Here is a 57,075-nt window from a genome sequence, read left to right on the forward strand (position 1 = left end):
ACCGGGGCAGGCCACGACACGGGGAGACCGGACGCGGACTCGGCCCGCGCGGGCATCCCCGCAGACACGACCACACCCGGTGCGGGGGTCGTGTCCACAGTCGTGGTCATCAGCGGTGTCATGACTCTATTCTCCCAACGATCGAACACAAATTCGAGCACATATCTGTCGCACGATCAGGTGATCAACAACCCACCCAAACACGAAAACCATTACGGCAGAATGAATTTCGAGCGTGATTCAGGAACCGGACGACGGCCGAGCCGCTCCCGCCGCCCCAGCTAAGGGGTACACCCGCAGCACCCCGCCACGACGAAACACCAACCGCCCACCAAGCTCGGACAACAGAAACCAACCCCACGCCGCCAGGCGACCTCCACCCACAGCACACCTCGAAGTGACACGTCGAGCCCCGCCGCAAGCCCGCCACCCAACACGGCCCCACGCCCCAACCTGCCGGTGGCACCGATCCCCGAACGGCCAAACACCCACACGGTCCCGGCCACCTCGCCACCCCGGGCAGGGTCGTCGTGAACCGGGGGGTTCGTTCCATACCGGGTCATCCCCGTGACATCAAGCCAAAACCGGGGCTGTGGGCTGGATGTCAAGCCTGAAACCCCGCAGGGGCGGCCGCCAGGCCGGGCTTGACATCCGGACCACAGCCCCCACAATCCCACCAACCACGGGGATGACCCCACCCAACGACACAACCGACAACAGCGTCAAGCACCTTGAAAACCCAACGACCTCCTAAAGCAGCTTGATGTCCTCGATCACCCAACGCTCCTCAACCCGCAAAAGCGTCATCTGCATCCGGTTCCGATCAATCCGAGGCACAGGATTGTTCACATTGGTGATCTCCTGATCGACGAACAACGCCACCACAGCACGATCCTGATCACCCTCGACGAGCCCAGCGGAGAGCACGGACCCCTTCGACACGGCCCGGTTCTGCCGGATCAACTCGGTCAAGCTCGAACTGATCTCCTTGTACTGCACAGCGAACTCCCCGTGCGAGTTGGCGGTGACGGCGGAGAAGTTCCGGTCCAGGTTGTTGAAGTCGTAGGTGGACAAGTCCGCGGCATAGGTGCGCGCGGCCTCCAGCGCAGTGCGGCGAGCGTCCTCCACGGCCCGCGCCCGCTGCAGCTGGAGTCCAAAGGTGCCCAGTACGGCGAGGATGGCCACGAGAACAACGGCGCCGAACAGCGCCTTCGGGCGGAGGGTCCGGCGGTGGAGGGGTTCGCGTTCCGGTTCGTCGGGCATCAGCGGACTCCTTGGAGCGGGACGGAATACCAGGATCGCGGGCCGAGGATGGTGGCTTGGCCGCCCGCGGTGCCGAGGCGGACTCCGGTGGCGGTGTTGCCGGTGGCCGGGTCGTAGGTGGTCATCGCCGGGCGCGGGGCGTTCGCGGCGCCGCGTTGGGAGACGTCGGGTTGGTCCGGTGGGCAGTGCCAGGTCAGGTCTGCTTCGCGGGGGGATGTTTCGGTGGGGGAGCGGCGTTCTGCTCCGGTGGCGCAGATCGGGCCTTGGGTTCCGATCAGGTAGAGGTCTGCGGTGTCGCCGTGCACCACACCGCCGAGGCCGGTCAGCGCTTTCGGGAGGGAGATGAGCAGCTGGTCCAGGGCTGGGGTGCGGACCGTGACGATCTGGCCGGTGGTGACCAGGTTGCCCAGGAGCGCGGTGGTGGCCGGGTCGTTGCGCGCGAACAGTTCGGTGAGGCGTCGGGTGGGGCTGGGGGCGGTGTCCAGGATTCGGTCGAGCTGGGGTTGGTGGGCGCGGATCTCGCCGGTCAGGGCGCGCAGGCCTGCTGCGAGTTCGCGGATCCGGTCGCCGTCGGGGCCGGTCAGCGGGCGGCTGGCGGCGATCAGGCGGTCGAGCTGCGGGCGGTGCTGGCGGGTGGCTTCGAGCAGGATCGCCGAGTTGTCCAGGATGCGGGTCAGTTCCGGGCCCTTTCCGGCCAGGCCGGTGGAGAGCGCTTCGGTGACCGCGGAGACGTCCTCCGGGCGGAGTTGTTCGCTGAGCTCCGTGAAGTGCACCAGCAGGGTGTCCAGCGGGATCGGGTGCTGCGTGCGTGCGGCTTCGATGGTGCTGCCGTCGCGCAGGTACGGCCCGGAGTCGCTGGTGGGTTGCAGGTCCACGGTCTGCACTGCCAGGGGCGTGGCCATGCTGATCACGGCCTTGCTGTCGGCCGGGACGCGTGTGTCGGGGTGCAGCGCGAGCTGCACCGAAACCCCGTCGCCACCGGGGTCGATGCGCACCTCGGCGACCGTGCCGACGACCACGCCCCGGTAGGTGACCTGCGAGCTCGGGGTGATCGACGCCGCGTCGGGCATGCGGGCGGTCACCAGGAGCGGGTCGCGCAGGGCTCGGGGCCCTGCGACGTTGGTGATCACGTAGTAGGTGCAGGCGATGCTGATCACCAGGAACAGCGCGAGCTGGGCCAGGACGAGGCGGCGGTTCATCGGGTGCCTCCGCGCAGGATCGAGTCGACGCCGCCCGCGGCGGGCGGTGGCATCGGGGCGCCGGGGGCCAGCAGCTGCACCACGGTTCCGGGCACGTCGAGGGTTCCGTTGAACAGCACGTAATCCCCGGGCGTGGCCTGCTGGATCAGGTCGAAGAACCGGTGCAGCGAACCGACCGTGGTGGCCAGGCCGCCGTCGAGGGACCGCAGATCGGCCAGCACCGGCCGGAACTTCTCCACCTGCTCGGTCAACGACTCGTCGGTCTGCTCGACCAGCGCGGCGGTGGCGGTGCTCAGCGCCGCGGTGTTGTCCAGCAGCTCGGTGAACCGCTGCCGCTCGGCCAGCAGCACGTCGATCGCGGGGCGCACCTGGGTCAGCGCGGCGTCCAGCGACTCCTGGCCGTCGGCCAGGTGCTGCGAGGTCGCGTGCACCGAGTCGATGAGCCAGGTGAGCTCGGTGCGGTGCTGGTCCAGCGAGGTCAGGGTCCGCTCCAGCTGGCCCAGCAGGTCGCGCACCTGCTGCTCGCGGCCGCCGAGCGCGGTGTTGAGCTCGGTGACCACGGTCCGCGCCTGGTCGAGCCCGGCGCCGTTGAGCAGCGTGCTGGCCGCTGCCAGCGCGTTCTCCACGTCCGGCCCGCGCGAGGTCCGCTCGAGCGGGATGACCGAGCCGTCGCCGAGCACCGGTCCGTCCGATGTGGGCGGTGGTTGCAGGACCACGAACTCCTCGCCCAGCGGCGAGGCGAGTTCGAGGCGCGCGGTGGTGCCCACCGGCAGCCGCACCTGCGGGTCGATGTCGAGCTCGACCAGCGCCTGGAAGTTCTCGGTGCCGATGTCCGACACCCTGCCCACCACGGCCTGCCCCAGTCGCACCGCCCCGCCCATCGGCAGCCGCCCGACGTCGCTGAACACCGCGGTGACCTGGTACCCGGAACCGCCCGTGCCGACGGGCGCGTTCTGCAGGCTGAGCCCGCACGACGTGGTCAGCAGCACCGCAGCGAGCACGAAGCGCTTCACCGGCCACCTCCCAGCACCGCGCGCAGCGGTTCGATGTCCGGCGGGAACGGGACGGGGTTGGTGATGCCCGCGCCGGTGCACAGCGGGAGCGGCAGCTCGCGGCACAGGCGCGCGGTGGTGTCGAACTGGCTGAGGTTGCTGGAGATGTTCAGCCGCAACCGCAGGCGTTGGTCCGGGGTGATGGCGCGGGTGAAGTTGTCCATCGTCAGCGGCATCGTGTCCAGCGTTTCGGCCAGCTCCTGCTGCCGGGCGGCCAGGGTGCCAGCGAACTGGGCCAGCTGTCCGACGTCGCCGCCGAGCTGCTCGCCGTGGCGCCGCACGAGGTCGTCCACGGCGAGCAGCACGTCGGACAGCTTCGCGAGCGCATCGCCGATTTCCGCTTGCTGCGCCTGGAAGTCCGCCCCGGCCTGCGCGGTGGAGGCGGCCAGCGCGTCCACCGTGTCGCGGTGCTGCAGGAGCAGCTGGACCAGCTGGTCGAGGTCGTCGACCACCGAGCCGAGGTCGCCGCTGCTCGCGGCCAGCACCTCGCTGGCCCGCGACAGCTCGGTGATCGCGTCCCGGATCTGCGGCCCGCGTCCGTCGAGCGAGGCGGCGCTGCTGCGCAGCAGCCGGTCGAGCACCCCGGGGTCGCCGCCGGACGGCCCGAAGGCGGCCAGCAGCGAGTCCAGGGACGCGGCGAGCTGGTCGAACCGGATCGGCGAGTGGGTGCGCTGCACCGGGATCAGCGCACCGTCGGCGAGTTGCGGACCACCGGTGTGCGCGGGCCCCAGCTCGACGTAGCGGTCGCTGATGATCGCCGGGCTCATGATGTAGGCGTGCGCGTCGGCGGGGACCGCGGTGTCGGCGGGCATCGTCATCCGCACCCGCACCGTCGCGCCCTGCGGCTCCACGGATTCGACCCGGCCCACCGGCACGCCGAGGATCGCCACCCGGCTGCCGGGGAAGATGCCGTCGGCGAAGGTGAAGTCGGCGGCCACCCGCAGCTGCGGGCGCGGTGCCAGCAGGGTGAACCAGGTGCCGGTGACCAGCGCGGTCAGCACGCAGCAGACGACCACCAGCTTCCGGCTCATCGGCACCCCTCGAACAGTCCGGCGGCGCAGAGCACGTTGTCCGGCACGGGCCCCAGCGGCGCCGAGACGTCGGCCCACGGCCCGTTCCCGGTGGCGTTGGCCAGGTATCGACCGGCCGGACCGAGCCGCTGCAGGCTCTCGCCGATGGCTTGGTCGTTGCGCTCCAGCGAGTCGGTGAGCGCGTGCAGATCGCCCAGCAGCGGGTCCAAGACGTCGCGGTTGTCGGCGACCAGCCGGTGCAGGTGGCCGGTGACGGTGTGCACGTCGGTGATCAGCTGGCGGACGACGGTCCGGCGCTGCTGCAGCGTGTCGACGACGAGTTGCGCATCGCCCAGCAGCGTCACCAGGGTGTCCTGCTGCTCGACCAGGGGCGTGGTCAGGGTCTGCGTGCTGCGCAGCAGCTCCTGCAGCTGCGCACCGCGCTCACCGATGACCGCCGATGCCGCCGCCACCCCGTTGAGGGCATCGCCGAGCAACTGCGGGTCCTGCGGCGTCACCTCCTCCAGAGCGCCGATCATTCGGCGCAGCTGCGGAAGGTCGAGGCCGTCGGCGGTGGACTTCGCGTCGGACTGGAGCTCGTCGAGGCTGTAGGGCACCGAGGTCCGGTCGAGCGGGATCGTCGCGCCGGGGGAGAGCTGTCCCGGACCGGTGGACTCCACGCCCAGGTATCGGGTCCCGAGCACCGTGCGCAGCTTGATCGCGGCGGTCGTGCTCCCGCCGAGCGCCTGCTCGCCGTCCAGCCGGAACGAGACGCGCACCCGGTCCCCGGCCAGCGCCACACCGGTCACCCGGCCCACCGGCACCCCGGCGAGCATGACCTGGGTGCCTTCGGTGAGCCCGGCGGCGTTGGCGAACTCGGCGTGGTACTCGTCGGTGCGCAGCAGGAACAGCAGCCGGGGCACCGTCGCCGAGGCGGTCAGCAGCAGGAGCACCACGACCGCGCCGATCGCCCCGTTGACCAGCACCTTCCTCATCGGCACACCTCCGTGTGCGGGCCCGCCCCGAGGTCGACCTGGACCCCGTCGACGGCGACGCTGAGGTTGCAGAGGTAGACGTTCACCCAGGACCCGTAGCTGGTCGCGCGGCCCAGCGTGTTCAGGAACGCGGGCATCTCCTGCACGGCACCGTCGATCTGGGCCTGGTTGCGCACCAGCATCCCGGTGATCTCCTGCACCGAGCGCACGTCGCGGGACAGCTGCGGTCCGAGCCCGTCGAGCAGCTGAGCGAGCGAGCTGGCGGCCTCCGCACCGGAGTCGATGGCTGCGGCGATCGACTCCCGGCTGGCGGCGGTCTCCGCGGCCAGCCGCCCGAGCTCGTCCACGAGCCCGCGCAGGTCGTCGCGCCGCTGCTGCACCGTGCCGAGCACGGCGTTGAGGTTGTTGATCACCTCGCCGATGACCTGGTCGCGGGAGGCCAGGGTTCCGGTGAGCGACACGATCCGCGTCAGCAGCGCGGACACGGTGCCGCCTTCGCCCTGGAAGACCGCCACGATCTCGTGCGCCAGCTGGTTGACCTGCGCGGGTTCCAGCGCGTCGAAGAGCGGCTTGAACCCGTTGAGCAGCGCGGTGAGGTCCAGCGCCGGTCGGGTCCGCTCGACCGGGATCGTCGCGCCCGGTGGCAGCGGTGGGCCGCCCTGGCCCGGGGTCAGGGAGAGCGCGCGGGCGCCGGTGAGGTCGGCGTAGCGGATCACGGCGAGCCCGGTGGCGGGGACGGGTTGCTCGGCGGCGACCTCGAAGTCCACCTCGGCGAGCCCGCCGCGCGCGACGACCCCGGTCACCGTCCCCACCCGAACCCCGGCCACGGTGACGTCGTTGCCCGGCTGCAGCCCGGCGACGTCGGTGAACACCGCGCGGTAGGGCACCGACCGGCCGGTCGTCGGGTTCGTCAGCGTGTTCACCACGACGACGCCGCAGAACAGCGACACGAGCACGAAGGCGGCGAACCGGAGCTTCACGGCGTGACCACCTCCGTCCCGCGCACCAGCGGCCCCAGCAGCAGTCCGAGCGCATCGGAGGCGGGAGGCCGTCCGGGCAGCAGCGGCGCGAGCTCGCGCAGCGCGTCGCGCTCCCGCGGGCCGCCCACCGGCCCGATCGGCCCGCTCGGTCGCGCATCGCGGCAGTTGGGCCCGGCCATGCCGGGGTAGCGCGGGCAGTCCTCGGGCCCGTAGGGGTACGGCCGGTGCAGCGTCCCGGCCATGCGGATCTTGAAGAAGCCCGTGGACAGCGAGCGGTTCGCACCGTCGAGGAAGGCGTCCAGCCCGGCCGCGCTGTCGCGCACCGCGCCCGGGTGGCGGCCCAGCACGTCGGCGACCGGATCGGTGGACCGCACGAGCTGGATGATCCGCTGGGAGTTGGTGTCGACGAACCGCTGCGACTGCTCGGTGAACGCCAGCCCCGCGCCGAGCAGGTCTCCGATGTCCTGGCGGCGCTGCACGATCGTGCCCGACAGCGCGACGGCGTCGTCCAGCGCCTGCACCGCATCCGGCGCGGCACCGGCGACGTCCTCGGCGAGCGCGGTGATGTCGGCGAGGTCCTCGCCGGTCAGCGGCGGGTTGGCGGTCAGCTGCGAGGCGTCGTCGAGCAGGGCGCCCAGCTGCTCGCCCCGCCCGCGCAGGGCTTCGGCCAGGGCGGCGAGCGAGACCTGGAGCTGCGCCGGTTGCAGCGAGTCGACCAGCTCGTAGAGGCGGCTGTAGGCGTGGTAGAGCTGCATGGTGGGCCGGGAGTCGTCCGCGGCGAGCTCAGCACCGGGAGCGAGCGCTGCGCCGGAGGTCCCCGGGGCGATGAGGTCGAGGTACTGGTCGCCGAACACGGTCCGCGGCATCAGCCGGACCCGCACGTCGGCCGGGATGTCGGCGAAGCTGCCGGGTTCCATCCGCAACGTAAGGCGGGACCCCTGCAACCCGGGGTCGACGGCCGCCAGCCGCCCGACCCGCACCCCGCGGTACTGCACGGGCGTTTCCGGCCGGATCAACCCGGCCGCGGCCGGAAGCACCGTCGTGACTTCGGGTTTCGCGCGCAACGCGCCCGCGCCGCCGAGCACGACCAGCACGGCCACCAGGACCAGCAGGAGCAGTCCCGCCGCCCCGCGGGCGGCGAGCGTCCGGCGCGCGTTGGCTCCCAGCGGTTCGCTCATGTCATATCCCCAGCGCCGGTAAGGTCGGCCGCACGCCCCAGAAGGCGATGCTCAGCAGCACGTCGGCGACCGTGATGGTCACGATGCTGGTGCGCAGCGCGCGTCCCGCGGCTTTGCCCACGCCTTCCGGGCCGCCGCTGGCGTAGTAGCCGTAGGCGCAGTGCACCAGCGTCACCACGATCGCGAACGCGACGGCCTTGACCAGCGAGAAGAACACGTCGTCGGCGGTGAGCACGAGCCGGAAGTAGTAGTTGTAGGTGCCCTCGGAGACGCCGTTGAGCTGCACCACCGCGATCCCGGTGGCCAGGTAGGAGGCGAACAGGCCGACCAGGTACAGCGGGATCACCGACAGGAACGCCGCCATCATCCGGGTGCTGACCAGGTACGGCAGCGACCGCACCGACATCGCCTCCAGGGCGTCGATCTCCTCGGAGATGCGCATCGCCCCCAGCTGCGCGGTGAACCCGGTGCCGACCTTGGCGGCCAGCGCGATGCTGGCGACCAGCGGGGCGATCTCGCGGGTGTTCACCACGGCGGCGGCCAGCCCGGTCATCGGCGAGAGGCCGAGCAGGTCCAGCCCGCGGTAGCCCTCCAGGCCGACCTGGGTGCTCGAGACGAACGACATCGCGAACACCACGCCGATCGTGCCGCCACCGGCCAGCAGCGAGGCCGAGCCGAGGCTGATCTCGCCGACCAGGCGCGCGACGTCCCGCCGGTAGCGCGCCAGCACGTGCGGGATGGCGGCGATCGCCCGGAGGTAGCAGGTGAAGTGCAGTCCGGCGGCGGCCAGCAGGTCCACCGCGGACCTGCGCCCGCGGGCGGCCATCAGTACTCGCCCTTCGCGGGCACGAGCACCGGGTACAGCTCGGTGATGACCGCGTTCGCGACGAAGACCAGCACGAACGAGATCACCACGGCCTCGTTGACGGCGTTGGCCACCCCGCCGGGCCCGCCCCGGGCGGTCAGCCCCTTGAAGCAGGACACCAGCGCGGCCAGCACCGCGAACACCGCGGCCTTCAGCAGCGCCACGACGAAGTCCGGGACGCGGGAGAACTGCGTCAGGGTGCGCAGGAACGCCCCCGGCGCGTCGCCGAGCACCAGGACCTGGAACAGGAACGTCGTCGTGATGCCGACCAGCAGCACGATGCACGCCAGCAGCGCGTTGACCACCACCGCGGCCACCACCCGGGGAACCACCAGGCGTTCCACGACCGGCAGCCCCATCACCTCCAGGGCGTCGACCTCTTCGCGGATCTTGCGCGCGCCCAGGTCCGCGCACATCGCCGAGCCGCCGACCCCGGAGATCATCAGCGCGCAGATCAGCGGCGCGGCCTGGCCGACGATCACGAAGGCGACCACCGCTCCGCCGTAGCCCTGCGCACCCAGCTGTCCGGCCAGCGAACCGACGTTGAGCGCCACCACGACACCCAGCGGAATCGTCACCAGCAGCGCGGGAAGGGTGGTGACCGAGGCCAGGAAGGTGGCCTGCCGCAGGAACTCCGCGACGTTGAACCGGGCCCGGCCAACGGTCCGGAAGGCGGCTCCGGCGGTGCGCACCGCGAAGTCCAGGAGCAGGCCGACCTGCAGCAGGGCGTCGGCGATCGGGCCGCGGGCGGTGGGCAGTTCCCGGTGCATCCGGCACTCCTCCCCGTCGAGGTGCCTGCAGGACCTCGAACGAGCGCACGGCTGGAGTTGTTGCGGGCGGCGGTCAGGAGAAACCCGTTCGGCCGAGCGGCCCCGGATTCCGGCAGCCCGCCGCGGATCGCGGTGGAGGGGAACGCGCGGGTCGAACACCTGCGCGTTCGGCTGGGGCGTCAGGTCCGGGAGGCGGGAGCCGCGGCGGGAGGGCCGGTGCCGCGGCGGCGCACGGTGGCGGGGTGGTCCGGATTCCGCGTGTGGTCGGCTTCGATCACGGCGCGTTCCCTTCGTCGTGAACCTGCGGACCGCGAGTGTGCGGACCACGGTCTTGGGTCCGTCGCCCGGGTGTCAATGCCCGCCACCCGAATGCCGCGCGGCCGATCAGGTGGGGATCCGCGGTGCGCCGACCGGGCCGCCGCGCCCGCGCGCGGATGTCCACTGTGGTCCGTCTGATCATTTGTCCAATGTGGATCTACGGATGGCAGTCCGAGTTCGAACACCGGCTCGATCCAAGGAAAACGGGTGGTCGTCGGCTCACCCTGCGGGGTGGCTGCGCTGCTCATACGATGCCGGTTGCGCCTCCTGACCGGCGGATAGGAGGAGGGTCGATGGTCCTGTCGCTGCCCGATGGCACGCTGTCCGGGGAGGAATCCGACCACCCGAACAGCGTCGCACGTTCGGGTGATTTTCCGCGCAGTGCGGCAGTGCTCGCCCGGATGCGCTCGGAGAACTTCCCGGTCGCCTCCCGGATCCTGCCGCACGGCCTGCGACAGCACCTGCACGCGCTCTACGGGTTCTTCCGGCTGGTCGACTTCGCCGGGGACGAGGCGCCGGGCAACCGCGGCGCGCTGCTGGACTTCCTGGAGGTCGACCTCCGCCGGGCCTACCAGGGCGCGGCCCGCATCCCGATCCTGCGGGCCCTGACCGCCACGGTCACCGAGTGTGCCATTCCGCACGAGGTGCTGGTCAAGTTGATCGATGCCAACCGGCAGGACCAGCGGGTGCGCCGCTACCGGACCTTCGACGACCTGCTCGACTACTGCGCGTTGTCGGCCAACCCGGTCGGGGAGGCGGTGCTGCACGTCTTCGGCCGGGCCGAACCGCCGCTGATCGAGCTGTCCGACCGGATCTGCAGCGCGCTGCAGATCCTGGAGCACTGCCAGGACATCGCCGAGGACTACCGGCAGGACCGGGTGTACCTGCCGACCGACGACATGCGGCGGTTCGGGTGCGGGGAACCCGATCTCGTGGCCGCGCGCGCCCCGACCCGCCTGCGCGGGCTGGTGAAGTACGAAGTGGACCGGGCGCGGCGGATGCTCGAGTCGGGCGCCCCGCTGATCGGCCGGTTGTCCGGCACGGCCCGGGTCGCGGTCGCCGGTTACGTGGCCGGTGGCCGGGCCACCGCGGCGGCCTTCGCGGCGGCGGGCCACGACCCGCTGGGGCGCGACGTGCGGCCGAGCCGGTGGCGCACGTTCGTCGAATGGGGGCGGTTGTCCGTGTTGGGAGGCGCGTGGTGACCGAATCGGCGCGGGTCCGGGACGCCTATCTGGAGTGCGAGCGGATCACGCGGGAGCAGGCGCGGAACTTCTCCTACGGCATCCGCCTGCTGCCCGCCCCGAAGCGGCGGGCGCTGTCGGCGGTGTACGCCTTCGCCCGCCGCGTCGACGACATCGGGGACGGCGACCTGCCGCCGCAGGAGAAGCTGCGCCAGCTCCGGGAAGCCCGCGAGGACGTCCACGCGGCCAGCACCGGCTCGAGCGACCCGCTGCTGGTCGCGCTGGCCGACGCGGCCGAGTGGCTGCCGCTGCCGATGGGGGCTTTCGACGAGCTGATCGACGGCTGCGAAGCCGACGTGCGCGGTGCCCGGTACCGGACCTTCGACGAGCTGCTGCACTACTGCCGGTGCGTGGCCGGTTCGATCGGGCGCCTGTCGCTGGGCGTGTTCGGCGCCCTCGACCAGGTCAAGGCCGAGCGGCGCGCGGATGCCCTCGGCGTCGCGCTGCAGCTGACCAACATCCTGCGCGACGTCCGGGAGGACCACCGCGACGGGAGGGTGTACCTGCCGACCGAGGACCTGGAGCGCTTCGGGGTGCGGCTGCAGCCCGGCTACGGGCTGGTCGAGGACCAGCAGCGGTGGTCGGCGCTGATCCGCTTCCAGGCAGCCCGGGCCGAGCAGTGGTACGGCGAGGGGCTGCGCCTGCTGCCGATGCTGGACCGGCGCAGCCGGGCGTGCTGCGCGTCGATGGCCGGGATCTACCACGAGCTGCTGGCGCGCATCGCCGCCGATCCGGGGGCCGCGCTGAACCAGCGGACCTCGTTGTCGGGCTGGCGCAAGGCCGGGGTCGCGGCGCGCTCCTTGGCGGGGATGGCGCCGTGAGCCGCGGGCGCGTGGTGGTGGTCGGCGGCGGGCTGGCCGGGGTGACCGCGGCGCTGGACCTGGCCGAGGCCGGATTCGCGGTCGAACTGCTGGAGACGAGGTCGCGGCTCGGCGGCGCCACCTACTCGTTCCAGCGGGGTGACCTGGTCGTCGACACCGGGCAGCACGTCTTCCTGCGCTGCTACACCGCCTACACCGACCTGCTGCGGCGCATCGGGGCCCGGGACCGGATCAGCATGCAACGCCGGTTCCGCGTACCGGTGCTCAGCCCGAACGGCCGCGCTTCGCTGCTGCACCGCTGGAACCTGCCAGCACCCGGGCACCTGCTCCCGGTGCTTCTGGATTACCGGCAGCTGACGGCGGCCCAGCGGGCACGGGTCGCGCGGACCTCGCTCGCACTGCGGATGCTCGATCCGGCCGACCCCGCGCTGGACGAGATCAGCCTCGGGGAGTGGCTGCGCCAGCACGGCGAATCCCCGCGCGCGGTGGCGGCGCTGTGGGGGATGCTCGGCCTGGCCGCGCTCAACGCGGATCCGGACGATGCGTCGATGTTGTTGGCCGCCAAGGTCTTCCGCACCGGAGTGCTCGACCGCAGCGACAGCGCGGACATCGCCATCCCGCAAGCACCGCTGGCCCAGCTGCACGGCGACGCCGCGCACCGAGCGCTGCTGGCCGCCGGTGCCGGTGTCCGGGTGCGCTGCCGGGCGCGGGCGATCCGGCGCGCTGGAGCGGATTTTCACGTCTTCGCGAAGGAGGGCGGGAACAGCCGCGAGTTCTCGGCGGACTCGGTGGTCCTGGCGGTGCCGCACCAAGCGGCGGCCGGGCTGCTCGCGGACCTGCCGGTGCCCGGCACCGCGACCTGGGCGGGCCTGTCGGCCGCGCCGATCGTCAACGTGCACCTGCACTACGACCGGCAGGTCACCGGCCTCCGGATGGCCGCGGTGCTGGATTCCCCGGTGCAGTGGGTCTTCGACCGCACCGCGATCTCTGGCGCAACGCACGGCCAGTACCTGGCGCTGTCGCTGTCGGCCGCCCAGGAGTACGTCGATCAGCGCACCGAGGACCTGCGCGCGCTGTTCGTCCCGGCAGTGCAGCAGCTCTTCCCGCGAGCCCGCGAGGCGCGGCTGCTCGACTTCTTCGTCACCCGCGAACCCCGCGCCACCTTCCGGCAGGCACCGGGCACCGCCGCGATCCGCCCGGACGCGCGCACCCCGGTGCCGGGGTTGGTGCTGGCCGGGGCGTGGACGGGCACGGGCTGGCCGGACACCACGGAGGGCGCGGTGCGCAGCGGGGCGCGCGCGGCCGAGGTGGTGGCCGCGGACCTGCGGGAGCGACACGGCGTGGAGGTGACCGCATGACGACCGTTCTGCCGCCGGTGCTGCTCACGGCGCGGGAGTCCGTGGACCCCGTGCTGCGCCGCGCGGTCGCCCAGCTCGACCCGGACACCCGCCGCGTGTGCGAGTACCACTTCGGCTGGCGGGGCATCGACGGATCCGCCGAGGGCGGCGGGGGCAAGGCCCTGCGACCGGCGATGGTGCTGCTGTCCGCGCAGTGCGCGCGCCCGCCGGGACCGGCGGACCAGGCCGTCGCGGCCGCGGCGGCGGTGGAGCTGGTGCACAACTTCTCGCTGCTGCACGACGACGTGATGGACGGCGACACCTCCCGCCGCCACCGCGCCACCGCCTGGACGGTGTTCGGCCGCCCCGCTGCGCTGCTGGCCGGGGACGCGCTGCTGTCGCTGGCCACCGAGGTGCTGCTGGGGTCGAGCTCCCCGCACGCCGCGGCCGCGGCCCGGTCGCTGTCGGCCACCACCCGCGTGCTGATCGCCGGGCAGGCCGCGGACCTGGACTTCGAGCACCGCAGCGAGGTGACGCTGGAGGAGTGCCTGCACATGGCGCACGACAAGACGGCCGCGCTGCTGGCCTGCGCGACCTCGATCGGCGCGCTCACCGCCGGGGCGCCCGAGGACACCGTGTTCGGCCTGCACACCTTCGGCACCGAACTGGGGATGGCCTTCCAGCTGGTGGACGACCTGCTCGGGTTGTGGGGCGACCCGGAGGTCACCGGCAAACCGGTGCTGTCGGACCTGCGCGCCCGCAAGAAGTCCGTGCCCGTGGTGCACGCGCTGAACTCGGGGACCGCCGCGGGCAACCGGCTGCGCGAGCTGTACGCCCAGCCCGAACCGCTCACCGAGCAGCAGCTGCGCGAAGCCGCCGAGATGGTGCAGCGCGCCGGTTCGGCCGACTGGACCCGCCAGGAGTGCCAGCGCCGGTTGGCCGCCGCCGACCGGCACCTGCCGCGCGGCCCGCGGGAGACCACCGAGGCGTTGACCGAACTCGCCGCGTTCATCGTACGGAGGAAGCTTTGACCGATCAGTTGCAGAAGCGGCCCACCCGCGCGGTCGTGATCCCCGATCCGCGGACCGCGCTGGTCGCCGCCCGCGACCACCTGCTGTCCCGGCAGCACCCGGACGGCTGGTGGAAGGGCGAGCTGGAGACCAACGTGACCATGGACGTCGAGGACCTGCTGCTGCGACAGTTCCTCGGCATCCGCACCGCGGTGGAGACCGAGCAGGCGGCCCGCTGGATCCGCTCCCAGCAGCGCTCCGACGGGACCTGGGCCAACTTCCACGGAGGTCCGGGCGACCTGTCCACCACGGTGGAGGCCTACACCGCGCTCAAGCTGGCCGGTGACGACGTCGACGCCGAGCACATGACCGCCGCCCGCAACTGGATCCTGGAGCAGGGCGGGCTGGAGGCCACCCGGGTGTTCACGCGGATCTGGCTGGCGCTGTTCGGCGAGTGGTCCTGGGACGAGCTGCCCGCCATGCCGCCGGAGGTCGTGCTGCTGCCCAGCTGGTTCCCGCTGAACGTGGCGGACTGGGCGTGCTGGGCGCGCCAGACGGTGGTGCCGCTGACCGTGGTGTGCACCCTGCGGCCGCGCCGGGACCTGGGCATCACGGTGCGGGAGCTGCGCACCGGACGCCCCCGCCCGCCGGTTCGGGCCGAGTGGTCCTGGAAGTACGGGTTCCACCTGCTCGACCGGGTTCTGCACCGGTACCAGAAGCACCCGCTGCGCACGCTGCGCAAGCACGCGATGCTGCGCGCCGCGGAGTGGATCGTGGCCCGCCAGGAGGCCGACGGGTCGTGGGGCGGGATCCAGCCGCCGTGGGTGTACTCGCTGCTGGCGCTGCACCTGCTCGGCTACCCGATGGACCACCCGGTGCTGCGGCAGGGCCTGGCCGGGCTGGAGCGGTTCCTGATCCGGGAGCAGACCGCCGACGGCGTGGTGCGGCGGCTGGAGGCCTGCCAGTCACCGGTGTGGGACACCGTGCTCGGCATGCAGGCGCTGCACGACGCGGGCGTGCCCAGCGCGCACCCGGCGCTGCGCCGGGCCACCGACTTCCTGCTGGCCGAGGAGATCCGGGTCAAGGGCGACTGGTCGGTCCGCCGCCCGCACCTGCCCGCCGGGGGCGGCTGGGCGTTCGAGTTCGAGAACGACGGCTACCCGGACATCGACGACACCGCCGAGGTGCTGCTGGCGCTCAACCGCATGGACCACCCGGACCGGGTCGCGGTGCAGGGCGCGATCGAGCGCGGCACCCGCTGGCTGCGCGGCATGCAGTCGGCCGACGGCGGCTGGGGCGCCTTCGACGCCGACAACACGCGGCAGCTGATCCGCAAGCTGCCGTTCTGCGACTTCGGCGAGGTGATCGACCCGCCGTCGGCCGACGTCACCGCGCACGTCGTCGAGGCGCTGGCCGCGCTGGGCCACGACGAAGAGGTCGTCCAGCGCGGGGTGAAGTGGCTGCTGCGCAACCAGGAGAAGGACGGCTCCTGGTTCGGCCGCTGGGGCGCCAACCACGTCTACGGCACCGGGGCGGTGGTCCCGGCCCTGGTGCGCGCCGGAATCAAGCCCGAGCACCGGGCCCTGCGGCGCGCGGTCAAGTGGCTGGAGAAGCACCAGAACCCCGACGGCGGCTGGGGCGAGGACCTGCGCTCCTACGACGATCCGGCGTGGATCGGCCGCGGCGACTCCACGGCGTCGCAGACCGGGTGGGCGCTGCTGGCGCTGCTGGCCCTGGGGCGGCACAAGACCGACGCGGTCCAGCGCGGTGTGCAGTACCTGGCCCGCACGCAGCGGCCGGACGGCGGCTGGGACGAGCCGCAGTTCACCGGAACGGGCTTCCCCGGCGACTTCTACATCAACTACCACCTGTACCGGGTGATCTTCCCGCTGACCGCCCTCGGCAGGTACCACCGGGCCGGGGAGTGAGATGCCCGCACGGCTGCTGATCTGCGCACCGCTGGGCCTGGAGGCCCGGGCGCTGCGGGCGGCACTCGGCCGGAACTCCGTTCGCCGCACGGGCTTCGGCCCGCGGCGCAGCGCGCGCAGCGCGACCGCCCTCGCCGCTGCGGACTTCGACCTGCTCGTCGTCGCCGGTCTCGGCGGCGGCGTCGGTGAAGACGTCCGCAGCGGCGACGTGGTCGTGGCCGACGAGGTCCGCGGGCCGGACGGCGCGGTGCGGTGCAGCTCCGCGCCCGCACTGGTCGCGGAGCTGCACCGCGCCGGGTTCCCGGTGCACTGCGGGCCGATCCTGACCACCCGGCACGTCGTGCGCGGTGCGCAGCGGGCGGAACTGGCCGCCACAGGCGCGCTGGCGGTCGACATGGAATCCGCGGTGCTCGCCCGCGCCGCAGGCGCGCGGGGGATCGCGGTGGTGCGGGTCGTGCTCGACACCGCGGAGCAGCCGCTGCTGCGGCCGGGAACACCTCGCCGGACCATGACCGCGCTCGCCCGCCTGCACGCCGTCGGCTCCTGCCTGTCGAGGTGGAGCCGCGTCGCATCACCGGAGAACCGCCACGCACCCGAGGAGGTGTTCTGAATGGGCATTCCCGTGCGCCAAGCCGTCCGCGTCGGGGCCTACCTGGTCAAGCAGAAGCTGGCCCGCCGCGAGAAGTTCGCCCTGACCCTGGAGCTGGAGCCGCTGTTCGCCTGCAACCTCAAGTGCGCGGGCTGCGGCAAGATCCAGCACCCGGCGAACGTGCTCAAGCAGCGGATGCCGGTGGAGCAGGCCCTCGCCGCGGTGGAGGAGTGCGGTGCCCCGGTGGTCTCGATCGCCGGCGGCGAACCGCTGATGCACCCGGAGATCGAGGTCATCGTCGAGGAGCTCGTCAAGCGCCGGAAGTTCGTCTACCTGTGCACCAACGCGCTGCTGCTGCCCCGCAAGCTCGACCGGTTCCGCCCCTCGCCGTACTTCGCGTGGGCGGTGCACATCGACGGGTTGGAGGAGCGGCACGATGCCTCGGTGTGCAAGAAGGGCGTCTTCGCGCAGGCGGTGGACAACATCAAGGAGGTCCAGCGGCGCGGGTTCCGGGTGACCACGAACTCCACGTTCTTCACCTCCGACACCCCGCAGTCGGTGATCGAGGTGCTGGACTACCTCAACGACGACCTGCAGGTCGACCAGATGATGCTCTCCCCGGCCTACGCCTACGACAAGGCGCCGGACCAGGAGCACTTCCTGGGCGTCGCGGAGACCCGCGAGCTGTTCCGCAAGGTCTTCGCCGACGGCCGCCGGCGCCGGTGGCGGTTCAACCACTCGCCGCTGTTCCTGGACTTCCTGGCGGGCGAGGTCGACTTCCGCTGCACGGCGTGGGCCATCCCGTCCTACTCGCTCTACGGCTGGCAGCGGCCGTGCTACCTGATGAACGACGGCTACGTGGCGACCTACCGAGAGCTGCTGGAGGAGACCGACTGGTCGAGCTACGGGCGCGGCAACGACCCCCGCTGCGCGAACTGCATGGCGCACTGCGGCTACGAACCGACCGCGGTCCTGGCCACCATGGGCTCGCTGCGGGAGTCGATCCGAGCACTGCGCGGCTAACCGAACCTGCGGGCCAGGGCGCGGAACAGGCCGGGCAGGGCGCCCTGCAGCCGGGCGGGCACCGCGAGCCACGCGGGGACGAAGACCTCCGCCCGACCGCGCTGAACGCCCCGGACCAGCGCCGCAGCGACCTCCTGCGGCGTCAGCATCCGCGGGAAGCGCCGGTCGTAGCGGCGACCGGCGAAGAACGGCGTGCGCACCGCGCCCGGGAACACCGTGGTGACCCCGATGTCGTCGAGGTGGCGCAGGCTCTCGGCGAAGGCCCGCACACCGGCCTTGGTGGCCGCGTAGACCTCCTCGTCGCGCACGCCGACGACCGCGATCGAGGACACGAAGACGACGTGCCCGCGCCGCCGCCGCAGCTCCGGCAGCACCGCGCTGGTCAGCAGCACCGGCGCGGTCAGGTTCACCGCCATCAGCGCCTCCACCTGCTCGGCCGACATCGACGCCAGGTCACCGGCCCACCCGACTCCCGCGCAGTGCACCAGCAGGTCCACCCGCCGCGCTGCGGTGACGACGCGGTCGAGCCCGGTCGGGTCGGTCAGCTCGGCGGCCAGCGCCCGCCCCCCGGTCCGCTCCGCCACCTCCGCCAGCCGCCGCTGGTCGCGGCCGACGAGCACGAGCTGGCACCCGTGCGCGGCCAGCTCGGCGGCCGCGGCCGCACCGATGCCCGAGGAAGCACCCGTGACCAGCGCGGTCCGGCCGCGCACCGTCAGCCCCACGTCGCGTCCGCTGGGCCGTCGCTGCGGTCGAGAATCCGGCGCAGCTGCTCGCTGCGGCGGGTCAGCACCGCGATGCCGATGACGATGACCACCGCGGAGACCACCTCGCCGGTGAGGATGGCGGGGGAGGACTCGATCCGCTCGCCCAGCCAGCTCACCCCGATCGCGGCCGCGACCAGCGGGTCCACCGTGGTGATCACCGCGAGCGCGGGCGACATCAACCGGCCGCGCTGGAAGGTCTGCTGGCTGAGCAGGAACCCCATCGGTCCGATCACGCACACCGCGTAGAGCGTCCAGTGCTGGAACGGTTCGGCCAGCCCGCCGGTGCGGAACTGACCGGCCACCACCTTGATCAACCCGGCGGTCACCCCGTAGAGCACCCCGGTGGCCACCGCCATGCCGATGACCCCGGCCTCGCCGGGGATCCGGGACGCCGCCAGCGACACCAGCACCAGCAGACCGAGCGCCAGGGCCAGCGGCAGGATCGACGCGCCGGTGAACTCGCTGCCCTGCCCGGAGGGCCGCGCCAGCACCAGGAAGGCCGAGAGCCCGCCGACGCAGGCCAGCCCGCCCAGCGCCAGCACCAGGTCCATCTTGCGGTGCGCCATCCACGCGGCGAACGCGGCGCCGAACAGCACCGAGGTCACCAGCAGCGGCTGCACCAGCACCAGCGGTCCGAACGCCAGCGCCACCACCTGCAACGACAACCCGACGATCACGGTGAGGATGCTCAGGACCCAGATCGGCTTGCGCACCAGCTCGAAGAACATGCGCGGGTTGAAGGTGCGCACCTTGGGGACCTGCTTGGTGACCCGGTGCTGGATCGCGCTGGCCAGGCCGAAGCTGGCCGCTCCGACGATCGCGGCGGGAACGGCGATCACCAGCACCGTGGCGTTCGAGCTCACTGCCGATCACCTGCCCGCAGAGCCGCGAAGGCATTGCGGAGGTGCCCGGTCAGCACTGCTGCGCCGGGCGCGAGCCCGGTGTCCGTGGTGACGCCGAATCCGACGCGGTCGGCCCAGCCGATCGCGCCCACGGCGACGCCCACGCCGTCGGCCAGCGACAGCACCGGCAGCACGCCCGCGATCAGCGCCGGGCCCACGTGCGCCGGTCGGCGCTGCCCGGGCAGCACCGACACCACAGCGCTGAAGAACCGGCGCTGGTAGATCTGCCGCACGACCCAGGCGTGCAGCGGGGCGGGCAGCACGCCGAGCGCAGCCAGCACGGCACCGGCCGCAGCGGGTTGACCGGTTCGCTCCGGTTTGCCGAGCTCGGCGGCAACGGCGGCGAGCCGCTGCTCGACGGGCATCGGGCCCACCGGCAGGTCCAGCGACAGCGATGCGGTGTGGTTGCCGGGAACGTCGGCTCCGACCCCGCCCCGCCCGGTGCGGACCGTGCGCGGCACCATCACCCGGAACCGCTGGCCAGCCACCGGATCGGGCAATGCCCGGTGCAGCGCTTCGGCCACCACACCGAGCAGCAGCGCCGTGGTGCTCACGCCGCGCTGCCGCGCGCACGCGCGGACCTCGGCGGCGGGGAGCTCCAACCCGTCGAAGGAGCGGTTCGCGGTGCTGCGCCCCGCCCAAGCGCTGCTCGGCGCAGGTCCTGCCCCGGCCAGGCTCACCAACCCGCGTGTGATCGCCCCCGCGCGTCGGTGCCACTTGGGCCGATCACCTCGCCCCGGCACCGACGCGGGCTGCGGATCGTCGGTCAGCAACCGCAGCAGCGTGCTGGTCACGGCGACGCCATCACCGAGGGCGTGGTGCAGCTTCGCCAGCAACGACACCTGACCGGACTCGGTCTCGCGCAGCAGCAGGAGCTCCCACGGCTGACGGTCGGTGCGCACCGGGGCGCTGAAGAACTGGTCTCGGGCAGCTGCGACGGCTTGCTCGCCGCGGACCTCGCGGCAGCGCAGGTGGTCGCGCGGTTCGACGTCCCGGTCGTGGATCCATTGCGGTCGCCTGCCCCGGCGCATCGCCAAGCGCCGCGTGAGCATCGGCAACTGCCCGGCACGCCGTTCGATCCGCCCGGCGATCTCCTCGTGCCAGTCGTGAACGGTCCGCGGCGGCCCTTCCAGCCGCAGGACCGCGCCGGTCTGCTGCGCGACCGCTCGAGTCGTCGCGTGGACGAAGAAGGCGTCCTGCGGGCGCAGGGGACGGCGACCTCGGTGCCGGGGGAGGTGCGCCAGCGCGGCCACCTGGTCGGCGAAGTCCGCGGTCTGGCAGTGCTTGAGGGCCTGTTGCTCCCGCTGGGCGAGTTCGTCCGGCTCCGCCGCCCAGCGGCGCAACGTCGCGGTCAGATCGGCCGCTCGCGGGCACAGCTCGGCCAGCTCGGCGTCGGCCATCAGCTCGGCGTTGGCCCGCCCGTGCCCGGCGATCGGCTCGAACATGACCACCGCCCGCCCGCAGGCCAGCGCCTCCAGCGCGGTCGCCCCGCCCGCGTTGGTCACCACGACGTCCGCGCAGGCCACCAGGCCCGGCATGTCGTCCACCCACCCCAGCGCGACGAGCCGGTCCTCGGGGCGATCGGCGAACCGCTGCCGCAACGCGTCGTTGCGACCGCAGACCACCACGACCCGAGCCACGCCCTCGGCGCGCAGCGCGGCCTCCACCGCTCGCTCCACCGAACCGAACCCGAGCGAACCGCACGAGATCAGCACCGTGAACCCCGACTCCGGAAGGCCGAACTGGCGCCGAGCGGCGGCCCGGTCACCGGGCCGGAACGCCGAGACCACCGGTGGCACGCACACCGCGCCCACCGCGTCCGGCTCGGCCCGCCGCATCTCCCGCAGGCTGGCCTCGCTCATCACGTGGTGCAGGTCGATCTCGGGGTAGACCCAGAACGGGTGCGGGGAGAAGTCCGAGACGACCGCCGCCACCGGGACGTCCAGCTCGCCGCGCCGCCGCAGCCAGTCCAGCCCCGCGGTGCCCAGCGGGTAGGTCGAGACGATCAGGTCGGGGTCGTGCTCGGCGATCGCCCGCCGCATCCTCCGCCCGCTCCAGGCCCCGACGAAGCGGCGCGAGGCGTTGGCGAACCAGCGGTGGCGCCACAGCGATGCGTAGAAGAAGTCGTACAGCCACGGGGTGGACTCGACGTTGGTGACGTAGATCCAGTTGAACGCGCCGGGCACCCAGCGGCCCATCGCGCGCAGCGCGTCCAGCCAGCCGATCTCGCACCCCGGCCACACCCGACCGGCGGCCTCCGCCACGGCCCGGCCGGTCGCGTTGTGCCCCTCACCGATGGTCGCGCTGATCAGCAGCACTCGACGCGGCTGGACGGTCACCGGACTGGATCCTTTCCCCCCGGATCGTGCTCCCGAAGGCTAACGTGACCAGCCCGTTCCGGCCGCCCGAAGCGCAGCACCCCCGCGCCTGCCTCAGACGCGGGGGTGCTCGGTGCGAAGTGCCGCGTTACGCCTCGGTGCTCCGGGGAGTCAGCCCGCGGTTGCCGACCTCGCGGACCGTGCCGTCGGTGAGGTGGTAGCACAGGCCGACGACCGCGCAGCGGCCCGCTTCGACCTCCTTGGCCAGCAGGGTGGACCGCTCCAGCAGCAGGTCGGTGGTGCGCTGGATGTGCACGTCCACGATCCCGTCGACCTCGGTCTCGCCCTCGGCGCGGGCGGCCAGCACGCTCGGCGTCACGCGCTCCACGATGTCGCGGATGAACCCGGGCGGCGCGGCCCCCTCGATGACGGTCTGCCGGGCCGCGGTCACCGCGCCGCAGGAGTCGTGGCCGAGCACGACCACCAGCGGGGCACCGAGCACACCGACGCCGTACTCGATGCTGCCCAGCACCTCGGGGCCGGTGACCTGACCGGCGGTGCGCACCACGAACAGGTCGCCGAGCCCCTGGTCGAAGATGATCTCGGCGGCCAGCCGGGAGTCGGAGCAGCCGAACAGCACGGCGAAGGGACGCTGTCCCGGCGCCAGCGACGCGCGGTAGGCGGCGTCCTGGTTCGGGTGCTGGTGGTTGTTCTCGACGAATCTCTTGTTGCCTGCCAACAGCACTTCGTAGGCGTGCGCGGGCGAGATCGGTGCGTTGGACATGCGGAAACGCTACCGCACGCAGTTTCGAACCGGCGCGTTCGCGGGCCCTCTACCCCGGCGTCTGAGAGAAGCGCCACTCAATTCCGTGCATCGGGTGAAAACCTGCGCCCCGGAACGGTGATTGTCCGAGCACGGCCGCCCAGCGCGCAGCTCGCGGCGGTCCGGTGCCCGGCGTATCGTCATCCAGCGGTGGACCCGTTCCAGACCCCGGCGCACCGCGGCGCTCGACGATGCTGGGGCTGTTGATCATCCAGCCGCCGGTTCACGAGATGACCGACGACGCACCACCGGCGCAGAGGTCTGGACGAACCCCTTCGCGGGCTTTCCGACAACCGGACAGCAGCGGTGCCGTCCGCGGCGCCGGTGCCGACGGGCTGGCGGTTGGGTCACTGGGGGTAGCCACCAGCCGCGCTGGTCGGTGGTGAGACGGGCGAGGGGGCTGCCTCACCACCGATCAGCCTCGGGTCAGTTGACGCAGGGGATGCCGTCCGCGGTGATCGTCTCGGGTTCCGGGGCGGTGCTCTGCTGCTTGGCCGGTCCGTCGAGCACGACGGCCTGCGGCGGGGCGAACCTCGGCGCGGCGGGGCCGCGGTAGTCGCTGCCGATCAGCACCTGGACGCGACCGCTCGGCACGGACCCGTTCTCCTCCGCCGACAGGCCGAGCAGCGAAGCGACCTTCTCGGCGGTGGCGGAGGCGCCGGGCGCGTACTGGACCACCGAGGAACTGCGAGCGCCGGTGTTGCCGACCCTGCCCACCTGCACGCCCCGCTCGGACAGCTCCGACCGCACCCGCTGCGCCAAGCCCGAGGTGCGGGTCGCGTTGAGCACGTCCACCGTGGCCGCGCCGGTCTCCTCGCCCGCCGTTTCCGGCGGTGGCGGGGCCGACGGGTCGATGGTCCGGTTGACCGCCGCGCGGACCGCTCGCGGGTCGACCAGGATCGCCTGGCCGTCCTCCGGGGTGTCGTAGTCGGCGTTCTCGATCGGGATGGTGGTGAACCGGACCGCGCCCCCGGCCAGCCCCCGCATCCGCTCGGCGAAGGCGAGCACGTCCCAGTCCCGGTCCAGCACCACGGAGTCCTGGACCGAGCCGATAAGCTCCCGCAGCCGGGCGGGGTTGGCCAGCACCCCGCCGGAGAGCATCGACTGCGTCAGCCCGGACAGGAACGCCTGCTGGCGCACCACGCGGTCGAGGTCCCCGCGCGGCAGGCCGTGCCGCTGCCGGACGAACGCCAGCGCGTCGGGGCCGGAGATGGTCTGCGGTCCGGCGCGGAAGTCCGCTCCCGAGTAGCTGTCCTTCGTGGCCGCCCGCAGGCATACCGGGACACCGCCGACGGCCTGCGTGATGCGGGCGAACCCGAGCAGGTTGACCTCGGCGTAGTGGTCCACCGACACCCCGGTCAGCTGCTCGACGGTGCGCACCAGCAGCTTGCGCCCGGCGTCGTCGCCCTCGCGGGTCAGCTGCGCCTGGTCGGTGACACCGCGCCTGGACCCCGCGGCGATGGCGGTCTCCTTGCCGCGGGAGTACGCCGAGTTGATCTTGTGGCGGCCGTGGCCGGGCATGTGCACGTAGGAGTCCCGGGGGAAGGAGAACCCGGTCGCGCTGGAGCCGTCGTTGGGGATGTGCAGCAGGATGATCGTGTCGGTCAGCGCCGCGTCGTTCTCGCCCGCGTGCAGCTCGCGCAGCACGTCCTCGGGCAGCGGGTTGCCGTGCGCGTCGGTGCGGCTGTCCATCCCGACCAGCAGGATGTCGGTGGCCCCGTCGGCCCCGGCGCCGTCGGTGACGTCGCTGGTGGCCAGCCCGTTGAGCAGGTCCCGGTAGTTGCTCCACCCGTACCCGGTCACCACCAGCACCAGCACGGACAGCAGCGTCACCGCCACGCGCGCCCCGGTGCGCGGCCGGGGCCGGGCCGGGCGGGGCGGGGGAGCGGGCTGGCGGGGCGTCCTGGTCTGGGGCGGCAAATTCCCTCCGGCTAGGTGGGGCCGTGCGGTGCTGCTGGGTCGAAGACCCGTTCCAGGATCGCACTCATCGGCGCCCGCGGCAGATCATCCGATCGCGTCCAGTTTCGCGACGCACGGTGATCATCGCCGTGTCCACAGTGGAGCGGGGCGTGCCGCTAGTCGGGCAGGTCGCCCTGGCGGATGCGGTAGACCTGCAGCGCGGTGTCGTAGTACTTGGTCGTCTCGCCGACCCACTCCATGCCGATGCGCTGCGCGGTGGAGATCGCCCGCGCGTTGTCCGGGCGGGTCAGGGCGAACACCGCGTCGATGTCGTAGCTGAACGCCCAGCGCAGCAGCGCGATCGCGGCCTCGGTGGCGTAGCCGAAGCCCCACGCCTCGGGGCGCAGCTGCCAGGTCAGCTCGAGGTCGTGGTCGTAGGGCGGCAGCATCCGCAGCACCAGCCCGCCGACCACGACGTCGTCGGACCGGCGCTGCATCGCCCACCGCCCGGTCGGCGGGATCAGGTTGGGCTGCGACTCGGTCCAGGAGTGCACCACGGCGCGCATCGCGGCGAGGTCGGCGACGCTGGAGACGACCGGGGTGAGCCACTCGGTCACCTCGGGTCGGCCGTAGAGCGCCAGCGCGGCCTGCACGTCGGCGTCGCTGGTGGTCCAGTCGCGGACGATCAACCGGTCGGTGGTCAGGGGAGGCTGCATGGCGTCCTCGCCTTCGCCGCTGGGGGAGAACCCTCCGATTTTAGTTCCGCCGCCTGGTCTCGGCGGCTCCTGCGGCGTGCTCCGCCGAGATGAATCTATGGCATCTATTACTTCAGTGTTGAATGAAATAAATCATCGGTCGCACGACACCCGACGAGCGGTTCCGATTCCCGGAAGGCCTGGACGCAGGAGGCTTTCCGCAGTCAGGAGTGCGCGGGCAGGGGCTGGAGGGTTCCCGTGGCGTCGAAGGCCCAGTCGTGCGGTTCGCCGAGCGCCGTCAGGTCCGGGTGCTCGGCGACCTCCTGGGCGTAGGCCTCGGAGACCTCGATGCGCGGCATCGACAGGGTGTTGCGGATGCGCACCACCTTCGCCGGGCGGTCGCGGGGCCCGCGGGACATGTGCAGCGCGGCCACGATCGCGTCGCGGTCGTCGGCCAGCGCCATCGGGATGCGCGCGCCGTCGGGCACGCCGGAGGTCAGCGAGTTGGTGTAGAAGGACCCGAACTCGATCTGGTCCACGCAGCGCTGGGTGGTCACGTCGGCCATGCCGAGACCGCAGGCGTTGCCGTTGGTGTGCTCGGTCAGCCCGAGCACCACCACGCGCTTGATCGGCACCGCCCGGAAGTCCGCGGAGTTGACCGGGGCGCGGCCGGTGATGTTGGGGTCCATCCCGGCACCGCTGATGTCCTTGCCGATCTCGTCGACGACCAGCACGTCGATGTCGGACACCAGCAGCTTCGGCATCAGCCGCTTGGCCTCGACCAGCAGCTCCGCCTCGCGCTCCAGCAGCGCGCCGGGCGGGACCAGCTCCAGCTGGGCCACGTGCTCGTAGGCGTTCTCCACCACGGCCAGCCCGAACTCGATCGGGACCACCTGCAGCACCGCTTCGGCCACGGCGGGGATGAGGGTGTGGAACGCCTCGAAGCCGTGCGAGTGCAGGGTGGTGGCACCGCGGTGCTTGCCCAGCCCGATGGCGATCATCTTGGCCAGGCCGCTCTCGTGGGTGCCGCGGAAGTCGGTGTGCGGCTTGACGCGGCCGAGCACCACGACCCCGTCGGCCTGGGCGGCTTCGGCGTCGAAGTGCACCGGCGTGCCGTCGGGGAGCTCGGTGACCACGACGGTCTCCATCGAGGAGACGATCGGCGCGCCGATGCTCTCCTCGGTGATGCCGTACTCGGCGAGCACCTGCCGCTGGCCTGCTGCGGTACCGCCGCCGTGGCTGCCCATCGCCGGGACCACGAACGGCTTGGCGCCGCAGCTGATCAGCGCGTCGACCAGGGTGGCGACGATGCGGTCGAGCTGGGCGATGCCGCGGCTGCCCGCGGTGATCGCGATCCGCTTGCCGCTGACCGGGTGGGCGCGGTCGTGCGCGGCGACCTGGCCGCGGATGCTGCCCTCCAGGTCCGCCACGGTCTCGGCGGCGAACCGCTGCTCGACCGGGATCATCCTGGGCAGTTCGATGTCGGCTCCGGCCAGCCGGACCGCTTCGACGTTGAACATGCGGCAGATCCTTCCTCCGCGCTGATCCGCGGTCGGCTCGATCGACCGCGCGATGGTGCCACGCCGAACAGACGTGCGGAAGCCCTCGGCCCGGTCCGTCCGGTGTGGACGTCGCGGGGAGTCCCGGGCGCTAGGCTGGGTTGATGTCCGTCAAGCGTCCCGGGCCCGTGCGCTGGTTGTACTACCAGTTCGGCGGCAGGTTGCCCGAGCGGTACCGCGACTGGGTGCTGCACGACGCGACCTGCCGGACGTGGGTGCTGCGGGTGCTGATCCGCGGGTTGATCCAGATCGCGCCGCTGGGCGCGGTGCTGTTCGTCGGGCTGGGCGTGTTCGGCGGGGCGTGGCCGATCGCGGCCGGAGCTCTGCTGCTGGGGCTGCTGGTGGTGGCCCGCATCGTGCTGACCAACTCGGTGGACAGCGTCAACTCGCGCCTGGTGCGCTACGGATTCCCGCCAGGCCACGCCTCGGCGGTGCGCAGGCAGCGCGACGCCGAGGCCGCCGAGCGGTACAAGGCGGTCTGGCGGCAGCAGCCGCCGCGATGACCGGTCAGCGGTGCACTGCGGTCCGGACCACCGCGACCGGGCACGGCGCGTGGTGCAGGACGCCGTTGGCGACCGAACCGAGCAGCAGCCCGGCGAAGCCACCGCGGCCGCGATGCCCCACGACCAGCAGCTGAGCGGACTCCGCGGCGGAGCACAGGGCGGCGACCGGGTGCTGGTTGGCCACTCGGCGGTGCACCGGCACGTCGGGGTGCTCGGCGCACCAACCGGCGAGCTGCTCGGCCAGGTGCAGGTCGGCGCGGGTGCGGATCTCCTGCGGGTCCAGCGGTGGGTAGACGTCGGCGGTGAAGTAGGCGTCCGGCAGGGCCTGCACCGCGACGAGCTCGGCGCGCCGACGGGTCGCGCAGTCGAAGGCGTGCCGCAGCGCGACCTGGCTGCCGGGCGAGTCGTCGACCCCGACGGCCACCGGCCCGCTGTTGCGGGGTGCGCCGCGCACCACCGCGACCGGGCAGCGGGCGTGCGCGGCCACGGTCGTGCTGATCGATCCGAGCAGCACCTCGCGGAACGCGCCGTGCCCGCGCGAACCGACGACCAGCAGTCGCGCGGTCTCGCTGCGGTGCACCAGTTCCCGGGCGGGGTGGCCGTCGGCGACCTCGCCGGTGACCGGCAGCTCCGGCCGCGCCCGGCGGCACCGCTCGACCAGGTCCTCGACGGTCCGCTCGGCGTGGTCCGCGCGGGTGGGGTCGTCGTTGACCAGCACCAGGTGCAGCGGCCAACCGGCCCGTGCCGCCTCGGTCCCGGCCCACAGCGCCGCTCGTGCCGACGGCGGTGAACCGTCGACGCCCACCACGACGGATCTGGTCATCGCGACCGCCCCCTCCGGGTGCCCAGTGTGCGCGCTCGGTGGCGGGGCAGCACCCGAGCGCAGTCGGGTCGACCTGCGCCTTTAGTATCGTTAAGTGGCCGAAGAGTTGAGTCCCGCAGCGATCTTCCGAGCCGGTACCCGCCTGCGGCAGGTGGTCCGGCGCACGCCGCTGGAGACCAGCGGCCGCCTCAGCGGCGAGCTCGGCGTCCCGGTGCGCTTCAAGCGCGAGGACATGCAGGTCTGCCGCTCCTACAAGGTGCGCGGCGCCTACAACCTGATCTCCTCGCTCGGCGCCGAGGAGCGCGAGCGCGGCGTGGTGTGCGCCAGCGCCGGGAACCACGCGCAGGGCTTGGCCTTCGCCTGCCGCGAGCTGAAGATCGAGGGCCGGGTGTACCTCCCGGCCAACACGCCCCGCCAGAAGCGGCGCCGGATCGCCGAGATCGGCGGCGAGTGGGTGCAGCCGATCATCGTCGGCAGCTCCTTCGACGAGGCCAGCGAGGCGTCCCGGCAGGACAGCGAGCGCACCGGTGCCGTCTACGTGCACCCGTTCGACGACCCGCGCACCATCGCCGGGCAGGGCACCGTCGGCCTGGAGATCGCCGAGCAGCACGACGGCCCGGTGGACACCGTGATCGTGCCGGTCGGCGGCGGTGGCCTGCTGGCGGGCGTCGTGCTGTGGCTCAAGGAGCACTTCCCCGAGGTCCGGGTGGTCGGCGCGGAGCCGGCCGGGGCTGCCAGCATGCGCGCCGCGCTGGAGCACGGCGGGCCGATCGCGCTGCCCGAGGTGGACACGTTCGTCGACGGTGCCGCGGTCGGGCGCGTCGGCGACCTGAGCTACCGCGTGGTGCGGGAGCTGGTGGACGAGATCGTGGCGGTGCCCGAAGGTGCGGTGTGCACCGAGATGATCGAGCTGTACCAGACCGAGGGCATCATCGCCGAGCCCGCCGGTGCGCTGGCCAGCGCTGCAGCGCGGCTGCCGCTGGAGCGCCCGGTGCAGGGGCCGGTGGTGTGCGTGGTCTCGGGCGGCAACAACGACCTGAGCCGCTACGGCGAGGTCGTGGAGCGCTCCCTGCTGCACGAGGGGCTGCGGCACTACTTCCTGGTGACGTTCCCGCAGGAGCCGGGCGCGCTGCGGCACTTCCTGGACGACGTGCTCGACGACGGCCAGGACATCGTGGCCTTCGAGTACGTCAAGAAGAACAACCGCGAGACGGGTCCGGCGCTGGTGGGCATCGAGCTGGACCGCGCCGACGAGCTGGAGGGCCTGCTGAGGCGGATGAAGGAGTCCCCGTTGCAGATCGAGCAGGTCTCGCCGGGCTCGCCGCTGTTCTCCTTCCTGCTCTGATCCCGCGCGCACGAAGGGCCCCTCCCGCCCGGCCTGGGCGGAAGGGGCCCTGAGCTGTTCAGGAGCGGGTGGCGCGGTCGGCCAGGACGCGGACCATCTCGGCCACCGAGGCGCAGCGCGCCGCGCGGACCGCGTCGAACAGCGGGCGCAGCGCGTCGGTGCGGGCACGGATCGCCGAGGCGGACAGGGCGCCGCCGGGCGAGTCCTCGGTGGCCACCCACAGGATCGCTTCGACCTCGGTGGCGCGCTGCAGGATCCGCAGGGTGCGCTGGGGGACGTCCTCGGGCCAGTCGGGAGCCGGTCGGGAGGCGACCGTCGCGGCGATCTCCTCGCGCACGCCGGGGCGCTGCTTGGCGACACCGAGCTCGATCAGCGCGGTGGCGGCTTCGCGCATCGCCGAGGCCATGCCGTGCTCGGCCTCGCCGATCGGCAGGTGCTCGGCCGGGGGCAGCTCGCCGGTGCCGAACACCGTCCAGCGCAGGATTCCCTCGGCGACGCGCTCCGGGACCAGCCCGAGACCCGCGTCGGGCAGCACGACGGCTTCGCCGACGCGCATGGCCAGCTTCGCGAAGGGGCTCGACCCGCCGAGCCCGCGGGCGTCGCCGGGGACCGGCAGGACCAGTTCGCCGTCGGTCGCGCCGGCCTTGCGCAGCGCCGCCAGCAGCAGCGCGGGACCGGCGGGGGTGTCGTGCGGGCCGGGGAGGTCCAGCCGCGCGGCCAGATCTTCGTCGGCGGCGCGGACTTCCTGCGATTCGGCCCAGGTCTGCAGGGCGTCGAGCACGTCGTCCGAGGCGGCTGCACCGTGCAGCCAGGCGGACGTCCAGACAACCATCGTGGCGCTTGGGCAAGGCACGTCGAGAAAGGGTACGGACCCGGTGGCGGGATGCGCGTCGGGGGGAGGGCGAGTGTGATCTGCTCGGCTCGGCGCGCCGCCCGCCGCGGGCCGCCCGATCGGATTACGGTCACACCTCGTGCGTTCGGTTGACTACGGCAAGGACGTCCTCGCGGGCCCCCGCCGCAAGAAGGTGCCCGAGATCCCCGCCGAACCGGGGCTGGTGGTCGAGGACCCGGCCAGCGGGTTCTGCGGGGCGGTGCTGCGGGTGGAGAAGAACAACGTGGTGCTGGAGGACCGCCACGGCAAGCAGCGGTTGTTCCCGATGCGCCCGGCGGCGTTCCTGCACGAGGGCAGACCGGCGACGCTGGTGCCGGTGCCCGCCGCGGCGCAGCGCAAGCCCGCCCGGTCGGCGTCGGGTTCGGTGCGCGTCGAGGGGTTGCGGGCGCGCACCGCGCGCGGCAGCCGCATCTGGGTCGAAGGTCTGCACGACGCCGAGCTGGTGGAGCGGATCTGGGGGCACGACCTGCGGGTCGAGGGCGTGGTGGTGGAGCCGCTGCACGGCGTGGACGACCTGCCGGGGATGCTCGCCGAGTTCGGCCCCGAACCGGGGCGCCGGGTCGGGGTGCTGGTCGACCACCTGGTGTCCGGCAGCAAGGAGTCCCGGCTGGTCGACGGCGTCGACGATCCGCACGTGCTCATCACCGGTCACCCGTTCGTGGACATCTGGGAGGCGGTGAAGCCGCAGGCGGTGGGCATCCGGGCCTGGCCGCGGGTGCCGCGCGGCACCGACTGGAAGCAGGGCGTGTGCGCCCAGCTGGGCTGGGGCGAACCGGCCGACGGGTGGCGGCGGGTGCTGTCCGCGGTGTCCGGCTTCCGCGACGTGGAGGCACCGCTGCTGGCCGCGGTGGAGCAGCTGATCGACTTCGTGACGGCGGACGCGCCGGGCCGCTGAACCGGACGAAGTCACACGTTGATCACGCCGCGCGGATCTGGTCTCGCGGTGCTGGGGCGTCTGCCACCATGGGGGTATGACGCCCGCGCTGCTGTGGTTGATCGCCGGGGTGCTGCTGATCGCCGCTGAGGTCCTCTCCGGCGAGTTCGTCCTGGTGATGCTCGGTGCCGCGGCGCTGGGAGCTGCCGGGGCGTCCGCGCTGGGGGCGCCGCTGCCGGTGGACGCCGTGGTCTTCGCGGTGCTGGGGCTGGGGCTGATCTTCATCGCGCGTCCCGCGCTCAAGCGGCGGCTGATGAGCCACCCGCTGGAGCTCAAGACCAATGTGGACGCGCTGGTGGGCAAGCGCGCGGTGGCGGAATCCACAGTGGATGTCCATGGTGGGCAGGTGCGCATCGACGGTTCGGTGTGGTCGGCGCGGGCGTTGGACGAAACGCAGGTCATCGAGGCGGGTCAGACTGTCACCGTGATCGAGATCGCGGGCGCGACGGCAGTGGTGTCGGCCGAGCTGTGAGGAGACGAGGGTGGAGTTTGGCGGACTGATCGTGCTGGTGGTCGTGGTGCTGCTGGTGCTGATCATCGCGGTGAAATCGGTGATGGTGGTGCCGCAGGCGCAGTCGGCCGTGATCGAACGCCTCGGCAAGTTTCGGTCGGTGGCCGAGCCGGGGCTGACCTTCCTGGTGCCGTTCCTGGACCGGGTGCGCGCCAAGATCGACCTGCGCGAGCAGGTGGTGTCGTTCCCGCCGCAGCCGGTGATCACCCAGGACAACCTGACGGTGTCCATCGACACCGTGGTGTACTTCCAGGTCACCGACTCGCGCTCGGCGGTGTACGAGATCTCCAACTACATCGTCGCGGTGGAGCAGCTGACCACCACCACGCTGCGCAACGTGGTCGGCGCGATGAGCCTGGAGGAGACGCTGACCTCCCGCGACGCGATCAACACCCAGCTGCGCGGGGTGCTGGACCAGGAGACCGGCCGGTGGGGCATCCGCGTCGCGCGGGTCGAGCTCAAGGCGATCGACCCGCCGCCGTCGATCCAGGACTCGATGGAGAAGCAGATGCGCGCCGACCGGGAGAAGCGCGCGATGATCCTCAACGCCGAGGGCGCCCGGGAGTCGGCGATCAAGACCGCCGAGGGCGAGAAGCAGGCCGCGATCCTGGCGGCCGAGGGCCAGAAGCAGGCGGCGATCCTGGCGGCCGAGGCCGACCGGCAGTCCAGCATCCTGCGCGCGCAGGGCGAGCGGGCCAGCCGGTACCTGCAGGCGCAGGGCCAGGCCAAGGCGATCGAGAAGATCTTCGCGGCGGTCAAGCGCGGCAAGCCGACGCCGGAGCTGCTGGCCTACCAGTACCTGCAGACGCTGCCGCAGATGGCGCAGGGCGACGCCAACAAGGTGTGGGTGGTGCCCAGCGAGTTCGGCAAGTCCCTGGAGGGCTTCGCGCGGATGCTCGGCGCTCCTGGCGACGACGGCGTGTTCCGCTACGAGCCGCCGAAGGAGGAACCGCCGACCTCGGTGCCGGAGGAGGAAGAGGAGTCGGTCAAGGCCTGGTTCGACACCTCCACCACGCCGGAGGTCGCCGAGGCGGTGCGCGCCGCCGAGGCGGTGGCCCGCAAGGAGGTGCCGAGCCCGACGCTCGGCAACCAGATCACGCCGCCGGACCAGCCCAGCTGACCCAGGTGAGCCGTTGAGGGCGCCCGCTCGCCGCGGGCGCCCTCAACTCGTTTCGGGGGGAGTTCTCAGGTTCCTGCGTAGGTCCCGAAGCTCCAGAGGTTGCCCTCGGGGTCGCGGACGACGAAGTCGCGCGAGCCGTAGTCCTGGTCCCTCGGCGCGTAGAGCGATTCGGCTCCAGCAGCCAGGGCGCGTTCGTACAGCGCGTCGATGTCGTCGGCGACCACGTAGTTGCTCGCGGAACCCTTCTGCTGGGCGAACGGGCTTTCCGGGTCGCAGGTGCCGATCATGATGCCGCCGCCGCGCGGCCAGCGGAGTTCGGCGTGCACGATCTCGCCGTCGTCACCGGGCACGATGAGGGCTTCCTCGAAGCCGAACGCCTCGACCAGGAAGCGGATGCCCGCCTTCTTGTCGAGGTAGGGGACCAGCGGCCAGATTCCGGTCGGTGCTGTGTTGGTCATGGCCTCAGGATGCGGTGCCGAGGTGCTGCGCGCCTTGGACGAATGGAAGCTCCTCGGCGATCCACTGCGATGGGGTCACCCCGGCGAACTCCCGCCAGTCCCGGTTGAAGTGGGCCTGGTCGGTGTAGCCGCAGTCGGCGGCGATGTCGGCCAAGCTGGTCGGGTGCCCGGCGACGAGCCTGCGGCGGGCGGCCTGGAAGCGCAGCACGCGTCCCAGCAGTTTGGGGGAGGGGCCGAACTCGCGGCGGAACCGCGCACCGAGGTGCTGGCGGCTCCAGCCCACTTCGTCGGCCAGCTCGGCGATCGGGACGTGCCCGTCGGTCTCGGTCATGCGCCGCCAGACCCAGCCGAGTTCGGGGGAGGGAAGCGCCGCCGGGGTGGCGAGTCGGCGGAGCGTCGCGCAGAGCACGTCGAACCGTTCGCTCCAGGTGCTCACCGACCGCAGCCGCTCGGTGAGCTCGGCGGCGGCCGGGCCGAGCAGATCGGCCAGGTGGAGGCCGGTGTCGGCGAGTTCACCGGCGGGCACGCCCAGCAGGGCCCGCGCGCCGAGCGGGGTGAGGCCCAGCTGGATGCCGTGCTGGAACTCGCCGTGCTGGATCGTCGCGGGCTTGCTGTGCAGCCCGCCGACGAGCGCGGTGTAGGACATGTGCTGCCCGGTGTCGAAGGTGACGTCCACCGTTTCGTCCAGCGTGATGATCGCGGTCAGGCTCGACGAGGGCAGGCCGCGGTGCACGCCGGGCGCGGACAGCAGCCGGTAGCCGCTGATCTCGCTGATCAGCGCCCGGAGTCCGGGTGGCGGGGTTGCCTTGACGTACTGCGACGTGGCCACGCCCCGAGGTTAGGTGCTCGTCCTGACACCCGTGGTCCGGCTGCGTGATCGGGTTTTGTCACGTTGATTAGTTCAGTGTTGACTGAATTTAATCCGCCTCGGCGCCACGTCAGGCCTGCTCGTTCCGGCAAGAACCGCTCAGAGGTCGTCGGAGTCCGGGTCGAGGTAGGGGCCGCCCGCGACGCCGAAGGCGCGGACCGTGCCGAGCAGGTGCTCGCGCAGCCGGGCCTTGGCGAGCTCGGCGTCGCCGTCCCGCAGCGCCGCCGCGACCTGGGCGTGCTGGTGGGTGATCCGGGGGCGGGCGGCGTGCGTGCGGGCCGTGGCGGTGATGCGCATCTGCTTGTCGCGCAGGGCGTTGTAGAGGTCCGCGACGACGGGGTTCCCGGCCGCGGCGACTAGTGCGGCGTGGAAGGCCCGGTCGGCTTCGTGCATACCGGCGTCGCTGAGCTCAGCGGTGTCGCAGGCCGGGTGCTCGGCGAGCTCCGCGCCGATGGCGGTCATCGCCTCGTCGCCCTGCGCGGCGAGCTTGTCGATGGCGAAGCTCTCCAGCGCCAGGCGGGCTTCCACAACGGCCCGGGCCTCGGCGGCGGTGACCGGCACGACGAGTGCACCGCGCTTCGGGTACAGCCGCAGGAACCCCTCGGTCTGCAGGCGCAGGAAGGCCTCGCGCACGGGCGTGCGGGACATCTGCAGGGCGCTGGCCACCTCGCCCTCGGACAGCAGCTCGCCGTCGGGGTAGCTGCCGTCCAGGAGTCCGGCCTTGACGTGCTGGTAGGCGCGGTCGGCGGCGGGCGCCTCCGGCGCGGCCGCAGTGGCGGAGGACACGGATTCGCGTGGTGTTGCGCTCGACACGAGGTCATCGTACTTCCACCCAACTTGTATCTATGGTGAATACAAGTTTTCCCGGAGAGGAGTTCCGAGTTGTCCGGCACGGCCACCGCCCCGCAACCCGCCCGAACGCGGGCCGACCACGGCACCTCATCGCGCACCGCGTGGCTGGTGTGGGGGATCGGCGCCATCTGCTACTGCGCGGCCCTGTTCCACCGCGCCAGCCTCGGCGTCGCCGCGCCGGAAGCGCTGCAGCGCTTCGCGATCGGCCCGGCGATGCTGTCGCTGTTCTCGGCGCTGCAGCTGGGCATCTACCTGGTGCTGCAGGTGCCGTCCGGGCTGCTGGCCGACCGGCTCGGGCCGCGCAAGGTGATCACCGGCGGCATGGTCGCGCTGGCCGCGGGGTCGGCGGTGTTCGCGGTGAGCGGCTCGATCGTCGGCGGCATCGCCGGTCGGATGCTGATCGGCTTCGGCGACGCGTTCATGTTCACCAACGTGCTGCGCCTGGCCGCGCACTGGTTCCCGCCGCACCGGTTCGGCAAGGTCGCGGCGATCACCGGCCTGGCCGGTGGCCTGGGGCAGGTGGTCTCCACGCTGCCGCTGGGCCTCGCCCTGCACAGCCTCGGCTGGGTGCCCACCTTCGCCGGAGCGGCGGTGCTGACCGCGGGCCTGGCGCTGGTGGCGGGCCTGGCGATCCGCGACCGGCCGGACCACGCCGCGGTCACCGGCGAGCCCGCACCGGAGCCGGAGCGCGTCGCGCACACCCTGCGCCACGTCGTCGCGCAGCGGGGCACCAAGCACTCCTTCTGGGTGCACTTCGTGCTGATGGCGCAGTTCGTCGCGGTGACGACGCTGTGGGGCGGGCCGTGGCTGACCGAGTCGCAGGGGCACGGCCAGGCCGAGGTCGGCTCGCTGCTGCTGCTCAGCGTGCTGGGCTTCATCGCGGGGTCCTGGTTCGCCGGGCAGTTCGTCTCCGGCAACCCGGTGCGGCGCGACCGGTTCACCCTGGGCCTGTCCTGCGCCGTGGTGGCGGTGTGGGCGCTGCTGGTCGCCTGGCCGGGCGTGCTGCCGATGCCGGTGCTGGTGGTGGCGCTGGTGATCATCGGCGTCGGCGGCGGATCGGCCATGCTGGCCTTCGACGGCGCGCGGATGGCCAACGCCGAGCACCGCTCCGGAACCGCCTCGGGCGTGGTGAACATGGGCGGGTTCAGCGCCGCGGTGCTGATCCAGCTTCTGGTGGGCGTGGTGCTGCAGTTCGTGTCGTTCCTGCCCGCGGCGCAGGCTTACCGGTGGGCGTTCGCCCCGGTGCTGGTGCTGCTGGCGGTGGGCACCGCGGCGCAGTGGTGGCTGCGGGACCGGCAGTCGATCGGCTGAGCGCGCCCCGCCCCACTGGTGCGGTTGGGCGGATAGGGTCGGGCGGCGGACGTGGCACCCGGTCGGCCAACGGCGGTCGGCACAGCGATGGAGGTTGTCCTTGACCACGGCGCTGGAACTGCACAACTACGTCGACGGCGAACCCGCGGGGACCCTGGCGGGGGAGACCCTGCCGCTGGTCGACCCGAGCACCGGCGAGGAGTACGGCACCAGTCCGCTGACCCGCTGGATGGACGTGGACGCGGTGATGGCGGCGGCGGCCTCGGCCTTCGAGCCGTGGTCGCGCACCACCCCGCGGCAGCGCCAGCAGGTGCTGCTGGAGGTCGCCGACGCGATGGAGGACCGCGCGGAGGAGCTGGTGCTGGCCGAGTGCCGCAACACCGGCAAGCCATGGTCGGTGGTGCGCGACGACGAGCTGCCGCTGGCGGTGGACCTGATCCGCTTCTACGCCGGGGCGGCGCGCGTGCAGGAGGACGGTGCGGGCGGCGAGTACCAGCCGGGGCTGACCTCGTTCTCCCGGCGCGAGCCGATCGGGGTGTGCGCGCAGGTCACGTCCTGGACGCATCCGCTGCTGCTGGCGGCGGCGAAGTTCGCCCCGGCGCTGGCCGCGGGCAACACCGTGGTGCTCAAGCCCGCCGAGACCACGCCGGTGAGCTCGGCGCTGCTCGCCGAGATCGCGGGCGAGCAGCTGCCGGCCGGGGTGCTGAACCTGATCTGCGGCGACCGGGACAGCGGCCGCGCGATGGTGGCGCACGAGGTGCCGGGGATGTTCTCGATCACCGGCACGGTCCGCTCGGGCATGGAGGTCGCGGGGTCGGCGGCGGCCGACCTCAAGCGCGCGCACCTGCAGCTGGGCGGCAAGGCCCCGGCCGTGGTGTTCGACGACGCCGACGTGGCGCGGGCGGCGCGGCGGATCGCGGTTGCGGCGTTCGGCAACGCGGGCCAGAGCTGCACGGCGGCCAGCCGGGTGCTGGCCGGTCCGGGCGTGTACGAGGAGCTGGTGGCCGAGCTGGTGCGGTGGGCCGAAGCGATGCGGCCGGGGCCGCCGCAGGACCCGGATGCCGGGTTCGGCCCGCTGAACAGCCTCGGCCAGCTGGAGCTGGTGCAGGCGCACCTGGCCCGGTTGCCGGATCACGCGCAGGTGCTGGCGGGGGGCAACCGCCGGGGTGAGCGGGGGTTCTTCCACGAGGCGACGGTGGTGGTCGGCGTGGAGCAGGACGACGAGCTGGTGCAGAACGAGGTCCTGGGCCCGGTGCTGACGGTGCAGCGCTTCGAGACCGAGCAGGAGGCGGTGCAGCTGGCCAACGGCGTGCGCTACGGGCTGGCGGCCAGCGTGTGGACGCGCGATCACGCGCGGGCGATGCGGGTGTCGCGCAGCTTGCAGGCGGGCACGGTGTGGATCAACACCCACCACCCGCTGGCGGCGGAGATGCCGCACAGCGGTTTCAAGCACTCGGCCTCGGCCCGCGACTTCGGCCGCTACGGCCTGGAGGAGTACAGCCGGATCAAGCACGTCATGTCCGCGCTGGACGAGGACTGATCCGCTGGGTCAGTCCCCGGTGCGGGTGGCGGTGGCCAGCAGGGCGGCGGCGGAGCCGGTGAGGCGGAGCCCGGCGCGCCAGACGGCGTGCAGCGGTCGGCGCAGGTCGAGGTCGGCGACCGGGATCTCGACCAGGCGGTGTTCGGCCAGGTCGGTGGCCACCGCCAGGACGCTGAGCCCGGCGGGGCCCGCACCGGCGACGACGGAGTTGCGGACCGCGGTGGTGGAGCGCAGTTCCAGCAGCGGGGTGACCGGTTCCGCCCCGACCTCGGTGAGGGCGCGGTGGAGGGTTTCGCGGGTGCCCGAGCCGTGTTCGCGCACGATGAGCGGGGTGGCGGCCAGTTCGGTGGCGGTCAGCGGTCGGCGCAGCCGGGTCCAGGGGTGCCCGGGCGGGGCGACCACGATCATCCGGTCGCGGGTGACGAACCGGACGGAGACGCCCTCGGGTGGTGTCGGGGTTTCGATGAAGCCGATGTCGGCCCCGCCGTGGCGCACCGCCTCGGCGACCGCGACGGAGTTGGCGACGTCCAGTTCGACGTGCACGTCGGGCAGGGCGACGCGCAGCTGGCTGAGCCAGCGCGGCACCAGGTACTCGGCGATGGTCATGCTGGCTGCCACGCGCAGCGTCGCCTGCTGCTGAGCGCGCAGCGCACGCACCCCGTTCATCAGGCCGTCGACGTGGGCGAGGACCTGCCGGGCCCAGTCGCAGACCATGACCCCGGCGGCCGTGAGCGTGCAGCCCCGGCGGGTCCGCTGCACCAGCGGCAGGCCGAGCTGGCGTTCGAGGCGGCTGAGCCGCTTGCTGGCCGAGGGCTGGCTGACCTGCAGCTCGGCCGCGGCGGCGCCGATGCTGCCGAGCTCGCCGACGAGCACGAGCAGGCGCAGCGATTCGGGGTCGGGCGGGGTCATTCCTCCAGGGTAGGTGGGTGCACCGGGGACACCGCGCAGGGTGCGGCTGCGGTGCAGCTCCGGCATTCCATCTGGCTATGACGTCCTGCGCAGATCACGGCTACTGCGCGGCGGTGAGGACGGCGAACCTGGCAGTCGTGACGAAGACGTTGAACGCTCCGCGGGCGGGTTTCGCGGTGTTGTGGCCGGGGCTGGCCGTGACCGCCGCGGCGATCGTGGTGTCGATGGCGATCGCGGGTCTGCTCCCGGCGGTGAGCGCGCTGACGGTGGCGGTGGTGGTGGGCATCGTGGCGGGGAACGTGCCCGGGTTCCCGGTGGCGGCGCGGGCCGGTATCGCCTGGTCGACGAAGAAACTGCTGCGCGGTGGTGTGGTGCTGCTGGGGCTGCAGCTGTCGGTGACGCAGGTGCTGGGGTTGGGCGCGGGCACGGTGGTGGCGGTGCTGCTGATCGTGGCGCTGACCTTCGCGGGCACGCTGCTGCTCGGTCGGTTGCTGGGGGTTTCGCGGGGCTTGTCGATGCTGGTGGCGACGGGGTTCTCGATCTGCGGGGCGTCGGCGGTGGCGGCGATGGAGAGCGTGGTCGACCGCGAGGACGAGGACGTGGCCACCAGCGTGGCGATGGTGACGGTGTTCGGGACCGTGTCGATGCTGGGCCTGCCAGCGCTGTTCGCGGCGCTGGGGTTGTCGGCCGAGCAGGTCGGGCGGATCGCCGGGGGCAGCGTGCACGAGGTGGCTCAGGTGGTCGCTGCGGCGTCCCCGGCGGGCGCGGCGGCGGTGGCCATCGCGGTGGTGGTCAAGCTCAGCCGCGTGGTGCTGCTGGCGCCGATGGTGGCGCTGGTCAGCCTGGCCGAGCGGCGGCGCAGCACCGGTGGCGGCAAGCGCCCGCCGATCATGCCGCTGTTCGTGCTGGGATTCCTGGTCGCGGTGGCGGTGCGGAGCACCGGTGTGCTGCCGGAGGCGGTGCTCGACGGGGCCAAGCAGCTGACGACGGTCCTGCTGACCGGTGCGCTGTTCGCCCTGGGCTTCGGTGTCCGCATCAAGGCGCTGCTACGCAACGGCCCCAAGGCGTTCGCCCTGGGCGCCTGCTCGACGGCGCTGGTGACGGCGCTCGGCGTGGCCAGCATGCTCACGCTCACGTGATCGGCCGATGTGGAGGGTCGTCCTGATCGGCGACCCTCCACATCGGCCGGTTCAGCGCGGAGCGCGTTGCCAGGGGCGGGCTTGCTCGAAGGCGCGGGCGGCGCGCAGGACGGTGGCGTCGGCGTGGCGCGGGCCGACGATCTGCAGCCCGATGGGCAAGCCGTCCTCGGTCTGTCCGCACGGGACGCTCGCGGCCGGTTGCTGGGTCATGTTGAACGGGTAGGTCAGCGGCGTCCAGCTCGTCCAGCGCGGTTCGGCCGACCCGGGCGGGACCTCGCAGCCCGCTTCGAACGGCGGGATCGGCACGGTCGGGGTCAGCAGCAGGTCGTAGGTCTGGTGGAAGGCCCCCATCCGCTGGCCGAGCAGCATGCGGGTGTTGGTGGCCTCCAGGTAGTCCTGCGCGGAGTAGGTCAGACCCTGTTGGCAGATCTCGTGCAGCCCGGGGTCGAGCAGTTCGCGCTGCTCGGCGGTGAGGTGCTCGACCGACTTGGCCGCGCCGGAGAACCACAGGACGTGGAAGTCCGCCACCGGGTCGGTGATGCCCGGGTCCGCCTGCTCGACGACCGCGCCGAGGTCCTCGAAGACCCGCGCGGCGTCGGTGACCGCCCGTGCGATGTCCGGGTGCACCGCGATGTCGAAGCCGAGGTCGAGGCTCACCGCGACGCGCAGCCCGCGCACCCCGCCCTCGAGACCGTCCACGAAGGACGTGGTGGGCGGTTCCAGCGCGGACCAGTCGCGGACGTCGGGCTCGGAGAGCACATCGAGCATCAGGACGGTCTCGGTGACGGTGGTGGTCATCGGCCCGGCGTGGGCGAGCGTGCCGTAGGGGCTGGCGGGGTAGTGGGGGATCCGGCCGTAGGTGGCCTTGAGCGCGACGATGCCGCAGAACGCGGCGGGGATGCGCACCGAACCGCCGCCGTCGGTGCCGATGGCCAGCGGCGCCATGCCCGTCGCGACGGCCGCGGCCGCGCCGCCGCTGGACCCGCCCGCGGTGCGCGCGGGGTCCCACGGGTTGCGGGTGATGCCGGTCAGCGGGCTGTCGGTGACGCCCTTCCACGCCAGCTCCGGGGTGGTGGTCTTGCCGACGAACACGGCGTTGTGCTCCCGCAGCCGGGCCACGGCGGGGGCGTCGACGCTCCACCGCTGGTGCGGGTCGATGGTGCGGGAGCCGCGCAGCGTCGGCCAGTGCTCGGTGAGGAAGATGTCCTTGATCGAGGTCGGCACCCCGTCCAGCCGTCCCGCGGGCTCGCCGCGCTGCCAGCGCTGCTCGGAAGCGCGGGCCTGCTGCAGCGCCCGCTCGCCGTCGACCAGGCAGTAGGCGTTGACGGCCGGATCGGCCTCGGTGATGCGGTGCAGGACGGCCTCGGTGGCCTCCACGGGGGACAGCTCGCCGTCGGCGTAGGCGGCGAGCAGTTCGGGAGCCGTGAGGTCGGCGGGCTGGGTGTCGGCCATTCAGTTCTCCGTTCCGCTGATGTATCCCCGCTGCTTGTCCACGACGTTGGTCAGCTGCGCGCCGTCGGTGAAGGCGCGCAGGTTGGTGAGGAACAGGTCGACGAGCTCGTCGACCCAGCCGACGGTGTCGCCGGACATGTGCGGGGAGACCAGCACACCGGGCATCTCCCACAGCGGCGAGCTCTCCGGCAGCGGTTCGGACTCGAAGACGTCGAGCGCGGCCCCGGCCAGCTGCCCGGCGCGCAGCGCGGCGACGAGGTCGTCCTCCACGACGAGCTCGCCGCGGGCGACGTTGATCAGCCGCGCCCCGGGGCGGCAGTGGGCGAGGACCTCGGCGTCGACCAGCCCCTTGGTCTTCTCGGTCAGCGGCGCGGCCAGCACGACGTAGTCGAAGGCGCCGATGACGTGGGCGAGGTCGTCGGAGGCGTGCACGTCGCCGAAGTCGGGGTCCTCGGCGCGGCCGGTGCGCCCGGCGCCGGAGACGCGCAGCCCGGCGGCGGTGAGCTGGCGGGCGATGGCGCGGCCGATCGGCCCGGTGCCCACGACCAGCACGGACTTGCCCGCGATGCGTTCGGTGACGCGGTGCTGCCACTGCTTGCGGTCCTGCAGGCGCAGCGTGGTGTGCATGTCCTTGGCGAAGGCGAGCACGGTGCCCAGGACGTACTCGGCCATCGGCTGGTCGAAGACGCCGCGGGAGTTGGTCAGCACCACCTCGGAGTCGCGCAGGGCGGGGAACAGCAGGCGGTCCACCCCGGCGCTGGCGGCGTGGATCCAGCGCAGGGAGTCGGCGTGCGGCCAGGCGTCGGCGATCGCCCCGGAGCGGAAGTCCCAGACGAACAGCACGTCCGCGCCGACCACGGCGGTGGGCAGCTCGTGCGCCTCGGCGTAACGGAGTTCGGTGCTGGCTCCGATGCGCGCCAGCTCCGCGGGCGGGTTCCCGCCGTGCAGGGCCACGACGGTGGGAGTGCGGTTGATCATGTGCCGACCTTAGGGGCTGGTGGGGGCCGGGCGCCGGTTGCGGCGCGGCGCGGGCGTGGCGCGTTTCGGGCGGGTTTCCGGTCGCAGGCCTGGGAAAACACACTCGGGCGGAGGCATTGACACGCTAGGAAGCGCTCGTAGGATTGTCAACAATCCACGGGTACCCTCGGCGGACGAGGTGATTCCCGCCCAGTCCCGCGGGCGGGACCGGAGGAGATGAGTCAACAGTCCCCACTCCTTGCGAACGGAAGATCACGATGCCCAGGTACCTGTCGATCACGCTGGAGAAGCGCGGTGTGTCCTGCGTGGCCGAGTTGCTGGACAAGGACGCCCCCCGGACCTGCGAGGCGGTGTGGCAGGCGCTCCCGCAGGTCGGGCCGGTGCACCACGCCAAGTACGCGCGCAACGAGATCTACACGATGGTGCCGCGGTTCGCCGCGGAGGAACCCGGCCAGGAGAACCCCACGGTCACCCCGATCCCCGGCGACGTCGTCTACTTCTCCTTCCCCGGCGGGATGCTGGACCGGGCGTTCAAGGAGGAGAAGGGCATCCACGAGCTTCCGGGCGTGATCGACCTGGCGATCTTCTACGGGCGCAACAACCTGCTGCTCAACGGCGACGTCGGCTGGGTGCCCGGCAACGTCTACGCCACCATCGTCGACGGTTTGGACCGGATGGCCGAGGCGTGCAACGACGTCTGGCGCTCGGGCAGCGTAGGCGAAACCCTGCGCTACGACCGCTTCGAGAGTTGACGGGAGCGCCGACATGCCGCCTGACTTCCTCGGGGCGGTGCCCGGCCCGCAGCCGCAGCGCGGCGTGGGCGTGATCGCTCCGTTCGACCTGGCGCTGGACCGCGAGCTGTGGCGGTGGACCCCGGCGGAGGTGTCGCTGTACCTGACCCGCACCGCGTTCGTGCCGGTACCGGTGACCGTCGAGCAGGCCAACCTCGTCTCCGACGAGGCTGCGGTGCACAGCGCGACCCGCGACCTGCTGGTCCCGGAGCCGGAGGTGGTGGCCTACGCCTGCACCTCCGGCAGCTTCGTCAACGGGGCCACCGGGGAGCGCACGCTGGTCGAGGTAATGCTGCAGGCCGGTGCCCCGGCGGCGGTGACCGCGTCGGGCGCGCTGGTGCAGGCGCTGCAGATGCTGGGCATCGGCCGGATCTCGGTGGCCACGCCCTACGTGGCCAGCGTGACCGACCGGCTGCGCGACTTCCTCGACGAGTACGGCATCGAGGTGGTGGCCAGCGTCGGGCTGGGGCTGCTCGGCCAGATCTGGAAGGTCGACTACCGGCAGGTGGTGGAGATCGTGCGCTCCGCCGACCGGCCGGAGGCCGAGGCGATGTTCGTCAGCTGCACCAACCTGCCCACCTACGACATCATCGGTCCGCTGGAGCAGGAGCTGGGCAAGCCGGTGCTCACCGCCAACCAGGTCACCATCTGGGCCGCGCTGCGCCTGATGGAGCTGCAGGCCGTGGCTCCCGAGCAGCGGTTGCTGCAGGCAGTGGACGCGCCTGCCGCGTAAAGATCGAGTCACGAGCACATGACCGCGGCGAACCGTGCGGTAACATTGTCAACAATCGACCGGTCGCCTGATGGTTCGCGGCGGTGGCATTCCGACGTCGACAAGGATGGAGCACCCGGTGCCGCACACCGCAGGAATTCTCTACCCCGGCTACAGCGCCGAAGACGACTACCCGACCCTCGAACGCCTGCTCGGCGATGACGTCCGCCTGCCGCTGGTGCACACCCTCATGCGCGAGGACGCCCACCGGGTGGACGCGCTGCTGGACATCGGCTCCGAGGAGGTGCTGGCCGACGGCGCCCGCGAGCTGCTGTCCCGCGGCGTGCAGTCGGTGATCTGGGCGTGCACCTCGGGCAGCTTCGTCTTCGGCTGGCGGGGCGCGCGGGAGCAGGTGGAGAAGTTGCAGGCCGTGACCGGCCTGCCGACCTCCAGCACCTCGTTCGCGTTCGTGCACGCCGCGGCCCGGCTGGGGTTGCGGCGGGTCGCGGTGGCCGCGACCTACCCGGCCGATGTGGCCGCGAAGTTCGAGGACTTCCTGCAGGCCGCCGACCTGGAGGTGGTGCGGTTGTCCAGCCGGGGCATCATCACCGCCGCCGAGGTGGGCACGCTCGGGCGCGACGAGGTGCTGTCCTTCGCCGCGGCCAACGACGACGACCGGGCCGATGCGCTGCTGATGCCGGACACCGCGCTGCACACCGCGGCGTGGCTGGACGAGCTGGAGGAGGAGCTGGGCAAGCCGGTGCTCACCGCCAACCAGGTCAGCGCCTGGGAGGCGCTGCGGCTGGCCGGTGCCCAGCAGGCGCGCGATGGATTGGGAGAGCTGTTCCGCAGCGGAACAGGCGGGGAGCGCAGTGGCTCCCCGGATTGAGGAGATGGTGTCAGGTGCTCGGGACCGACGAGCAGTACCAGCAGCCGGGTGAGTTAGAGCCGGTGCAGCGCAAGTCGACCGCGGCGATCGTGGCCGACCAGCTGCGCGCGGCGATCATGTACGGATCGCTGCCCCCGGGCAGCCAGCTGGGCGAGGCCGAGCTGGCCGCCCGGCTGGGCGTGAGCCGGGGACCGCTGCGGGAGGCGATGCAGCGGTTGGTCGCCGAAGGGCTGCTGCGCAGCGAACCGCACCGCGGGCTGTTCGTGATGGACCTGGACGCGGCCGACGTGCAGGACATCTACCTGGCGCGGCTGGCGGTGGAGCGCGCCGCGTGCGAGCAGATCGTGCGCCACCACCGGGTGGAGGCGGTGGCGGAGCTGACCGCGGCCCAGAGCCGGATGGTCGCGGCGGCGGGCAAGGGCGACCCGATAGAGTTGGCCGACGCCGACCAGGAGTTCCACGAGACCCTGGTGCGGGTCTCCGGCAGCGCGCGCCTGCAGCGCATGGCGCAGACGCTGCTGGTGGAGAAGCGGATGTGCCTGACGGCGCTGCAGGACAAGTACCACGCCGACGTCCAGGCGCTGGTCGACGAGCACAAGGGTCTGGTGGACGCGATCGAGGCGGGCGACGAGCAGCTCCTGCTCGAACGCCTCGAAGCCCACATGACTGACGCCTTGGAGCGCCTCAACGGCTCCCTGGCGAGCTGATCCCGCCGCGCTGTCGGCGTGTCGCGGCCCGACACGCCGACAGCCGTCCGGCGACGCCGCGATTTCAATGGAAATCAGACGTGCGAATTCCATTGAAATCGCCGACGCGGCGAGTCACAGGCCGCCGATGGCGATGTACTTGGTCTCCAGGAACTCGTCGATGCCGACCTTGCCGCCCTCCCGGCCCAGACCGGAGTGCTTGACCCCGCCGAAGGGCGCCGCCGGGTTGGACACGATGCCCTGGTTGAGGCCGACCATGCCGCTCTCCAGCGCCTCCGAGACCCGCAGCGCGCGCTGCAGATCCCGGGTGTAGAGGTAGCTGACCAGGCCGTACTCGGTGTCGTTGGCCTGGGCGATGACCGCCTGCTCGTCGGTGAAGGTGGTGATCGGCGCGACCGGCCCGAAGATCTCCTCCCGGCTCATCCGGGCCTGCACCGGCACGTTGGCCAGCACCGTGGGCCGGTAGAAGTAGCCGTCGCCGTCGGCGGCCCCGCCGCCGGTGACGACCTCGGCGCCGTGCTGGACGGCGTCGTCGACCAGGTCGGTGACCTTGCCCAGCTGGGCGTCGTCGATCAGCGGCCCCACCTGCACGTCGTCGCTGACGCCGCGGCCCATCCGCAGGCCCGCCATCCGCTCGGCCAGCCGCCGGGAGAACTCCTCCGCCACGTCGGCGTGCACGTAGAACCGGTTGGCCGCGGTGCAGGCCTCGCCGACGTTGCGCATCTTGGCCAGCATCGCGCCGTCGACCGCGGCGTCGAGGTCGGCGTCGGCGAAGACCAGGAACGGCGCGTTGCCGCCCAGCTCCATGGACACCCGCAGCACCTGGTCGGCGGACTGCTCGATGAGCTTGCGGCCCACCGCGGTGGAGCCGGTGAACGACAGCTTGCGGGCGCGTCCGTCGCGGATCATCGGTTCCATCAGCTCACCGGCGCGGCGGGAGGTGACCACGTTGAGCACGCCGTCGGGCAGGCCCGCCTCCTGCAGGATCTCGGCCAGCGCCAGCATCGACAGCGGGGTCTGGTGGGCGGGTTTGATGACCGAGGTGCAGCCGGCGGCGATGGCCGGGCCGATCTTGCGGGTGCCCATCGCCATCGGGAAGTTCCACGGGGTGATCAGCAGCGCCGGGCCGACCGGCTGGCGCATCACCAGGAACCGCCCGGTCCCGTTGGGGGCCACCGCGTAGTCTCCGCCGATGCGCACCGCCTCCTCGGCGAACCAGCGGAAGAACTCCGCGGCGTAGGTGATCTCGGCGCGGGACTCGGTCAGCGGCTTGCCCATCTCGAGGGTCATCAGCAGCGCCAGGTCCTCGTGCCGGGACATGATCAGCTCGTAGGCGCGGCGCAGGATCTCCCCGCGCTCGCGGGGCGGGTGCTTGGCCCAGCGCGGCTGCGCCTCGGCCGCCGCGGCGAGCGCGGACAGCCCGTCAGCGGGGGAGGCGTCGGCCACCGAGCACAGCGCCCGGCCGGTGGAGGGGTCCTCCACCTCGTAGCTGCGGTCGGCGGTGGCCGGGCGCCACTTGCCGCCGATGAGCAGCTGTTTGGGGGCGGCCTCGACGACGGTGGCCTCTCGAGGGTGCTGTTCGGTGGAAATGGTCATGGCAGCGCGAACCCTTCCGGCTCGGACGGTGGACAGCGACGCTCGGTGATGGTTGCATGACACCCGAGATTGTCGACAATCCTACATTTTCACAACGCTTGGAGTCGATCATGGCTGAGCTCTCGCCGGCGCTCAAGCAGGCCACGCCGGTCCTGGCCGCCCGCGGTGAAGGGATCTACCTCTACGACGAGCAGGACCGGCGGTACCTGGACTTCACCGCCGGAATCGGGGTCACCAGCACCGGGCACTGCCACCCGCGCGTGGTCGAGGCGGCGCAGCGCCAGGTGGGCACCCTGATCCACGGCCAGTACACGACAGTCATGCACCGCCCGCTGCTCGAACTGACCGAGCGGCTCGGCGAGGTGCTGCCGACGGGCCTGGACCGGCTGTTTTACGTCAACTCCGGCAGCGAGGCCGTCGAGGCGGCGGTGCGGCTGGCGCGGCAGGCCACCGGGCGGCAGAACATCGTGGCCCTCCAGGGCGGCTTCCACGGCCGCACGATGGGTGCTGGGGCGCTGACCAGCTCCGGGACCAAGGTGCGCGCCGGGATCGGCCCGATGATGCCCGGGGTGGTGTTCACCCCGTTCCCCGAGCCCTACCGGCACCGCTGCAGCGAGGCCGAGGCGGTGCGCTTCGCGCTGGCCGAGTTCGACCAGCTCCTGGTCACGGTCAGCGCCCCCCGCGACACCGCGGCGATCATCGTCGAACCGGTCCTGGGCGAGGGCGGGTACCTCCCGGCGCCCCCGGAGTTCCTCACCGGCCTGCGCGAGCGCGCCGACCGGCACGGCATCCTGCTCATCGTCGACGAGGTGCAGACCGGCGTCGGGCGCACCGGCCGGTTCTGGGGCCACGACCACGCGGGCCTGCGACCGGACATCCTGATCACCGCCAAGGGCCTGGCCAGCGGCTTCCCGATCTCGGCCATCGCCGCGCCGGAGCAGCTGATGAGCCAGGCGTGGCCGGGTTCGCAGGGCGGCACCTACGGCGGCAACGCGGTGGCCGCCGCCGCGGCGATCGCCACCCTCGACGTGGTCCGCGACGAGAAGCTCGTGGAGAACGCCGCCGAGCAGGGCCAGCGGCTGCGCGACGGGTTGCGCGGCGTCGCCGCGCAGCACCCGGTGATCGGCGACGTGCGCGGGCTCGGGCTGATGCTGGCCAACGAGTTCACCGCTCCGGACGGCACGCCGGACGCCGCCACCGCGGCCCGCGCGCACGCGGCCGCCGCCGAGCGCGGCCTGCTGCTGCTGACCTGCGGCCCGCACGGCAACGTGGTGCGGATGATCCCGCCGCTGATCGTCAGCGCCGACCAGGTCGACGAAGCGGTCGGGCTGTGGGGCGAGGCGGTCGCCGCGGCAGTTTGACCAGCGACCCGGGGTGGCGGGTGTGATCTGGGCCTCGCGCCCGCCACCAGCCCAAACGCGCGGGTGCTGGTCACCGTTCGATAGCGGGGGCTGCCCGGTGGCCGGTCGTCTGGAATGCTGCACGCCAACGATCGACGAGTGCGGGACGCGCCCGCACTGGACCGACGCAGGTGTGAGCATGAGCGACTGGTCGGCTGGTCAGCAGCCGAGAGGCCGGAAGCCGCAGGGCGGCGGCTACGACTACTACCGCGGCGCCCGTCGCCCGGACGGGCCACCGCCGGGCCGTCGTCCACCGCCGCCCCCGCCGCCCCGGCGGGGACACCGGCCGCCGGTGGACGACGAGCCGCCACCCCGCCCGCCGCGCCGCCAGAAGCGGTGGGGACGGCGCATCGGCATCACGCTGGTCGTGCTGGTGCTGCTGCTGGGCGGCCTGGTGATCTACTTCGACAGCACCCTGCAGCGCACCGCGGCGCTGGACTTCGAGGGCCAGTCCCCGGACTCCTCGGGCACCAACTGGCTGCTGGTCGGCTCGGACAGCCGCGAGGGCCTCGACGACGCGCGGCGGGAGGAGCTCTCGGCCGGTGACGCCGGTGGGCGCCGCACCGACAGCATGATGCTGGTGCACATCCCCAGCGGTGGCGGGCAGCCCGCGATGATCAGCCTGCCGCGCGACTCCTACGTGTCCATCCCCGGCCACGGCAAGACCAAGCTCAACTCGGCCTTCTCCTTCGGCGGCCCGCAGCTGCTGGCGCAGACCGTGGAGCAGGCCACCGGGGTGCACATCGACCACTACGCCGAGATCGGCTTCGGCGGGTTCGCCGACCTCGTCGACGCCGTCGGCGGGGTGGAGATGTGCCTGGACAAGCCGATGAACGATGACATGGCCAACGTCCACCTGGAGGCCGGCTGCCAGACGCTGGACGGGCCCAGCGCGCTGGGCTTCGTCCGGGCCCGCTACTCGCTGCAGGGCGGCGACCTGGAGCGCGCGGAGAACCAGCGCAAGCTGCTGGGCGCCCTGGTCAAGCAGGCCACCAGCCCGACCACGCTGTTCAACCCGTTCCGGTTGTTCCCGCTGGCCTCGGGCGCGAGCAAGACGTTCCTGGTCGACGACGGCGACCACCTGTGGCACCTGGCGTCGCTGGCGCTGGCGCTGGGCGACATCAGCGGCGGCGAGGGCGTGACCACCAGCGTGCCGTTCGGCCGCTTCGGCCGGGACGCCAACGGCGGCTCGGTGATCGTCTGGGACTCCGACGGCGCCGCGCGGATGTTCGACGCGATCGCCAACGACCGGCCGATCCCGCCGGACCTGCTCGGGAAGTGACCGAACACGATGTGGGCCGCCCCCGGAACCCCGGGAGCGGCCCACATCGCCGTTGGGAGGGACGATCAGGATGCGAAGCGCCGCAGCTGCTTGGCGTTGCCGTTGAAGGCGTCCTGCCCACCGGGCAGCGGGCCCTGGTCGCCGTGCTGCCAGATGCTCTGGTAGTCCCAACCGGCCGGGAGCTCGCCGATCTGCGGGGCGTAGCGGGCGATCCACAGCGGGTTGTTCGCGGCGAAGTCGGGGTTGGCGCCGGTGCAGCGGTTCCACCAGTCGGTCGTGGTGTAGATGACCGGGAAGCGGCCGGTGCGGGCGTGGTAGGTGTTGGAGAAGTCGGCGATCCACCGCGACATCGCGGCCGGGTCCAGCCCGTAGCAGCCGTCGCCGTAGGGGTTGTACTCGATGTCCAGCGCGCCCGGCAGGGTCCGGCCGTCGCGGTGCCAGCCACCGCCGTTGTCCACGAAGAAGTTGGCCTGCTGGGCACCGCTGGAGCGGTCGGGCAGTCCGAAGTGGTACGCGCCGCGCACCATGCCGACCTCGTGCGAGCCGTTGTACTGCTGGTTGAAGCTGCCGTTGCGGAACCCGGAGCCCTCGGTGGCCTTGACGTAGGCGAAGCGGGCACCGTCGGCCCAGGCCCGAGGCCAGTCCACATCGCCCTGGTGACCGCTGACGTCCATTCCGGACACCACACCCGCGGGCAGCTGCGGGGTTTGGGCGCTGCGGGTGCCGGGCAGGCTGTAGCCGGCCCAGGCCCCGTTGGGGTCGTGCGGGTCGAGCAGCGGGGCGCTGCGGGCGTTCCCGGGTGCGGCGTATGCGGTACCGGTGGCCAACACGGCCGCGGTGACCAGCGCTGCCAGCAGCCCTGGCGTCCTACGTGGACGACCGGAGCACCGGGAGCGCCGGTGGTTCTTGCCGAACGAACGTCGCACTGAACTCGCCTCCTCACCGACGCGGAACGTCGATCGGAGCCGGGCCGTTGGACCGGCGGGGGCATGGGGATCTTCTGGCGGTCGGAGAATAACGCGGCCCCCCTGGTGCCGCTGTGTTCCGACGCGCCGATTCGCCGGGTTTGCCCGGTGGTGCCAGTCCACAGTGGTGTGCGGGTGACGCAGATCTCCCGATTGGAGAATCCCGCCGCGGTCAGGTAGGTCTCGGGCATGGCACAACGAGCGGGTGGCCCCGGAGCGGGGCGGCGCGGGTACCGGCGGCGACCGGACGATCGCGAGTTCGCCGGTGGTGATCGCGGGGACGAGCAGGCGCTCCGGCAGGAGCTGCGGGCCGCGCACGGCGCGAGCTACGGCCGCTACAAGTCGCTGCGGGGCCGGTGGTCCTTCCCCGGGTTCACCCTGGAGGTCCAGCGCGTGCAGCCCGACCCCTACGCCCCGGCCAGCCGCTGCGAGGTCCGCGTCGCCGAACCGGTGGCCGGGTTCCCCGAGCAGCTCTGGGGCGAGCCGGTGCGGGCCCGGGCGCTGGCCGGGTACCTGGTGCGGGCCGCGCACCGGCGGCTGCGCGACAGCCGACTTCGGGTCGACGCCGGTCGCCAGCAGGTGCTGGACCGCTCGGCCTGCCAGGTGGTCGGCGGGGAAGTGGTGCTGCGGTTGGGCATCGACCTGCCGGGGCGGGGCCGCACCATCGACGGCCGCCAGGCCGAGCGGGCGCTGTGCGACGAGCTGCCGGGGGTGGTCGAGACCGCGCTGCGGTGGGCCACCGCTGATCAGGCGCGGGTGCGCGAGTTCGTGGCGTCGGTGGAGGACACCGACGCGCTGCGGCGGCAGCTGCCGGAGCTGGGGTTGATCGCGTTCGTCGCCGACGGCGCGATGCTGCCGCGGCGCAGCGGGGTCGACGAGCGGCCGCTGTCCGACGGGGTGCCCTTCGAGTCGCCGGAGTCGATGCGGGCGGCGGTGGAGCTGCCCAACCGGGGCCGGGTGACCGGGATGGGCGTGCCCGAGGGGATCACGCTGATCGTCGGCGGCGGGTTCCACGGCAAGTCGACGCTGCTGCGGGCGCTGGAGTTCGGCGTCTACGACCACGTCCCCGGGGACGGCCGGGAGCTGGTGGCCTGCCGCGAGGACACGGTGAAGATCCGCGCCGAGGACGGGCGGCGGGTGCACCGGGTGGACGTCAGCCCGTTCGTCAGCCACCTGCCCACCGGCGCGGACACCACCGACTTCTCCACCGACAACGCCTCGGGCTCGACCTCGCAGGCCGCGGCGATCGTGGAGGCGGTGGAGGCCGGGGCCAAGGTCCTGCTGGTCGACGAGGACACCGCGGCCACCAACCTGATGATCCGGGACGCCCGGATGCAGGCGCTGGTGGCCAAGTCCGCCGAGCCGCTGACGCCGTTCGTGGACCTGATCCGCCCGCTGCACGCCGCGCACGGGGTGTCCACGGTGCTGGTGATGGGCGGGTCCGGGGACTACATGGACGTCGCCGACCAGGTGGTGATGCTCGACGCCTACCGCGCGCACGACGTGACCGCCCGGGCCAAGCAGCTGGCCGCGCAGCCCACGGGGCGGCACTCCGAGGCGGAGTCCTTCCCCCCGGTGCGCCACCGGGTGGTGGACCAGCGGTCGATCCCCACCGAGCGGCCCAAGGTCCGCGCTCGCGGGGTGGACGCGCTGACGCTGGGGGAGTCCACAGTGGAGCTGCGCGGGGTGGAGCAGGTGGTCGACCCCGCGCAGGTGACCGGGATCGGCCTGGCGCTGGTCAGCTTGGCGCGGCGCGGGGTGCTGGACGGCGAGCGGACGGTGGCCGAGGTGCTGGAGGCCTTCGCGGCCGACGTCGCCGAGCGCGGGGTGGCCGCGGTCGACGACCGCTACGTCGGCGACTTCGCGGTGCCGCGCCGGTTCGAGCTGGCCGCGGCGCTGAACCGGCTGCGGGTCCTGCGGGTCTCCGGGTTCCGCGGCTGATCCGGCTCGAACCGCGTTCCGGGGTTTCGCCCGGCGGTGTCGGGCGGGCATCATCGAGATGAGCGGATTGCCCGATTGCTGCCGCGCGGAGGTGCGCGGCGGACGGGAGGCGAGCGATGCCTCGCATGGGTTTCCCGGAGCGGACCACCACCGGCTACACCGACCGCAGGCACGCCGGGCAGGTCCTGGCCCAGCGGATGAGCGGGCTGGAGCTGGTCGACCCCGTCGTGCTCGGCCTGGCCCGCGGTGGGGTGCCGGTCGCGGCGGAGGTCGCGCGGGTGCTCGGGGCGCCGCTGCGGGTGTGCGTGGCGCGCAAGATCGGCGCCCCGAGCCAGCCGGAGCTGGCGGTGGGGGCGGTGACGGCCGACGGTCCGGCCAGCTACGACCCGCACCTGGTGCGCTCGTTCCACCTGGACGAGCAGACCCTGCAGGCCGCGTGCGAGCGCGAGCGGGCGGAGGCCCGGCGCCGGGAGCAGCTGTTCCAGCGCGGTGAGCCGCTGCCGCTGACCGGCCGCGACGTGGTGCTGGTCGACGACGGCCTGGCCACGGGCGCGACGGCCCGGGCGGCGGTGCGGATGCTGCGCGAGTCCGAACCGCGCAACGTGGTGCTCGCGGTCCCGGTGGGCTCGCCGGACGCGGTGGCCCTGCTGCGCAAGGAGGCGGACGTGGTGGTCTGCGTGCTGCAGCCGGTCGGCTTCGCCGCGGTGGGGCAGTGGTACCGCGACTTCAGGGCGACCACGGACGAGGAGATCCACGGCATCCTCGCCGAGTTCGCCTGATCCCCCTTGCTGGGGCGGACCGCACCAGCAAGGCTCCGCAAGAGTCATTTGCATCTGTGGTTTCAGTGTCAATCGAAAGAACCGCTCCGCAGTTGGCCGCACCCGCCCAGAAGTCCAGACCGAAGACCGCTATGACCGGGGGAGGGGCCCGTCGCCTCGAAGCTCCCGATGTACCTGCGGGAGCGCCCTGCAGGCGAAGGGGAGGCCAACGACTGTTGCCCTCGGCGCCGCGTGCTGGTGGGAGGAGCGGAGAGCGCTCGCGGCGAGGGGTGGGGCCGCTCTGAGGTGGATCTCTCCCGGCACATCCGGAGCACGACCAGCATTGACTTTGATTGTCTCTCTGGTTTCAGTGTCCACCAAAATTAATCCTCCGGATCAGCTTGCACCAACCCCGGCCCGGACGCGATAACCTCAGCTGCACCTGCTCCTGCGTTGCGGAGTCCTGGGGATCGGGTGGTTCGCCGCCACCGGTTGGGGGTCTTCGGGCGCGTCGGGGTGGAGTTGGGCATCGGTTTCGGGTTGATTGGGTCGCTATGACTTCCGCTGGACATTCCGAGAGCACGCCGTCGCAGGCGGGTAGGCACGCGCCACCTCGGCGGTCGGGGACGAGACGGGGTGAGGAATCCGGCGAGCAGGGGTACTCGGCCGAGGTCGCCTGGCAGGTGGGCGAGGCGACGGTGGCGCTGGGCGAGCGGTTGCGGGATCCGTCGGTGCCGCACGACGTGCCGGAGATCGAGCGGGTCATGCGCGGGTTCTCGCTGACCGTGGAGGGCATGTCCGCCGGGGTCGGCGGGGTCACGGAGTGGTTGCGGGCGGCCGGGCACGTCGGTCCGCTGTCGGGGCACGCGAGCGTGATGGCGGAGCGGTTGTCGCACATCGGCAAGGAGCTGACCCGGTTGGCGGAGGCGATCGAGAAGGCGCAGAAGCGGGCGAGCTGAGCCGGGCGGTCCGGCTCAGCGGGGTGGGTGTGCTCGGCGTTGCCGGGCTGCTCAGTATGTTGGTGCTTGCATCGCGGCTGCGGTGATCGAGTTGTGCTGGTCCGCGGCTCTCCGGTGTTGGGGGTGCGCGGGCGGGGCTGGTGCGTGTGGGTGTGGAGGTGGCCCTGTGGTTCGCGGCAGTGTCGGTGATTCCTCTGCCGCCTTCGATTCGCTGTTCAGCGAGGTGTTCTCCGGGGCGGACGGGGCAACGGCCGCGGAGCGCTCGTTCACGTTGGGCTCGTTGCTGGACGAGCAGGCGCACGAGGTGGTGTCGAAGGCGGTTCGGGCCACTGTGGACTGGGGTGGTCGGGAGCTGGACAGCGCGCACCTGCTGTGGGCGGTGACGCAGGTTCCGGCGACGGCCGAGCTGCTGGTGTCCTCCGGGGTCCGGGTGGAGGAGCTGGCCGCTGCGGTGCGCTCGGCGGTGGTCGGGCAGGAGCTGTCGGGTGCGGGGCGGCCGGTGCTGTCCTCGGCGGCGCGGCGGGCGTTGCTGGGGGCTTATCAGCAGGCGTTGAGCGAGGGCGCTGATGTGGTCGGGGCGCGGCACGTGGTGCTGGGGCTGGCGGCGGATGCGGATTCGGTGGCGGGTCGGGCGTTGGCGCGGGCGATCGAGTTGGGTGATCGGGGTGGGGCTGGGTCGGTGTTGAGCGTGACGCCGCGGCTGGACGAGTTCGGGTTGGACCTGACCGAGCTGGCGCGGGCCGGTCGGTTGGACCCGGTGGTGGGCCGGGACGCCGAGATCGAGCAGGCGATCGAGGTGCTGGGGCGGCGGTCGAAGAACAACCCGGTGTTCGTGGGTGATCCGGGGGTGGGCAAGACGGCGATCGTGGAGGGGCTGGCCCGGCGGATCGTCGAGGGCGCGGTGCCGTGGTCGTTGGCGGATGTGCGGGTGGTGTCGCTGGACCTGGCCGGGATGGTGGCCGGGGCGAAGTACCGGGGTGAGTTCGAGCAGCGGTTCCGGGACGTGATGGCCGAGATCCGGGCGAACCGGGACAGCGTGCTGGTGTTCATCGACGAGCTGCACAGCATCGTGGGTGCTGGTGCCGGTGAGGGGTCGATGGATGCGGGCACGATGCTCAAGCCCGCGTTGGCGCGCGGTGAGCTGCGGTTGATCGGGGCGACGACGGTCGAGGAGTACCGCAAGCACGTGGAGAGGGATCCGGCGTTGGAGCGCCGGTTCGCGCCGATCATGGTGGAGGAGCCGTCGGTGGCCGACACGGTGGTGGTGCTGGAGGGGTTGCGGGAGCGCTACCAGCGGCACCACCGGGTGCGCATCGATGATTCGGCGCTGTCGGCGGCGGCGGAGTTGTCGCAGCGCTACATCGCGGACCGGTTCTTGCCGGACAAGGCGGTGGACCTGCTGGACCAGGCGTGTTCGCGGGTGCGGTTGCGGCGCGGTGGTGAGGTGCGGGAGTCGGCGGTGTTCGAGCCGACGGTGGTGGCCGATGACGTGGCCGACGTGGTGGCGTCGCGGACCGGGATTCCGGTGGCGGACGTCAGCGCGGCGGATGTGGAGCGGTTGCTGGGGTTGGAGGAGCAGCTGCGGTCGCGGGTGGTGGGGCAGGACGCGGCGGTGGCGGCGGTGGCCGAGGCGGTGCGCCGGGCGCGGGCGGGGTTGGCGGATCCGGACCGGCCGATCGGGAGCTTCCTGTTCCTGGGGCCGACGGGGGTGGGCAAGACGGAGTTGGCGCGGGCGTTGGCGCACGCGTTGTTCGGGGACGTGCAGCGGTTGTTGCGGTTGGACATGGGGGAGTTCCAGGAGAAGCACACGGTGTCGCGGCTGGTGGGGGCGCCGCCGGGGTACGTGGGGTACGGGGAGGCCGGTCAGCTGACCGATCGGGTGCGGCGGCAGCCGTACTCGGTGGTGCTGCTGGACGAGGTGGAGAAGGCGCACCCGGATGTGTTCAACACGTTGTTGCAGGTGTTGGACGCGGGGCGGTTGACCGATGCGCAGGGTCGGTTGGTGGACTTCCGCAACGTGGTGGTGATCATGACCTCGAACATCGGGGCGGATCGGATCGTGGATGCCGGTGCCGATGCGGGGGAGTCGGCGTTGGTGGTGCTGGAGGAGTTGCGGGCGTTCTTCCGGCCGGAGTTCATCAACCGGATTGATGATGTGGTGGTGTTCCGGCCGTTGGCGGGGGAGCAGTTGCGGCGGATCGCGTCGTTGTTGTTGGAGCGGACGGCGGCGCAGCTGTCGGCCAAGGGCGTGCGGTTGGTGGTGTCGGATGCGGGGTTGGACTGGTTGGTGGAGCGGGGGTACCAGCCGGAGTTCGGGGCGCGGCCGTTGCGGCGGGTGATCGCGCGGGAGCTGGACAACCGGTTGGCGTCGATGGTGCTGGGTGGTTCGGTGTCGGCGGGTGATCAGGTGTCGGTGGACGTGGTGGACGGGGAGTTGTCGTTGGTGGTGTCGACGGTGTGGGAGCCGGTGTCGGGTGGTCGGCACGCGGCGCCGAGCGGTCCGGTGGAGGTGGTGCGGGAGCCGGTTCAGCGGCACAGCGTGTTCGGGTGAGCGGTCACGCTGTGCTGCGGGTGGTGGGGCGCGTTTGGGGTGTGAGGGTCGTTTGGTGGGGTTGGCGGCTGCTGGTAGTGGTGGGCCAGGGCCTGGTTGTCACACGAACGTGGTGAGCCTTGTTGGGTTGGCTGGTGGCTCTTACGGTGGGGGTTGCGGTTGAGCAGCCGCCACGGAGCACCTCTTGCGTGGAGCGCAGCGACGAGTTCTGGGCCCGTGGCCGAAGTCGGACCGTCGATTCGCGAGTTCAGGGGGAGGTAGCGTGATCGTCTCCAGATCCGGTATGCGTCCGGTCGCGTGGGCCGGGAGTGGTCCTGCGATCGTCGCGCCGCGGGCGCCGGTGGATCCGG

The 57,075-nt window shown here is 72.4% G+C and carries 52 protein-coding genes (1 of these 52 only partly in view); 26 read left to right on the forward strand and 26 right to left on the reverse strand.

Going from position 1 to position 57,075, the window contains the following annotated elements; genetic code table 11:
* Positions 1–750: 750 nt before the first annotated feature.
* Genes F1721_RS10825 through F1721_RS10865 form a run of 9 tightly spaced genes read right to left on the reverse strand, consistent with a single transcriptional unit; the run spans position 751 to position 9,312 of the window.
* A complete protein-coding gene (locus F1721_RS10825; RefSeq protein ID WP_150066502.1) occupies positions 751–1,263 on the reverse strand; it encodes a hypothetical protein in 513 nt (170 codons plus the stop codon).
* Positions 1,263–2,462 carry an MlaD family protein gene (locus F1721_RS10830; RefSeq protein WP_150066503.1) on the reverse strand — a complete coding sequence of 400 codons (1,200 nt, stop codon included), beginning with the start codon at positions 2,460–2,462 and terminating at the stop codon, positions 1,263–1,265. The genes F1721_RS10825 and F1721_RS10830 overlap by 1 nt, the downstream gene beginning before the upstream one ends.
* Positions 2,459–3,475, reverse strand: a complete 1,017-nt coding sequence (locus tag F1721_RS10835) for an MlaD family protein (RefSeq protein WP_150066504.1) — start codon at positions 3,473–3,475, stop codon at positions 2,459–2,461. The genes F1721_RS10830 and F1721_RS10835 overlap by 4 nt, the downstream gene beginning before the upstream one ends.
* Positions 3,472–4,545 (reverse strand): MCE family protein, encoded by a 1,074-nt coding sequence (locus F1721_RS10840; protein WP_150066505.1) that lies wholly within the window; start codon positions 4,543–4,545, stop codon positions 3,472–3,474. The genes F1721_RS10835 and F1721_RS10840 overlap by 4 nt, the downstream gene beginning before the upstream one ends.
* Positions 4,542–5,519: an MCE family protein gene (locus F1721_RS10845; protein WP_246154650.1), complete on the reverse strand. Its 978-nt coding sequence runs from the start codon at positions 5,517–5,519 to the stop codon at positions 4,542–4,544. Before F1721_RS10845 ends, F1721_RS10840 begins: the two co-directional genes overlap by 4 nt.
* Positions 5,516–6,499, reverse strand: coding sequence for an MCE family protein (locus F1721_RS10850; protein WP_150066506.1), 984 nt, complete (start codon positions 6,497–6,499; stop codon positions 5,516–5,518). Before F1721_RS10850 ends, F1721_RS10845 begins: the two co-directional genes overlap by 4 nt.
* A complete protein-coding gene (locus F1721_RS10855) occupies positions 6,496–7,677 on the reverse strand; it encodes an MCE family protein (protein WP_150066507.1) in 1,182 nt (393 codons plus the stop codon). The genes F1721_RS10850 and F1721_RS10855 overlap by 4 nt, the downstream gene beginning before the upstream one ends.
* A 1-nt stretch (position 7,678) precedes the next feature.
* A complete protein-coding gene (locus tag F1721_RS10860) occupies positions 7,679–8,503 on the reverse strand; it encodes an MlaE family ABC transporter permease (protein WP_150066508.1) in 825 nt (274 codons plus the stop codon).
* Positions 8,503–9,312, reverse strand: a complete 810-nt coding sequence (locus F1721_RS10865; protein ID WP_150066509.1) for an MlaE family ABC transporter permease — start codon at positions 9,310–9,312, stop codon at positions 8,503–8,505. The genes F1721_RS10860 and F1721_RS10865 overlap by 1 nt, the downstream gene beginning before the upstream one ends.
* 611 nt (positions 9,313–9,923) lie before the next feature.
* Between F1721_RS10865 and hpnC the strand changes: the two genes are divergently transcribed.
* Genes hpnC through hpnH form a run of 7 tightly spaced genes read left to right on the forward strand, consistent with a single transcriptional unit; the run spans position 9,924 to position 17,579 of the window.
* Complete coding sequence (gene hpnC / locus F1721_RS10870) at positions 9,924–10,832, forward strand: squalene synthase HpnC (protein WP_150066510.1); 909 nt, start codon at positions 9,924–9,926, stop codon at positions 10,830–10,832.
* Positions 10,796–11,692, forward strand: coding sequence for a presqualene diphosphate synthase HpnD (hpnD, locus tag F1721_RS10875; RefSeq protein ID WP_150066511.1), 897 nt, complete (start codon positions 10,796–10,798; stop codon positions 11,690–11,692). The genes hpnC and hpnD overlap by 37 nt, the downstream gene beginning before the upstream one ends.
* Complete coding sequence (gene hpnE / locus F1721_RS10880) at positions 11,689–13,050, forward strand: hydroxysqualene dehydroxylase HpnE (RefSeq protein ID WP_246154658.1); 1,362 nt, start codon at positions 11,689–11,691, stop codon at positions 13,048–13,050. Before hpnD ends, hpnE begins: the two co-directional genes overlap by 4 nt.
* Positions 13,047–14,060: a polyprenyl synthetase family protein gene (locus F1721_RS10885; protein WP_150066512.1), complete on the forward strand. Its 1,014-nt coding sequence runs from the start codon at positions 13,047–13,049 to the stop codon at positions 14,058–14,060. Before hpnE ends, F1721_RS10885 begins: the two co-directional genes overlap by 4 nt.
* Positions 14,057–15,967, forward strand: coding sequence for a squalene--hopene cyclase (shc, locus tag F1721_RS10890; protein ID WP_425474400.1), 1,911 nt, complete (start codon positions 14,057–14,059; stop codon positions 15,965–15,967). Before F1721_RS10885 ends, shc begins: the two co-directional genes overlap by 4 nt.
* A gap of 1 nt (position 15,968) precedes the next feature.
* Positions 15,969–16,577, forward strand: coding sequence for a phosphorylase family protein (locus F1721_RS10895; protein ID WP_150066513.1), 609 nt, complete (start codon positions 15,969–15,971; stop codon positions 16,575–16,577).
* Positions 16,578–17,579 carry an adenosyl-hopene transferase HpnH gene (gene hpnH, locus F1721_RS10900; RefSeq protein WP_150066514.1) on the forward strand — a complete coding sequence of 334 codons (1,002 nt, stop codon included), beginning with the start codon at positions 16,578–16,580 and terminating at the stop codon, positions 17,577–17,579. It abuts the gene before it with no gap.
* Here the strand turns inward: hpnH and F1721_RS10905 are convergent.
* The 7 genes from F1721_RS10905 to F1721_RS10935 form a co-directional block, all read right to left on the reverse strand.
* Positions 17,576–18,295, reverse strand: coding sequence for an SDR family NAD(P)-dependent oxidoreductase (locus tag F1721_RS10905; protein ID WP_150066934.1), 720 nt, complete (start codon positions 18,293–18,295; stop codon positions 17,576–17,578). The genes hpnH and F1721_RS10905 overlap by 4 nt on opposite strands.
* Entirely contained in the window at positions 18,292–19,206 is a 915-nt protein-coding gene (locus F1721_RS10910; RefSeq protein WP_246154659.1) for a DMT family transporter, read from the reverse strand. Before F1721_RS10910 ends, F1721_RS10905 begins: the two co-directional genes overlap by 4 nt.
* Positions 19,203–21,584: a wax ester/triacylglycerol synthase domain-containing protein gene (locus tag F1721_RS10915; protein ID WP_150066515.1), complete on the reverse strand. Its 2,382-nt coding sequence runs from the start codon at positions 21,582–21,584 to the stop codon at positions 19,203–19,205. The genes F1721_RS10910 and F1721_RS10915 overlap by 4 nt, the downstream gene beginning before the upstream one ends.
* A gap of 127 nt (positions 21,585–21,711) precedes the next feature.
* Positions 21,712–22,347, reverse strand: a complete 636-nt coding sequence (locus tag F1721_RS10920) for a carbonic anhydrase (protein WP_150066516.1) — start codon at positions 22,345–22,347, stop codon at positions 21,712–21,714.
* 465 nt (positions 22,348–22,812) lie between these two features.
* Positions 22,813–24,225: an LCP family protein gene (locus tag F1721_RS10925; RefSeq protein WP_246154660.1), complete on the reverse strand. Its 1,413-nt coding sequence runs from the start codon at positions 24,223–24,225 to the stop codon at positions 22,813–22,815.
* A gap of 236 nt (positions 24,226–24,461) precedes the next feature.
* The gene (locus F1721_RS10930; RefSeq protein ID WP_150066518.1) at positions 24,462–25,001 is read right to left on the reverse strand and encodes a GNAT family N-acetyltransferase; all 540 of its coding nucleotides are present in this window, start codon (positions 24,999–25,001) and stop codon (positions 24,462–24,464) included.
* Between the two features lie 203 nt (positions 25,002–25,204).
* On the reverse strand, positions 25,205–26,500 hold the full coding sequence (locus F1721_RS10935; protein WP_150066519.1) for a nickel pincer cofactor-dependent isomerase, group 22: 1,296 nt from the start codon (positions 26,498–26,500) through the stop codon (positions 25,205–25,207).
* 143 nt (positions 26,501–26,643) lie between these two features.
* On the opposite strand from F1721_RS10935, the gene F1721_RS10940 reads away from it, so the two are divergent.
* Positions 26,644–27,042, forward strand: a complete 399-nt coding sequence (locus tag F1721_RS10940; RefSeq protein ID WP_150066520.1) for a DUF5313 family protein — start codon at positions 26,644–26,646, stop codon at positions 27,040–27,042.
* A gap of 4 nt (positions 27,043–27,046) precedes the next feature.
* Here F1721_RS10940 and F1721_RS10945 read toward each other — a convergent pair whose 3' ends face one another.
* Complete coding sequence (locus F1721_RS10945) at positions 27,047–27,865, reverse strand: universal stress protein (protein ID WP_150066521.1); 819 nt, start codon at positions 27,863–27,865, stop codon at positions 27,047–27,049.
* Positions 27,866–27,959: 94 nt separating this feature from the next.
* On the opposite strand from F1721_RS10945, the gene ilvA reads away from it, so the two are divergent.
* Positions 27,960–29,210 carry a threonine ammonia-lyase IlvA gene (ilvA, locus tag F1721_RS10950; protein WP_150066522.1) on the forward strand — a complete coding sequence of 417 codons (1,251 nt, stop codon included), beginning with the start codon at positions 27,960–27,962 and terminating at the stop codon, positions 29,208–29,210.
* Positions 29,211–29,268: 58 nt separating this feature from the next.
* Here ilvA and F1721_RS10955 read toward each other — a convergent pair whose 3' ends face one another.
* Positions 29,269–30,042 carry a hypothetical protein gene (locus F1721_RS10955; RefSeq protein WP_211840423.1) on the reverse strand — a complete coding sequence of 258 codons (774 nt, stop codon included), beginning with the start codon at positions 30,040–30,042 and terminating at the stop codon, positions 29,269–29,271.
* A gap of 139 nt (positions 30,043–30,181) precedes the next feature.
* On the opposite strand from F1721_RS10955, the gene F1721_RS10960 reads away from it, so the two are divergent.
* The 3 genes from F1721_RS10960 (at position 30,182) to F1721_RS10970 (ending at position 32,667) form a co-directional block, all read left to right on the forward strand.
* Positions 30,182–30,997, forward strand: coding sequence for a DUF3097 domain-containing protein (locus F1721_RS10960; protein WP_150066524.1), 816 nt, complete (start codon positions 30,182–30,184; stop codon positions 30,995–30,997).
* A 76-nt stretch (positions 30,998–31,073) separates the two neighbouring features.
* On the forward strand, positions 31,074–31,508 hold the full coding sequence (locus tag F1721_RS10965; RefSeq protein WP_150066525.1) for an NfeD family protein: 435 nt from the start codon (positions 31,074–31,076) through the stop codon (positions 31,506–31,508).
* A gap of 82 nt (positions 31,509–31,590) precedes the next feature.
* Positions 31,591–32,667, forward strand: coding sequence for an SPFH domain-containing protein (locus F1721_RS10970; RefSeq protein WP_387511537.1), 1,077 nt, complete (start codon positions 31,591–31,593; stop codon positions 32,665–32,667).
* A 65-nt stretch (positions 32,668–32,732) separates the two neighbouring features.
* Here the strand turns inward: F1721_RS10970 and F1721_RS10975 are convergent, their stop codons facing one another.
* From F1721_RS10975 to F1721_RS10985, 3 genes are all read right to left on the reverse strand, one after another.
* Positions 32,733–33,125: a VOC family protein gene (locus F1721_RS10975; protein ID WP_150066527.1), complete on the reverse strand. Its 393-nt coding sequence runs from the start codon at positions 33,123–33,125 to the stop codon at positions 32,733–32,735.
* Between the two features lie 4 nt (positions 33,126–33,129).
* A complete protein-coding gene (locus F1721_RS10980; RefSeq protein WP_150066528.1) occupies positions 33,130–33,954 on the reverse strand; it encodes an AraC family transcriptional regulator in 825 nt (274 codons plus the stop codon).
* A 138-nt stretch (positions 33,955–34,092) separates the two neighbouring features.
* Positions 34,093–34,779: a GntR family transcriptional regulator gene (locus F1721_RS10985; RefSeq protein WP_150066529.1), complete on the reverse strand. Its 687-nt coding sequence runs from the start codon at positions 34,777–34,779 to the stop codon at positions 34,093–34,095.
* Between the two features lie 96 nt (positions 34,780–34,875).
* On the opposite strand from F1721_RS10985, the gene F1721_RS10990 reads away from it, so the two are divergent.
* Positions 34,876–36,156, forward strand: coding sequence for an MFS transporter (locus F1721_RS10990; protein ID WP_211840424.1), 1,281 nt, complete (start codon positions 34,876–34,878; stop codon positions 36,154–36,156).
* Between the two features lie 100 nt (positions 36,157–36,256).
* Entirely contained in the window at positions 36,257–37,696 is a 1,440-nt protein-coding gene (locus F1721_RS10995; protein ID WP_150066530.1) for an aldehyde dehydrogenase family protein, read from the forward strand.
* 9 nt (positions 37,697–37,705) lie between these two features.
* On the opposite strand, the gene F1721_RS11000 is transcribed toward F1721_RS10995, so the two are convergent.
* On the reverse strand, positions 37,706–38,605 hold the full coding sequence (locus F1721_RS11000; protein ID WP_150066531.1) for a LysR family transcriptional regulator: 900 nt from the start codon (positions 38,603–38,605) through the stop codon (positions 37,706–37,708).
* Positions 38,606–38,829: 224 nt separating this feature from the next.
* On the opposite strand from F1721_RS11000, the gene F1721_RS11005 reads away from it, so the two are divergent.
* Positions 38,830–39,744, forward strand: coding sequence for a YeiH family protein (locus tag F1721_RS11005; RefSeq protein ID WP_246154774.1), 915 nt, complete (start codon positions 38,830–38,832; stop codon positions 39,742–39,744).
* Positions 39,745–39,795: 51 nt separating this feature from the next.
* On the opposite strand, the gene F1721_RS11010 is transcribed toward F1721_RS11005, so the two are convergent.
* Both F1721_RS11010 and F1721_RS11015 read right to left on the reverse strand, forming a co-directional pair.
* Complete coding sequence (locus F1721_RS11010; protein WP_150066533.1) at positions 39,796–41,196, reverse strand: amidase; 1,401 nt, start codon at positions 41,194–41,196, stop codon at positions 39,796–39,798.
* Complete coding sequence (locus tag F1721_RS11015) at positions 41,197–42,174, reverse strand: D-2-hydroxyacid dehydrogenase (protein WP_150066534.1); 978 nt, start codon at positions 42,172–42,174, stop codon at positions 41,197–41,199.
* A 257-nt stretch (positions 42,175–42,431) separates the two neighbouring features.
* On the opposite strand from F1721_RS11015, the gene F1721_RS11020 reads away from it, so the two are divergent.
* The 4 genes from F1721_RS11020 (at position 42,432) to F1721_RS11035 (ending at position 45,273) form a co-directional block, all read left to right on the forward strand.
* Positions 42,432–42,926: a DUF3830 family protein gene (locus F1721_RS11020; protein ID WP_150066535.1), complete on the forward strand. Its 495-nt coding sequence runs from the start codon at positions 42,432–42,434 to the stop codon at positions 42,924–42,926.
* Between the two features lie 13 nt (positions 42,927–42,939).
* On the forward strand, positions 42,940–43,698 hold the full coding sequence (locus tag F1721_RS11025) for a maleate cis-trans isomerase family protein (RefSeq protein WP_150066536.1): 759 nt from the start codon (positions 42,940–42,942) through the stop codon (positions 43,696–43,698).
* Positions 43,699–43,816: 118 nt separating this feature from the next.
* Positions 43,817–44,566: a maleate cis-trans isomerase family protein gene (locus F1721_RS11030; protein WP_452603523.1), complete on the forward strand. Its 750-nt coding sequence runs from the start codon at positions 43,817–43,819 to the stop codon at positions 44,564–44,566.
* A gap of 14 nt (positions 44,567–44,580) precedes the next feature.
* Positions 44,581–45,273, forward strand: coding sequence for a GntR family transcriptional regulator (locus F1721_RS11035; protein ID WP_150066538.1), 693 nt, complete (start codon positions 44,581–44,583; stop codon positions 45,271–45,273).
* A gap of 114 nt (positions 45,274–45,387) precedes the next feature.
* Here the strand turns inward: F1721_RS11035 and F1721_RS11040 are convergent, their stop codons facing one another.
* Positions 45,388–46,869, reverse strand: a complete 1,482-nt coding sequence (locus F1721_RS11040; RefSeq protein WP_150066539.1) for an NAD-dependent succinate-semialdehyde dehydrogenase — start codon at positions 46,867–46,869, stop codon at positions 45,388–45,390.
* Between the two features lie 110 nt (positions 46,870–46,979).
* Here F1721_RS11040 and F1721_RS11045 point away from each other — a divergent pair, with 110 nt between their 5' ends.
* Positions 46,980–48,230 (forward strand): aspartate aminotransferase family protein, encoded by a 1,251-nt coding sequence (locus F1721_RS11045; protein WP_150066540.1) that lies wholly within the window; start codon positions 46,980–46,982, stop codon positions 48,228–48,230.
* A gap of 178 nt (positions 48,231–48,408) precedes the next feature.
* A complete protein-coding gene (locus F1721_RS11050; protein WP_150066541.1) occupies positions 48,409–49,551 on the forward strand; it encodes an LCP family protein in 1,143 nt (380 codons plus the stop codon).
* A 65-nt stretch (positions 49,552–49,616) separates the two neighbouring features.
* Here F1721_RS11050 and F1721_RS11055 read toward each other — a convergent pair whose 3' ends face one another.
* Positions 49,617–50,396, reverse strand: a complete 780-nt coding sequence (locus F1721_RS11055; protein WP_150066937.1) for a lysozyme — start codon at positions 50,394–50,396, stop codon at positions 49,617–49,619.
* A 309-nt stretch (positions 50,397–50,705) separates the two neighbouring features.
* Here F1721_RS11055 and F1721_RS11060 point away from each other — a divergent pair, with 309 nt between their 5' ends.
* The 5 genes from F1721_RS11060 to F1721_RS11080 form a co-directional block, all read left to right on the forward strand.
* Entirely contained in the window at positions 50,706–52,457 is a 1,752-nt protein-coding gene (locus F1721_RS11060) for an ABC-ATPase domain-containing protein (RefSeq protein WP_150066542.1), read from the forward strand.
* Positions 52,458–52,573: 116 nt separating this feature from the next.
* Positions 52,574–53,236, forward strand: a complete 663-nt coding sequence (locus F1721_RS11065) for a phosphoribosyltransferase (RefSeq protein WP_387511505.1) — start codon at positions 52,574–52,576, stop codon at positions 53,234–53,236.
* Positions 53,237–53,898: 662 nt separating this feature from the next.
* A complete protein-coding gene (locus tag F1721_RS11070) occupies positions 53,899–54,174 on the forward strand; it encodes a hypothetical protein (protein ID WP_246154662.1) in 276 nt (91 codons plus the stop codon).
* Positions 54,175–54,340: 166 nt separating this feature from the next.
* The gene (locus F1721_RS11075) at positions 54,341–56,725 is read left to right on the forward strand and encodes an ATP-dependent Clp protease ATP-binding subunit (RefSeq protein ID WP_150066544.1); all 2,385 of its coding nucleotides are present in this window, start codon (positions 54,341–54,343) and stop codon (positions 56,723–56,725) included.
* 262 nt (positions 56,726–56,987) lie between these two features.
* On the forward strand, positions 56,988–57,075 hold the beginning of the coding sequence (locus tag F1721_RS11080; RefSeq protein ID WP_246154664.1) for an STAS domain-containing protein. The gene runs 371 nt beyond the window's last position; only the first 88 of its 459 coding nucleotides appear in the window; its start codon is at positions 56,988–56,990; the stop codon falls past the right edge of the window.

Source organism: Saccharopolyspora hirsuta, assembly GCF_008630535.1.
GTDB lineage: Bacteria > Actinomycetota > Actinomycetes > Mycobacteriales > Pseudonocardiaceae > Saccharopolyspora > Saccharopolyspora hirsuta.

Bases quoted from the DNA above. Each gene is read 5' to 3' on its own strand.
- F1721_RS10825 (WP_150066502.1), bottom strand. From the start codon at position 1,263: ATGCCCGACGAACCGGAACGCGAACCCCTCCACCGCCGGACCCTCCGC.
- F1721_RS10830 (WP_150066503.1), bottom strand. From the start codon at position 2,462: ATGAACCGCCGCCTCGTCCTGGCCCAGCTCGCGCTGTTCCTGGTGATC.
- F1721_RS10840 (WP_150066505.1), bottom strand. From the start codon at position 4,545: ATGAGCCGGAAGCTGGTGGTCGTCTGCTGCGTGCTGACCGCGCTGGTC.
- F1721_RS10845 (WP_246154650.1), bottom strand. From the start codon at position 5,519: ATGAGGAAGGTGCTGGTCAACGGGGCGATCGGCGCGGTCGTGGTGCTC.
- F1721_RS10855 (WP_150066507.1), bottom strand. From the start codon at position 7,677: ATGAGCGAACCGCTGGGAGCCAACGCGCGCCGGACGCTCGCCGCCCGC.
- F1721_RS10860 (WP_150066508.1), bottom strand. From the start codon at position 8,503: ATGGCCGCCCGCGGGCGCAGGTCCGCGGTGGACCTGCTGGCCGCCGCC.
- F1721_RS10865 (WP_150066509.1), bottom strand. From the start codon at position 9,312: ATGCACCGGGAACTGCCCACCGCCCGCGGCCCGATCGCCGACGCCCTG.
- hpnC (WP_150066510.1), top strand. From the start codon at position 9,924: ATGGTCCTGTCGCTGCCCGATGGCACGCTGTCCGGGGAGGAATCCGAC.
- hpnD (WP_150066511.1), top strand. From the start codon at position 10,796: ATGGGGGCGGTTGTCCGTGTTGGGAGGCGCGTGGTGACCGAATCGGCG.
- F1721_RS10885 (WP_150066512.1), top strand. From the start codon at position 13,047: ATGACGACCGTTCTGCCGCCGGTGCTGCTCACGGCGCGGGAGTCCGTG.
- F1721_RS10895 (WP_150066513.1), top strand. From the start codon at position 15,969: ATGCCCGCACGGCTGCTGATCTGCGCACCGCTGGGCCTGGAGGCCCGG.
- hpnH (WP_150066514.1), top strand. From the start codon at position 16,578: ATGGGCATTCCCGTGCGCCAAGCCGTCCGCGTCGGGGCCTACCTGGTC.
- F1721_RS10920 (WP_150066516.1), bottom strand. From the start codon at position 22,347: ATGTCCAACGCACCGATCTCGCCCGCGCACGCCTACGAAGTGCTGTTG.
- F1721_RS10930 (WP_150066518.1), bottom strand. From the start codon at position 25,001: ATGCAGCCTCCCCTGACCACCGACCGGTTGATCGTCCGCGACTGGACC.
- F1721_RS10935 (WP_150066519.1), bottom strand. From the start codon at position 26,500: ATGTTCAACGTCGAAGCGGTCCGGCTGGCCGGAGCCGACATCGAACTG.
- F1721_RS10940 (WP_150066520.1), top strand. From the start codon at position 26,644: ATGTCCGTCAAGCGTCCCGGGCCCGTGCGCTGGTTGTACTACCAGTTC.
- F1721_RS10945 (WP_150066521.1), bottom strand. From the start codon at position 27,865: ATGACCAGATCCGTCGTGGTGGGCGTCGACGGTTCACCGCCGTCGGCA.
- F1721_RS10955 (WP_211840423.1), bottom strand. From the start codon at position 30,042: ATGGTTGTCTGGACGTCCGCCTGGCTGCACGGTGCAGCCGCCTCGGAC.
- F1721_RS10965 (WP_150066525.1), top strand. From the start codon at position 31,074: ATGACGCCCGCGCTGCTGTGGTTGATCGCCGGGGTGCTGCTGATCGCC.
- F1721_RS10970 (WP_387511537.1), top strand. From the start codon at position 31,591: ATGGTGGTGCCGCAGGCGCAGTCGGCCGTGATCGAACGCCTCGGCAAG.
- F1721_RS10975 (WP_150066527.1), bottom strand. From the start codon at position 33,125: ATGACCAACACAGCACCGACCGGAATCTGGCCGCTGGTCCCCTACCTC.
- F1721_RS11000 (WP_150066531.1), bottom strand. From the start codon at position 38,605: ATGACCCCGCCCGACCCCGAATCGCTGCGCCTGCTCGTGCTCGTCGGC.
- F1721_RS11005 (WP_246154774.1), top strand. From the start codon at position 38,830: ATGGCGATCGCGGGTCTGCTCCCGGCGGTGAGCGCGCTGACGGTGGCG.
- F1721_RS11010 (WP_150066533.1), bottom strand. From the start codon at position 41,196: ATGGCCGACACCCAGCCCGCCGACCTCACGGCTCCCGAACTGCTCGCC.
- F1721_RS11015 (WP_150066534.1), bottom strand. From the start codon at position 42,174: ATGATCAACCGCACTCCCACCGTCGTGGCCCTGCACGGCGGGAACCCG.
- F1721_RS11020 (WP_150066535.1), top strand. From the start codon at position 42,432: ATGCCCAGGTACCTGTCGATCACGCTGGAGAAGCGCGGTGTGTCCTGC.
- F1721_RS11025 (WP_150066536.1), top strand. From the start codon at position 42,940: ATGCCGCCTGACTTCCTCGGGGCGGTGCCCGGCCCGCAGCCGCAGCGC.
- F1721_RS11040 (WP_150066539.1), bottom strand. From the start codon at position 46,869: ATGACCATTTCCACCGAACAGCACCCTCGAGAGGCCACCGTCGTCGAG.
- F1721_RS11045 (WP_150066540.1), top strand. From the start codon at position 46,980: ATGGCTGAGCTCTCGCCGGCGCTCAAGCAGGCCACGCCGGTCCTGGCC.
- F1721_RS11050 (WP_150066541.1), top strand. From the start codon at position 48,409: ATGAGCGACTGGTCGGCTGGTCAGCAGCCGAGAGGCCGGAAGCCGCAG.
- F1721_RS11060 (WP_150066542.1), top strand. From the start codon at position 50,706: ATGGCACAACGAGCGGGTGGCCCCGGAGCGGGGCGGCGCGGGTACCGG.
- F1721_RS11065 (WP_387511505.1), top strand. From the start codon at position 52,574: ATGCCTCGCATGGGTTTCCCGGAGCGGACCACCACCGGCTACACCGAC.